55 protein-coding genes and 1 other RNA gene (2 of these 56 running past the window's edge) are annotated in these 57,671 nt (G+C 40.5%); 15 read left to right on the plus strand and 41 right to left on the minus strand.

Annotated features, from left to right (window positions below; genetic code table 11):
- Positions 1-80 carry the beginning of a urocanate hydratase gene (locus MTP09_RS07670; protein ID WP_243547635.1) on the minus strand. Its footprint begins 1,930 nt before the window's first position, so only the first 80 of its 2,010 coding nucleotides appear in the window; its start codon is at positions 78-80; its stop codon lies off the left edge, out of view.
- 331 nt (positions 81-411) lie between these two features.
- On the opposite strand from MTP09_RS07670, the gene MTP09_RS07675 reads away from it, so the two are divergent.
- From MTP09_RS07675 to MTP09_RS07685, 3 genes are all read left to right on the plus strand, one after another.
- Entirely contained in the window at positions 412-2,880 is a 2,469-nt protein-coding gene (locus MTP09_RS07675; RefSeq protein WP_243547637.1) for an FtsK/SpoIIIE family DNA translocase, read from the plus strand.
- Positions 2,881-2,945: 65 nt separating this feature from the next.
- Positions 2,946-3,593, plus strand: a complete 648-nt coding sequence (locus MTP09_RS07680; protein WP_243547639.1) for a LolA family protein — start codon at positions 2,946-2,948, stop codon at positions 3,591-3,593.
- Positions 3,594-3,660: 67 nt separating this feature from the next.
- The gene (locus MTP09_RS07685) at positions 3,661-5,115 is read left to right on the plus strand and encodes an LptF/LptG family permease (protein ID WP_243547641.1); all 1,455 of its coding nucleotides are present in this window, start codon (positions 3,661-3,663) and stop codon (positions 5,113-5,115) included.
- A gap of 57 nt (positions 5,116-5,172) precedes the next feature.
- On the opposite strand, the gene MTP09_RS07690 is transcribed toward MTP09_RS07685, so the two are convergent.
- From MTP09_RS07690 to MTP09_RS07745, 13 genes are all read right to left on the minus strand, one after another.
- Complete coding sequence (locus tag MTP09_RS07690) at positions 5,173-5,748, minus strand: glutathione peroxidase (RefSeq protein WP_243547642.1); 576 nt, start codon at positions 5,746-5,748, stop codon at positions 5,173-5,175.
- A gap of 4 nt (positions 5,749-5,752) precedes the next feature.
- A complete protein-coding gene (locus MTP09_RS07695) occupies positions 5,753-6,415 on the minus strand; it encodes an outer membrane lipoprotein-sorting protein (RefSeq protein WP_243547643.1) in 663 nt (220 codons plus the stop codon).
- Between the two features lie 75 nt (positions 6,416-6,490).
- Complete coding sequence (kdsB, locus tag MTP09_RS07700; protein WP_243547644.1) at positions 6,491-7,228, minus strand: 3-deoxy-manno-octulosonate cytidylyltransferase; 738 nt, start codon at positions 7,226-7,228, stop codon at positions 6,491-6,493.
- 13 nt (positions 7,229-7,241) lie between these two features.
- Positions 7,242-7,706: an RES family NAD+ phosphorylase gene (locus MTP09_RS07705; protein WP_243547646.1), complete on the minus strand. Its 465-nt coding sequence runs from the start codon at positions 7,704-7,706 to the stop codon at positions 7,242-7,244.
- A gap of 9 nt (positions 7,707-7,715) precedes the next feature.
- Positions 7,716-8,186, minus strand: coding sequence for an antitoxin Xre-like helix-turn-helix domain-containing protein (locus tag MTP09_RS07710; protein WP_243547648.1), 471 nt, complete (start codon positions 8,184-8,186; stop codon positions 7,716-7,718).
- A 66-nt stretch (positions 8,187-8,252) separates the two neighbouring features.
- A complete protein-coding gene (locus MTP09_RS07715; RefSeq protein ID WP_243547649.1) occupies positions 8,253-9,506 on the minus strand; it encodes a pyridoxal phosphate-dependent aminotransferase in 1,254 nt (417 codons plus the stop codon).
- A 142-nt stretch (positions 9,507-9,648) separates the two neighbouring features.
- Entirely contained in the window at positions 9,649-11,367 is a 1,719-nt protein-coding gene (locus tag MTP09_RS07720; RefSeq protein ID WP_243547651.1) for a phospho-sugar mutase, read from the minus strand.
- A 129-nt stretch (positions 11,368-11,496) separates the two neighbouring features.
- Positions 11,497-12,198 (minus strand): GIN domain-containing protein, encoded by a 702-nt coding sequence (locus MTP09_RS07725; protein ID WP_243547653.1) that lies wholly within the window; start codon positions 12,196-12,198, stop codon positions 11,497-11,499.
- 16 nt (positions 12,199-12,214) lie between these two features.
- Complete coding sequence (locus MTP09_RS07730) at positions 12,215-12,613, minus strand: type II toxin-antitoxin system VapC family toxin (RefSeq protein WP_243547655.1); 399 nt, start codon at positions 12,611-12,613, stop codon at positions 12,215-12,217.
- Positions 12,614-12,615: 2 nt separating this feature from the next.
- Entirely contained in the window at positions 12,616-12,768 is a 153-nt protein-coding gene (locus tag MTP09_RS07735) for a hypothetical protein (RefSeq protein ID WP_243547657.1), read from the minus strand.
- A 33-nt stretch (positions 12,769-12,801) separates the two neighbouring features.
- Positions 12,802-13,761 (minus strand): glycosyltransferase family 2 protein, encoded by a 960-nt coding sequence (locus MTP09_RS07740; protein WP_243547659.1) that lies wholly within the window; start codon positions 13,759-13,761, stop codon positions 12,802-12,804.
- A complete protein-coding gene (locus tag MTP09_RS14550) occupies positions 13,758-13,862 on the minus strand; it encodes a DUF6364 family protein (protein ID WP_396022252.1) in 105 nt (34 codons plus the stop codon). The genes MTP09_RS07740 and MTP09_RS14550 overlap by 4 nt, the downstream gene beginning before the upstream one ends.
- Before the next feature lie 63 nt (positions 13,863-13,925).
- Positions 13,926-14,504, minus strand: a complete 579-nt coding sequence (locus MTP09_RS07745; RefSeq protein WP_243547661.1) for a DUF4199 domain-containing protein — start codon at positions 14,502-14,504, stop codon at positions 13,926-13,928.
- Between the two features lie 73 nt (positions 14,505-14,577).
- Between MTP09_RS07745 and ffs the strand changes: the two genes are divergently transcribed.
- An RNA gene (gene ffs, locus MTP09_RS07750) (signal recognition particle sRNA small type) lies at positions 14,578-14,675 on the plus strand.
- A 62-nt stretch (positions 14,676-14,737) separates the two neighbouring features.
- Here ffs and MTP09_RS07755 read toward each other — a convergent pair.
- The 4 genes from MTP09_RS07755 to MTP09_RS07770 form a co-directional block, all read right to left on the minus strand.
- The gene (locus MTP09_RS07755; RefSeq protein ID WP_243547663.1) at positions 14,738-15,418 is read right to left on the minus strand and encodes a metal-dependent hydrolase; all 681 of its coding nucleotides are present in this window, start codon (positions 15,416-15,418) and stop codon (positions 14,738-14,740) included.
- Between the two features lie 11 nt (positions 15,419-15,429).
- Positions 15,430-16,185, minus strand: coding sequence for a Fic family protein (locus tag MTP09_RS07760; protein WP_243547665.1), 756 nt, complete (start codon positions 16,183-16,185; stop codon positions 15,430-15,432).
- Between the two features lie 214 nt (positions 16,186-16,399).
- Entirely contained in the window at positions 16,400-17,329 is a 930-nt protein-coding gene (menA, locus tag MTP09_RS07765) for a 1,4-dihydroxy-2-naphthoate octaprenyltransferase (protein WP_243547667.1), read from the minus strand.
- Between the two features lie 88 nt (positions 17,330-17,417).
- Positions 17,418-18,254, minus strand: a complete 837-nt coding sequence (locus tag MTP09_RS07770) for a 1,4-dihydroxy-2-naphthoyl-CoA synthase (RefSeq protein WP_243547668.1) — start codon at positions 18,252-18,254, stop codon at positions 17,418-17,420.
- A 140-nt stretch (positions 18,255-18,394) separates the two neighbouring features.
- Here MTP09_RS07770 and cmk point away from each other — a divergent pair, with 140 nt between their 5' ends.
- From cmk to MTP09_RS07790, 4 genes are all read left to right on the plus strand, one after another.
- Positions 18,395-19,063, plus strand: coding sequence for a (d)CMP kinase (gene cmk, locus MTP09_RS07775; RefSeq protein WP_243547670.1), 669 nt, complete (start codon positions 18,395-18,397; stop codon positions 19,061-19,063).
- A gap of 117 nt (positions 19,064-19,180) precedes the next feature.
- Positions 19,181-19,564, plus strand: coding sequence for a YtxH domain-containing protein (locus MTP09_RS07780; RefSeq protein WP_243547672.1), 384 nt, complete (start codon positions 19,181-19,183; stop codon positions 19,562-19,564).
- A gap of 82 nt (positions 19,565-19,646) precedes the next feature.
- Positions 19,647-19,955, plus strand: a complete 309-nt coding sequence (locus MTP09_RS07785) for a phage holin family protein (RefSeq protein ID WP_243547674.1) — start codon at positions 19,647-19,649, stop codon at positions 19,953-19,955.
- Positions 19,956-19,957: 2 nt separating this feature from the next.
- Positions 19,958-20,455, plus strand: coding sequence for a phosphoribosyl-ATP pyrophosphatase (locus tag MTP09_RS07790; protein ID WP_243547676.1), 498 nt, complete (start codon positions 19,958-19,960; stop codon positions 20,453-20,455).
- 1 nt (position 20,456) lies between these two features.
- Here the strand turns inward: MTP09_RS07790 and MTP09_RS07795 are convergent, their stop codons facing one another.
- Positions 20,457-21,188: an RNA methyltransferase gene (locus tag MTP09_RS07795; RefSeq protein ID WP_243547678.1), complete on the minus strand. Its 732-nt coding sequence runs from the start codon at positions 21,186-21,188 to the stop codon at positions 20,457-20,459.
- Between MTP09_RS07795 and tamL the strand changes: the two genes are divergently transcribed.
- Positions 21,174-23,741: a translocation and assembly module lipoprotein TamL gene (gene tamL, locus MTP09_RS07800; protein WP_243547680.1), complete on the plus strand. Its 2,568-nt coding sequence runs from the start codon at positions 21,174-21,176 to the stop codon at positions 23,739-23,741. The two genes, MTP09_RS07795 and tamL, sit on opposite strands and share 15 nt — an antisense overlap.
- A gap of 140 nt (positions 23,742-23,881) precedes the next feature.
- Positions 23,882-26,080, plus strand: a complete 2,199-nt coding sequence (locus tag MTP09_RS07805; RefSeq protein ID WP_243547682.1) for a M20/M25/M40 family metallo-hydrolase — start codon at positions 23,882-23,884, stop codon at positions 26,078-26,080.
- Positions 26,081-26,127: 47 nt separating this feature from the next.
- Here MTP09_RS07805 and MTP09_RS07810 read toward each other — a convergent pair whose 3' ends face one another.
- From MTP09_RS07810 to MTP09_RS07830, 5 genes are all read right to left on the minus strand, one after another.
- Positions 26,128-28,731: a DNA gyrase/topoisomerase IV subunit A gene (locus MTP09_RS07810; RefSeq protein ID WP_243547684.1), complete on the minus strand. Its 2,604-nt coding sequence runs from the start codon at positions 28,729-28,731 to the stop codon at positions 26,128-26,130.
- Positions 28,731-29,210 carry a hypothetical protein gene (locus MTP09_RS07815; RefSeq protein WP_243547686.1) on the minus strand — a complete coding sequence of 160 codons (480 nt, stop codon included), beginning with the start codon at positions 29,208-29,210 and terminating at the stop codon, positions 28,731-28,733. Before MTP09_RS07815 ends, MTP09_RS07810 begins: the two co-directional genes overlap by 1 nt.
- A 15-nt stretch (positions 29,211-29,225) precedes the next feature.
- The gene (locus tag MTP09_RS07820) at positions 29,226-31,109 is read right to left on the minus strand and encodes a DNA topoisomerase IV subunit B (protein WP_243547688.1); all 1,884 of its coding nucleotides are present in this window, start codon (positions 31,107-31,109) and stop codon (positions 29,226-29,228) included.
- A gap of 203 nt (positions 31,110-31,312) precedes the next feature.
- Positions 31,313-32,485, minus strand: coding sequence for a M20 aminoacylase family protein (locus MTP09_RS07825; protein WP_243547689.1), 1,173 nt, complete (start codon positions 32,483-32,485; stop codon positions 31,313-31,315).
- Positions 32,486-32,672: 187 nt separating this feature from the next.
- Complete coding sequence (locus MTP09_RS07830; protein ID WP_243547690.1) at positions 32,673-33,455, minus strand: TIGR00266 family protein; 783 nt, start codon at positions 33,453-33,455, stop codon at positions 32,673-32,675.
- Between the two features lie 553 nt (positions 33,456-34,008).
- Here MTP09_RS07830 and MTP09_RS07835 point away from each other — a divergent pair.
- Entirely contained in the window at positions 34,009-34,299 is a 291-nt protein-coding gene (locus tag MTP09_RS07835; protein WP_243547691.1) for a T9SS type A sorting domain-containing protein, read from the plus strand.
- 130 nt (positions 34,300-34,429) lie between these two features.
- On the opposite strand, the gene MTP09_RS07840 is transcribed toward MTP09_RS07835, so the two are convergent.
- From MTP09_RS07840 to gpmI, 10 genes are all read right to left on the minus strand, one after another.
- Positions 34,430-34,840: a DoxX family protein gene (locus tag MTP09_RS07840; protein ID WP_317618753.1), complete on the minus strand. Its 411-nt coding sequence runs from the start codon at positions 34,838-34,840 to the stop codon at positions 34,430-34,432.
- 91 nt (positions 34,841-34,931) lie between these two features.
- Positions 34,932-35,474, minus strand: coding sequence for an NADPH-dependent FMN reductase (locus tag MTP09_RS07845; RefSeq protein ID WP_243547692.1), 543 nt, complete (start codon positions 35,472-35,474; stop codon positions 34,932-34,934).
- A 20-nt stretch (positions 35,475-35,494) separates the two neighbouring features.
- Entirely contained in the window at positions 35,495-36,286 is a 792-nt protein-coding gene (locus MTP09_RS07850) for a glucose 1-dehydrogenase (RefSeq protein WP_243547693.1), read from the minus strand.
- Positions 36,287-36,395: 109 nt separating this feature from the next.
- Positions 36,396-36,797 carry an SDR family NAD(P)-dependent oxidoreductase gene (locus tag MTP09_RS07855; RefSeq protein WP_317618779.1) on the minus strand — a complete coding sequence of 134 codons (402 nt, stop codon included), beginning with the start codon at positions 36,795-36,797 and terminating at the stop codon, positions 36,396-36,398.
- 513 nt (positions 36,798-37,310) lie between these two features.
- The gene (gene ychF / locus MTP09_RS07860) at positions 37,311-38,402 is read right to left on the minus strand and encodes a redox-regulated ATPase YchF (protein ID WP_243547694.1); all 1,092 of its coding nucleotides are present in this window, start codon (positions 38,400-38,402) and stop codon (positions 37,311-37,313) included.
- A 174-nt stretch (positions 38,403-38,576) separates the two neighbouring features.
- Entirely contained in the window at positions 38,577-39,230 is a 654-nt protein-coding gene (locus tag MTP09_RS07865) for a response regulator (RefSeq protein WP_243547695.1), read from the minus strand.
- A gap of 2 nt (positions 39,231-39,232) precedes the next feature.
- Entirely contained in the window at positions 39,233-41,170 is a 1,938-nt protein-coding gene (locus MTP09_RS07870) for a tetratricopeptide repeat-containing sensor histidine kinase (protein WP_243547696.1), read from the minus strand.
- 71 nt (positions 41,171-41,241) lie between these two features.
- Positions 41,242-41,910: a response regulator transcription factor gene (locus MTP09_RS07875; RefSeq protein WP_243547697.1), complete on the minus strand. Its 669-nt coding sequence runs from the start codon at positions 41,908-41,910 to the stop codon at positions 41,242-41,244.
- 49 nt (positions 41,911-41,959) lie between these two features.
- Positions 41,960-43,318, minus strand: a complete 1,359-nt coding sequence (locus MTP09_RS07880; protein ID WP_243547698.1) for a sensor histidine kinase — start codon at positions 43,316-43,318, stop codon at positions 41,960-41,962.
- 75 nt (positions 43,319-43,393) lie between these two features.
- Positions 43,394-44,929 carry a 2,3-bisphosphoglycerate-independent phosphoglycerate mutase gene (gene gpmI / locus MTP09_RS07885; protein ID WP_243547699.1) on the minus strand — a complete coding sequence of 512 codons (1,536 nt, stop codon included), beginning with the start codon at positions 44,927-44,929 and terminating at the stop codon, positions 43,394-43,396.
- A gap of 117 nt (positions 44,930-45,046) precedes the next feature.
- Here gpmI and MTP09_RS07890 point away from each other — a divergent pair, with 117 nt between their 5' ends.
- Positions 45,047-45,736: an SIR2 family NAD-dependent protein deacylase gene (locus MTP09_RS07890; RefSeq protein WP_243547700.1), complete on the plus strand. Its 690-nt coding sequence runs from the start codon at positions 45,047-45,049 to the stop codon at positions 45,734-45,736.
- Positions 45,737-45,851: 115 nt separating this feature from the next.
- Here the strand turns inward: MTP09_RS07890 and MTP09_RS07895 are convergent, their stop codons facing one another.
- The 4 genes from MTP09_RS07895 to MTP09_RS07910 are packed head-to-tail and all read right to left on the minus strand — an operon-like array spanning position 45,852 to position 48,349.
- Positions 45,852-46,496, minus strand: a complete 645-nt coding sequence (locus MTP09_RS07895; protein WP_243547701.1) for a response regulator transcription factor — start codon at positions 46,494-46,496, stop codon at positions 45,852-45,854.
- The gene (locus MTP09_RS07900; RefSeq protein WP_243547703.1) at positions 46,493-47,266 is read right to left on the minus strand and encodes a sensor histidine kinase; all 774 of its coding nucleotides are present in this window, start codon (positions 47,264-47,266) and stop codon (positions 46,493-46,495) included. Before MTP09_RS07900 ends, MTP09_RS07895 begins: the two co-directional genes overlap by 4 nt.
- 1 nt (position 47,267) lies before the next feature.
- Positions 47,268-47,924 carry a hypothetical protein gene (locus MTP09_RS07905; RefSeq protein WP_243547704.1) on the minus strand — a complete coding sequence of 219 codons (657 nt, stop codon included), beginning with the start codon at positions 47,922-47,924 and terminating at the stop codon, positions 47,268-47,270.
- A 20-nt stretch (positions 47,925-47,944) separates the two neighbouring features.
- A complete protein-coding gene (locus MTP09_RS07910) occupies positions 47,945-48,349 on the minus strand; it encodes a hypothetical protein (RefSeq protein ID WP_243547706.1) in 405 nt (134 codons plus the stop codon).
- Between the two features lie 156 nt (positions 48,350-48,505).
- Between MTP09_RS07910 and MTP09_RS07915 the strand changes: the two genes are divergently transcribed.
- The 3 genes from MTP09_RS07915 (at position 48,506) to MTP09_RS07925 (ending at position 51,863) form a co-directional block, all read left to right on the plus strand.
- Complete coding sequence (locus MTP09_RS07915; RefSeq protein ID WP_243547707.1) at positions 48,506-49,174, plus strand: YggS family pyridoxal phosphate-dependent enzyme; 669 nt, start codon at positions 48,506-48,508, stop codon at positions 49,172-49,174.
- 73 nt (positions 49,175-49,247) lie between these two features.
- Entirely contained in the window at positions 49,248-50,432 is a 1,185-nt protein-coding gene (locus MTP09_RS07920; RefSeq protein ID WP_243547708.1) for a sigma-54-dependent transcriptional regulator, read from the plus strand.
- A 69-nt stretch (positions 50,433-50,501) separates the two neighbouring features.
- Positions 50,502-51,863: an MATE family efflux transporter gene (locus MTP09_RS07925; protein WP_243547710.1), complete on the plus strand. Its 1,362-nt coding sequence runs from the start codon at positions 50,502-50,504 to the stop codon at positions 51,861-51,863.
- Between the two features lie 295 nt (positions 51,864-52,158).
- On the opposite strand, the gene MTP09_RS07930 is transcribed toward MTP09_RS07925, so the two are convergent.
- The 3 genes in view from MTP09_RS07930 to MTP09_RS07940 are tightly spaced (at most 19 nt apart) and all read right to left on the minus strand, a layout consistent with a single transcriptional unit that may run on beyond the window.
- The gene (locus tag MTP09_RS07930; protein ID WP_243547712.1) at positions 52,159-55,314 is read right to left on the minus strand and encodes an efflux RND transporter permease subunit; all 3,156 of its coding nucleotides are present in this window, start codon (positions 55,312-55,314) and stop codon (positions 52,159-52,161) included.
- A gap of 19 nt (positions 55,315-55,333) precedes the next feature.
- Positions 55,334-56,389 carry an efflux RND transporter periplasmic adaptor subunit gene (locus MTP09_RS07935; protein ID WP_243547714.1) on the minus strand — a complete coding sequence of 352 codons (1,056 nt, stop codon included), beginning with the start codon at positions 56,387-56,389 and terminating at the stop codon, positions 55,334-55,336.
- Between the two features lies 1 nt (position 56,390).
- Positions 56,391-57,671, minus strand: partial view of a TolC family protein gene (locus MTP09_RS07940; protein ID WP_243547716.1) — the 3' portion only. It continues 54 nt past the right edge of the window; the window shows 1,281 of its 1,335 coding nt (coding positions 55-1,335); its start codon lies beyond the right edge, outside the window; it ends in the stop codon at positions 56,391-56,393.

The following is a 57,671-nucleotide window of genomic DNA, read 5'->3' on the forward strand; positions in this document are numbered from 1 at the left end:
TGATTGATTTGAGGTTCAAAAGGTTTTGGTTTTGGTAATTCGGTTGGGATTCCCTGCTTAATCTGTTCTTGAAAGGTCATTATTTATTAGAAATTTGAGGTTTGAAATTTGACGTTTTCTATTCAAATTTTGAAGTCTTAAAGATATTTAAAACCGCCAATACAAAACAATTTTTTATGTTTCAAATCTTTTTAGCTGCAACGAAGCATACTCTTATTCGTACCAAACAGCTGCCATATCAAAGTATAACATAGAATTACGCTACCAACTTCCAAGGTTTTTTCTCCCGTTTTGTTTTGGAATTGCAGCAGTGATTTCCTCAGGATTTATTTTTTAGTGAAAGTGCGCAAAACATCGGCGACATTGTGAAAATTATTAATTTTAATTGTTAAATTTGTCCACATTGATATTATGGAAAAGAACACTAAAAAAGTACAGGAAACTCCCGCTGAACAAAATAAAATCCTCTCTAAACCACGCATATTTTTCGGAATCCTTTTTATCATTATTTCTGTAGTGATGGCGTTTTCATTCATCTCCTATCTGATGAATTGGAAGGCGGACCAAAGTCAGGCAGGAACAATGCTCGATAAAACCGTGAAATCCTCGAATATCTTTGGGAAAATCGGTGACTGGCTCGGTAATTTCTTCATTTTCGAAAGCATCGGAGTTGCTGCGTTTATTCTGGCATTTCTGTTCTTCGTTTTTGGAATGCTGATCCTCAAGAAAAATTATTTCAAACCGTGGAAAACAATTGGTCACTCGTTGTTTTTCATCTGTTGGCTGCCAATTTTTATGGGAGCGGTTACGAAAGGAGAAGGTGTACTGAGCGGCGTTTACGGTTTCCAGATTATGGATTTTCTGAATTCGGTGATCGGCACGGTCGGACTTTGGTTGGCGATTGTTGCAAGTATCACGCTGTATTTCATTCTTGAATTTAACCTGAATCCGAGCAATGTAAAATCCAAACTGAACGAACTCAACGAAAATACTTTAGGTAAAGTGAAATCGATGATGCCGAATTCATCTGAAAACTTCGAGGCAGACGACGAGTTGGAAGAATCAGCTCACAAAGATGATGAAGATGAAGACGAAAACGGTAACGAAATGATCCCTGAAAAACCTGCGCCAAAAACAGATTTTGCCAATACTTTTGAAACCATCAAGACTCCGAATCAAACGTCATTCGAAGAAACTCCATCAAAAGTTACCGTCACAGAAACTGCTGGAAACTCAGTGAATCTAAATCCTGTTTCCACTACTTCTTCCCTGAAAACTGATGATATTGACTTTAAAGTAGAAGTTGCACAAACTGTCGATGTGATTGACGATGTTGACGACAAATCCAAAGAATTGGTGGAGAAGCATGGACTTTACGACCACAAACTTGAACTCGCCAAATTCCAGATGCCGCCAATCGACTTGCTGAAAGATTATGGCAACGAAGAAATCTCCATTAATAAAGATGAATTGGAGGAAAACAAAAATAAGATTGTCGGTTTGCTGAAAAATTTCAATGTTGGAATCGCAGAAATCAAGGCGACAATAGGACCGACTGTTACTTTATATGAAATCGTACCAGAAGCAGGAATCCGAGTGGCTTCTATCAAAAAATTGCAGGACGATATCGCTTTGAATCTTTCCGCATTAGGAATCAGAATTATCGCACCGATGCCTGGAAAAGGAACGATTGGGATCGAAGTTCCGAGAAAAAATCCTTCGATGGTTTCGATGAGAAGTGTGATTGCGTCACAGAAATTCCAAAATTCAGAAATGGATCTTCCTGTAGTTTTCGGGAAAACGATTTCCAACGAAATTTTCATGGCAGATTTGGCGAAAATGCCACATTTGCTGATGGCGGGTGCAACCGGACAGGGAAAATCAGTTGGGATCAATGCGATTTTGACTTCACTCCTTTATAAAAAACATCCGAGCGAACTGAAGTTTGTAATGGTCGATCCTAAGAAAGTGGAACTTTCATTGTATTCAAAAATCGAAAGACACTACCTCGCAAAACTTCCCGATGGAGACGATGCGATTATTACCGATACCCATAAAGTAATCAACACGCTGAACTCGCTTTGCGTGGAAATGGATACGCGTTACGACCTTTTGAAAAACGCTTTCTGCAAGAACCTCAAGGAATACAACAAGAAATTTTCTGAGCGCAAACTGAATCCCGAAAACGGCCACCGTTATTTACCGTACATCGTTCTGGTGGTGGACGAATTTGCTGATTTGATCATGACTGCAGGAAAAGAAGTTGAACTCCCAATTGCCAGATTAGCTCAGTTAGCGAGAGCCGTTGGAATTCACCTGATTGTGGCAACTCAGCGTCCATCAGTGAATGTAATTACGGGGATGATTAAGGCGAATTTCCCCGCAAGAGCCGCTTTCCGAGTGATTTCGGGTGTGGATTCGCGAACTATTCTGGATTCGCCAGGAGCTGATCAATTAATTGGAAAAGGCGATATGCTCTACTTTAACGGAAATGAAATCCTGCGTTTGCAGTGTGCCTTTGTCGATACTCCCGAAGTTGAGAAAATTGCCGAATTTATCGGCGAACAGAAAGGTTATGCAAGTGCGTTCATGCTTCCCGAATACACGAGTGAGGAATCCACCTCTTCTGCCGGAACTTTTGATCCGAACGAAAAAGATGCCCTCTTCGAAGATGCAGCAAGAATTATTGTTTCAACACAGCAAGGTTCGACCTCGATGTTGCAACGTCAATTAAAACTCGGATACAACCGAGCGGGAAGAATTATGGACCAACTCGAAGCGAGCGGAATCGTGGGCGGCTTCAACGGAGCGAAAGCAAGAGACGTGCTGATCAGCGATCTGAATTCTTTGGAACAGTTTTTGGAAGATTTGCGCAAGTAATAGAAACTTTAAACAATAGTTTAACTTTACTGCAAAAATTCTATCAAAAATTAAAAAAGAAAGAAATGAAAGATATGTTGAAAAAAATTACCCTTGGAATTTTCGCGTTAGCTACTGCCGCAAGTTTTTCTGCACAGAAAGTTGACGCCAAAGCAAAAACGATCCTGGATGCGGTTTCCAGCAATTATAAATCAAAGAATAACGTTTACTTTAAATTTGTTTACGGAACCGGGACAGGAAAAAATGTAACGAAAACCGAACCCGGAATTTTCTATTCGGCAAAAGACAAGTACAAGCTGAAAATCATGGGAACTGAGCAGATTTACGACGGAAACAAAGTTTACAATATTTCTTCGGAAGACCAGGAAGTGACCATCGCAAAACCAACAGGAAGCGACCAAATGTTCTCTCCATTAAACTATATTGAGGAATACAAGAAAGGTTACAATGTAAAATATGTCGGAAAAATTAATGTAAACGGTGTAAACGCCGACTACATCAAACTTACGCCGACCAAAAACAACGGGATTAAAGAAGTAAACCTTTTTGTAAACAGCACCAGAAAACAGTTGGTAAAACTGGAGCAATTCTCCACCGACAACTCGGTTTCTGTAATAGCAATCAGCGATTACAGGGAAAACCAAAGCTTAAACAGCAATATGTTTACCTTCAACAAAGGCGATTACCAAAACTATATCGTTACTGAGCTGTAAACTGAAAACATAGATTTTAAAGTCACAGAAGAAAACACTTTTGTGACTTTTTTGTTAAATTTGACCCATGTTAAAAAAACTCGACGGATACGTAATTAAAACTTTCTTCGGTCCGTTTCTTTTTATTTTCAGCGTACTGTTTTTCATCTTTGTGGTAAACATTATCTGGATCCGTTTGGCGCAGTTCACAGGAAAAGGTTTGAGTTACTGGGAAATCCTGAAACTCCTCTCCTATCTTTCTGCGATCGTCGTCCAGTTCGTGCTTCCGCTCACCATTCTGCTTTCTTCGATTATGACTTTCGGGGATTTTGGGGAACGGTACGAACTTGCTGCAATGAAGGCGGCAGGAATTTCTTTGACGAGAGTGATGACGCCACTTTTCATCGTAACGGTCGGATTTTCGATACTGCTCTTTTTCTTTTCGAATAATGTGATCCCCGATTTTCAGCGGAAGGCGAAAAATATGCTGTACAATATTGCCGCAACCAAACCCGCGTTGAATTTCACTCCCGGTCAGTTCATCCAACAAATTCCGGGATACACCGTGAAATTTGATAAAATCACTGGAGAAAACGGCGAAAATTTGGAAGGAGTCTTCATCCACAGAATGGCGAATTCTTTTGAAGACCAGCAATCCATCGTTGCACAGAAAGGCAAATTCGTTCCGGCTGCAAATCCCAATTACCTGAAATTGGTCTTGTTTAATGGCCATATTTTCGAAGACCAGCTTTCGAGTATGGATTACCCGCAAAGGTTGAAACAGCCCGATCAACAGATTAAGTTCGACACGCTGGTTTCGCATTTCAATATTTCAGAAATCATCAACAAAGCAATCGAGCAGGAAAAAATTACCGACGATTACTCTTTCCAAAACTTCCTTGAACTCAACAAAACCATCGCAACAACCAAGAAAGACAACGAGCGGATTTTTACAAATATTAACGACGAACTGATTACGCAAACCAATTCCTACGTTACCTATATCGACAAAACGAAGCCGAAAGCGGCACCAGTTCCTTTACCCAAAACCGATACCGTCAAAGTCCAGAAAAAGCACGAAATGCTCTTCTCCGCCTACAACAAAATTGAAACTTTGAAGCAGGGCAACAATTTCAAGCAGGAGCAGATCAAGGATTTGCACGCGTATTTTTCACGTGTAGTGCTTTATCAGCAAAGGATTTTTGCCTATTCGGTAACCTGCCTAATTTTCTTTTTGATCGGTTCCAGTCTCGGTTCCATCATCAGAAAGGGAGGAATCGGACTTCCCGTGGTAATCGCGATCGTGATTTTCATTATTTTTTATGTTCTGAATCTCTCGGTCGAAAACTTAGCGTGGGCTGGAAAAATGGATCCTTATCTCGCGGCTTGGCTTCCAAATTTGGTGCTGTTCCCGTTCGGAGTTTGGCTCACCTACAAAGCGCTCACCGATTCGCAGGTGTTCGATATCGAAAAATACAAAGCGCTGTTCAAGCCGATTATCGAGAAGTTCAGCAAGAATAAGGAACACTCGAGATACCGATAAAAACAAAAAAGTTTACTGTGGATTTCAGTACACTTTTTTTGATGATCGAGGCGAAAATCATTTAAGATATTTCGTAATCGATGAACTTGTAGGTTTTGTGGTACTGATGAAAGTATCGATCAGTTTACCGTTTTCATCGACCAGAAATTTAGTAAAGTTCCAGAGAATACTGGTGTTTTTCACGCCATTCAAATCCTTCTCAGTAAGGTATTTGAAAATGGGTGCGGTATCGTCTCCTTTTACAGAAACTTTTGCAGCCATCGGAAAAGTCACGCCATAATTTTTTTGGCAGAAAGCGCCGATCTCGGCATTGGTTCCAGGTTCCTGCGCTCCGAAATTATTGGCAGGGAATCCCACCACCACGAGTTTGTCTTTATAATCCTTAGAAAGCTGTTCCAGATCAGCATACTGCGGGGTGAAACCACATTCCGAAGCAGTGTTCACAATCAGGATTTTCTTTCCTTTGAAATCGGCAAAGTTTATTTCGCCGCCATCCAAAGATTCCACTTTGTAGTCATAAATCGTCTTTCCCATAAGCTGTTGAGTTTTTTCTTTAGAAATTTCAGTCTTCTGATTTCCGCAATTCTGCATAAAAGCGGCGACCGACAAGATGATAATGAAAATGCGTTTCATTTTGTTAAAATTTAAAAGTATTCGCCGGGAAAACTTTGTTGGTTTCGATTCTATTGATGATCATCACATAATCGCTCTCTTTTTTTGGACTTGAAGACTCGATTCTGAAAGGTAAAAGTAATCCGCCAACTTTCTTATAATCGGAATAGTTCAGCGTTTCCTCCTTTTTTGTTTCCCTTAAAAGCATATAGTCTTTCGTGTCAAAATAATACAGCGTTTTGTTCACGTTTTTGGTCAGCTCCACTTTGTGGCAGTAAATATCGCCGAGTTTTTCTTTGCCTAAATATTTGGCTTCGAAACCTTTACTTTCCCAGTCGATAAAGTCGTTGTCGAAATTTTCTGCAACATAATTCGGGTATTCCTGAACCTTGTTGGTGGCGTAGTTCATCGCGTAACCTTTCGTTCCGTCGTAACCTTCAATCGCGGTTTCCTTTTTCCCAATGGTAATCACAGTTTTGGTTAGGTTTGGTCTTTGCTGGTAAATCTTCACCGGATATTCGTCATTGATTCCCAAAATCACCTTACCCTGCAAAACAACCGAATTCAGGAGTTTCCAATTGGTTAGTCCGCCAGAAAGCTCGATATTTTTATCGATGATTTCCTTCGCGGTTTGTGCGTTGATGAAATGTGAAAATATAAGGGTTACAATTAAAAGTATCTTTTTCATTAAGTCATTTTAGAAGTCCAAAGGTAAAATTTTTGATGAGAAACGAAGATGATTTCGCTCACATTTTACCATACTTTAACGGTTTTGACGGTTCAAAATTTCACGGGCTTTATCCAGATCTTCAGGAACATCGATTCCCACGCCGATAAAGTCGGTCTCGATCATTTTGATTTTCATACCGTTTTCAAGATAGCGGATGCACTCTATTTTCTCTAGTTTTTCTAATGGCGTCATTTCCAGTTTTGAAAATTTTAGCAACGCTTCCTTTCTGAAAGCATAAACGCCGATATGTTTGAAATATTCTTCATCAATCGACTTTTCCCTATGATAAGGAATCACAGATCGGCTGAAATAAAGGGCGAAACCCTGCAAATCGGTAATCACTTTCACGTTATTCGGATTCTCGATATCATCCTTTTCGTGTAGCTTTATTTTTAATGAAGCTAAAGAAATTTCCTTTTTATCGTCATGATAAAAAACCTGGATCAGCTGTTGTAAAGGTTCAGTCTTCAGAAACGGTTCGTCGCCTTGCACATTGATCACGATATCGCAGTCAATTTGATGAACAGCTTCGGCAATTCGGTCGCTTCCTGTTTCGTGATGTCCCGTCATTACAGCTTTTCCACCGATTCCAACAATTTCGTTGAAAATAATCTCGGAATCCGTCGCTACAAAAACTTCATCGAAAAGTCGGGTTTCCACAACATTCTGGTAAGTGGTCGCAATCACGGTTTTATCACCCAAAAGCTGCATCAGTTTCCCAGGAAATCGTGACGCTTCGTATCTTGCAGGAATTACGGCAATTATTTTCATTGAAGTTAGATTGTTATTTATATTTTTTCAGAAGCTTTTCAATTCTTTCGTCGGGTTCGTACGGAAGGACATCGACCAACTTTACATTCTTAAATTCAGGATGTGTCGTATTAAAAATCAAATTATGATTTCCGGGAACAATCGATGAAGGAACCTTCAAGCACAAACTTTTTTGCTCGTCGTACCAGAGATCTCCCATTTCCTGAAGTTCCGAATAACTTTGAGTATCCCGCCACTTTTCAGGCAAATCTGAAGTAATGATCTGTTCCAAATTTTCGTTGGGATAATAGATGACCATTATTTTGTATTCATTGTTAAAGCCCGTTCCGACACGGTACATCATATTTTCCAACAAAGCCAGAGAAACATTTTCGGTGGTGTAAAGCACCAGTTTTCCAGCAGAATTCCATCTTCCTGCAAAACCGCTCACGGAAAGTGAGTTTGCATATTTCTCGTGTGCAATCCTGAAAACAAGCATCTTAGGAAACTAAATCGGATAACCTTGCGCCATTCTTTCGAGGCGGGCAATAATCAGATCAACACCACCCGAAGTATTTAGGAAATCTGAAGGTTTCTCGGCTGAACCCCACATCGGCTGATCAAGCCATTTGCTGAATTCATCGACATTGCCGAGATATTCCTTGCCTAATTCATACAAAGAAATCAACTTCAGAAGGTGCTCACTGTAGTTCGGCTCCAAAGTTTTATTTTGGTCGCGGTAATTGCTGATGGTTCTTGCGGAAAGATTGATCATCGCAGCGAGAACTTTCTCGGGCATATCGATGGAATCCGAAAAACTGTAGAAAACATCAGTATTGACACCGCTTTGCGCGAGTTTCACTAAGTGGTAATCATCTTTTGGAATAAAATATCTGAAATAGGTATTTCCGTATGCAACTGCAGCTTCTGAAACTACAGTAGATTCCTGGTCTATCGTTTTATATTTCTTGCTCATCATTTTCCTTTTCCCAAAGATAGAAATTTTTCCTTAGAGCAAGCGAATTTTTTCCAACTTTTTCCAATTTTATTTCAACTTTGTCAAAGCTTCCTCCAATCTTGGAAGCATTTGCTTTATTTCGTCTAATGACAAACCTCCTGCAGATGCTCTAAACCAAGGCATCGACCGAGAGTTTCCAAATGCTGAAAACGGAACAAGTGCAACTCCCGCTTCGTTAATAAGGTAGAAAACCAAATCCGATGAATCCGCTATTACATTTCCGTCAGGTTTTGTTTTACCGATATAATCGAGTTTGATGGTCAGATAAAGCGCTCCCATCGGTTGAATGCTCTCAACTTCAAAGCCTCGAGTTTTCATATTCTGAACTGCGGAATGAAGATATTTCAAACTTTCTGAAATTTTCCCTTTGAAATCGTCCACAAAATCATTGACATTCCCAGTTTCGCCCAGGAAAACGGAAACTGCTTCCTGCTCAGGTTTTGGCGCCCAAGCTCCGACGTGCGTGAGCAAAGATTTCATTTTGTCTAAAATCAGTTTCGGTCCGAAACTCCAACCAACCCTGATTCCGGTCGCAGCAAAACATTTCGAGGTCCCGTCAATGAAAATGGTGTAATCCCGAAGTTCAGGGAAAAGCGAAACAGGATTAAAATGTTCCTCACCGAAAGTAAGCATCGCATAAATTTGGTCATACATAATGTATAGCGGTTTTTCATCCTCGCCACGACTTTTATTTTCTTCTAAAACCAACTCGCAGATTGCAGTAAGTTGTTCTTTGGTAAACATTGTTCCGGTTGGATTAAGCGGCGAACAAAGCGCCAGTAAAACCGCTCCTTTCAGATGGGGTTTTAAATCTTCTGCTGTCGGCAAAAAATTATTTGACTGTGATGTTTCAACCTCAATTTTTTGAGCATTCGTCAAATATGCGTAATGGTTGTTGTTCCAGGACGGAATCGGATAAATCACCTTATCGCCTTCGTCAACGATCACTTTGTAGGTCGCATAAATTAAAGGTCTTGATCCGCCAGTAACTAAGATTTCATCGGTAGAATAATCCAGATTCCAACGGTTCTTCAAATCATTTGAAACCGCTTTCCGTAAAGACAGAAGTCCGTTTGCTGGTGGATAATTCGTGAGATTGTTTTGATATGCTTTGTTGATTTCCTCCTTCAATCGAATAGGAATCGGATAAAGGTTGGAATTGAGGTCACCAATGGTGAGGTTTGCAATTTCGGCACCTTTTGCCTTCATATCGTTTACTTCGTTGCCGATTTTTACAATTTCTGAGCCGATAAGGTTTGCGGCGAGTTTGGATACTTTCACTATTATTTACTTTTTTATATATCTAAAATGAACGAAAAAGTCCACCATTTGTCTTTCTATAAATCTCTCAAAAATACGAAAAATAAAAAACTTTGCCCAGAATAAACCCGGGCAAAGTTGAAATATTTCCCATTAAAATTCCTTAAAGATTCAAATCGGTTTTCACCCTTTCAATCTTATCGTTGAGTGTCACCAGTTTGTCTTTGAAATCCTGCTCCGAAGAAATCTGATCCTTCACAGAAACGTAGAATTTAATTTTCGGTTCGGTTCCCGATGGTCGCACGCAAACCTTGGTTCCGTCTTGAGTATAATAAATGAGCACGTTGGATTTTGGGATTCCGTCCATCACTTTCTTCTCGTTTTTAGAAACAGTGATGCAGGTCTGTTCCTTGAAATCCTTGATTTCCTCCACTAAGCTTCCAGCGATTTCTTTCGGCGGGTTCTCACGGAAATCCTTCATCATCTGATGAATCTGTTCTGCTCCTTCCCTGCCTTTTCTCACGACGTTGATCAAACCTTCATAATACATTCCCAGATCTTTGTAAATGTCGATCATATATTTAAACATCGAACTTCCGTTGGCTTTACACCAAGCTGCAATTTCGCAAGCCAGGAGAATAGAACCGCAGGAATCCTTGTCGCGCACGAAATCTCCTGTCATAAATCCGAACGATTCCTCACCGCCGCAAACAAACTTTTCTTTGCCTTCATTTTCGCGGATCATTTTACCGATCCATTTGAAACCGGTTAATCCCACTTTGCAGTCCACCCCGAATTTTTCGGCGATATCGAAAAAGATATCCGAAGTCACAATGGTCGAACCGATGAATTCCTTGCCTGTAATTTTTCCTGACTTTTTCCATTGGTCGAGAATGTAGTAAGTGAGGATCGTGTTGGTTTGGTTTCCGTTCAGGAGCTGCATTTCTCCATCCAGGTTTCTTACCGCGATTCCCAATCGGTCACCATCAGGATCGGTTCCGATAACGATGTCGCCATTGGTAATCCTCGCCAAATCGAGCGCCATTTCCAAAGCGGCAGGTTCTTCCGGATTCGGACTTTCCACCGTCGGGAAGTTTCCGCTCGGAATCATCTGTTCCCTTACCAAATCAATTTTTTTGAAACCCGCCTTTTCCAAAGCTTTCGGAACTGTTGTATAAGTCGTTCCGTGAATGGAAGTGAAAACAATATTCAAATTGTCGTAACCCACTTTATCCTTTTGATAAAGAGAATTTTCGATACAGGCATCGATATACACGTCGTCCTGTTCTTCGCCGATCCACTCGATTAATTCATCGTTTCCGTTGAATTTGATTTCGTCGAATTTTACGGAATAAACTTCCTTAATAATTTCTTCGTCATTGGGCGGAACAATCTGTGCGCCATCGTTCCAATACACTTTGTAGCCGTTGTATTCAGGCGGATTGTGTGATGCCGTCAAAACGATTCCCGCGTTACATTTTTTGTCGCGAACGGTAAAAGAAAGTTCTGGAGTCGGCCGATGGTTTTTGAATAGCAAAACGTTAATTCCGTTTGCAGTAAGCACATCCGCAACAAGTTTTCCGAACTCTTTGGAATTGTTTCTCACGTCGTAAGCAATCGCAACTTTGATTTTTTCTCCTGGAAACTGCTGATGAAGGTAGTTTGCCAAACCTTGTGTTGCCTGTCCCAAAGTATATTTGTTCAAACGGTTGGTTCCAACACCCATGATTCCGCGCATTCCACCGGTACCGAATTCGAGTTCACGGTAAAAGGAATCCTCCAAATCTGGAGATTGTGAATTGATGAGCGTTTCAACTGCGTTTCTCGTTTCTTCGTCGAAAATGTCTGTAAGCCAGAGCTTTGCTTTTTCTAAAGTTGTCATTTGTTATGTTGTTTACTTTTTTTGATGTTATTTGATTTGAGGTTGTTTGAGGTTATTTGATGTTGTTTGATGTTGTTTGACTTGGCTTGAACAATATCAAACGATCAAACAATGTCTAACGAATTCAAACTATTCTAATGGTCGGTTCTGCACATTCGCCGCTTTATCAATTTTGAAGGCACGGATCGGATCATTGTAGTAAAGAAATTTCGAAGTATTTCCAATATTACCTTTTATTGAATCTTTGACGTTGACTTCCGCATAACTTCCGTTCTTGGCATCAATTTTCAGATTGGTAATCATCCAATAAGGAGCGATTACATTTGCGGTATCTGAAATTTTCAATACCGCGTCCTTTGTTTTTCCACTGAAATTGGCGCGACTGGTATTTGTCATTTCCACTTCTGCTCTTCTCGTATTAATCGAACCTATAAATTTACTGTTATTTTTCAAGTTAAGCTTCAGATTGTCGGTCTTTATTTCGCTTGAAACATTCATTTCCACAGAATCGGAAATAGAAATTCTTTCAGGTTGATATTTGGAATAAACAGTGATGTTGTAGAAATCGACACCCCGAGTTTCGCGCTTCTCTTCGATGGTTAAAGCTTTGTCTTTTACTTTGATTTTAAGGTTCCCCGAAATATTTGGGTAGGTTTCGACATTCACAAAACTTTTGGGACCGTTCACATAAAACACTCTGAATTTGCCCTTCAAATTAATTCCAACGAAATCTTCGACCGAAATATCCTTGCTTTCAATTTTACCTTTCGGAGAAATTTTTCCGCAGGAAACGATGATGAACAGAAGAAAAAGAAGCGAGACGTTTTTCATTTCAAATTAAATAGGATCATCTTTTATTAAAAATAAAATCAAGTTTCTGCGAAGTGTATTCTCTAAATTTTCTGTCGGAACTTACGAGCGGCATTCCTTCGCAAATGGCTTGGGAAATAATGAAATGGTCGATTTGGTCTTTGTGGTTGCCGACTTTTTGAAAAGAACAATAGAATTTTAAATGAGAGTCTTTTGTATGAAGCGTTTCAATATAAAAATCTTCATTAATGCTTCGAATGAGAATTTCCGGATCATTATATTTAGTTTTTATTTTTCCATTTTGGAGTAAAAAAACAAGTTCAATAATACTTAAAGAACTCACATATAACGAATTAGAAAAATCATCAATGATTTCTTGCACATCCAATGAAATATTATCCTTATCGTCACTAAGAATATCTAAAAGATAACGCATAGTTACCTCAAAACTGCCTTCATATCAACGATTTCTAAAACTCCCTTGAACCTCCTCATTGCCAAGCCAGTTTTAGAAATCTTTTTTGGAGTTTCCTCAGCAGTTTTCACTACTTTTTTTGTAGCTTTTTTTGATTTTTTATCTTTAGTTTCCATTTTTTGAATTTTATTACAAACAAAATTACGAAATTAAATCACTTCCTCGATATGGTAGTTCTCGTGTCTGCGGTTGGTTCGGATAATCATCTCTCCCAAAAATCCAGCGATGAAAAGCAAGGTACCCAAAATCATCATCGTCAAAGCGATAAAAAACCAAGGATTATTAGTGATGAGATGTCCGTAAATTCCTTTGGAAACGTCGATCAGCTTTGAAATTCCCAACCAAAGCGCCGACAGAAAACCGATGATGAACATCAAAGTTCCCACTGCTCCGAAAAAGTGCATCGGTCTCCCTCCGAAACGGCTCACAAACCAAAGTGTGACCAAATCGAGGAATCCGCGAACAAATCTTTCGGTTCCGAATTTTGAGCTTCCGTATGGTCGCGCCTGATGTTGCACAGGTTTCTCGGTAATCCTTCTGAATCCCGCATTTGCAGCCAAAACAGGAATGTAGCGGTGCATATCGCCATACACGTCGATGGATTTCACCACCTGTTTTTTATACGCCTTCAATCCGCAGTTGAAATCGTGGAGCGAAACTCCCGAAACCTTTCTCGCCGCTGAATTGAATAGTTTCGACGGAAGATTTTTGGTCATCACATTGTCGTACCGTTTTTTCTTCCATCCTGAAACGATGTCGTAATTTTCGTTCTTCACCATCGCATACAGCTCTGGAATTTCTTCGGGAAAGTCCTGCAAATCGGCATCCATCGTGATCACAACGTCGCCGTTTGCTCTTTCGAACGCTGCGTGAAGCGCCTGAGATTTTCCATAGTTTCGCGAAAATTTGATCCCGTGAATCTGCGGATGCTGAACTTTCATATTCTCAATAATGCTCCACGAAAGATCGGTGCTGCCGTCGTCAACAAACCAAACTTCGTAGGAAAGATTGTTGGTTTTGCACACTTTGTCAATCCTCGCAAAAAGCTCTTCCAACGATTCTTCTTCGTTGAGCAGCGGGATGATTATGGATAAGTTTGGATTATTCAATGTTTAAGATTTTTTTGGGGTTCATCAATATTGCGGAGAAATTCTTCAACAATTTTTGAAACCGGTGTTTTGTTCATTTTAGCATATTGCTTTATTTGCAGAACAGTTTTTTTTCAATATTTAATGTCAATCTTGCTTTCTTTTTCAAAAATACAAATATCGATCTACATTTCGCTTCGAGACCTGAAAAAGCTTCCGAAAAAAGTCGATAAAATCACATAGAAAACCAATATCGCCGCAAAATAATACGTGAACTGTCGGAACGAAAACATGTCCTTGTCCTTCACCATTTCGGGCGAGAAACTTTGGAGGCGGTTTTTATAATTTTGATCGAGTTCGGCTTTCTCTTCGTCGGTCGTCAAATGGAGACGGGCTTTTTGGTATTCGTTCTTCAGTTCGGTTTTCTGTCTTTCGATATATTGGAAGTTGAGGAGGTCTTTCGCATCTTTATCCATGAAATTCAGGAACGCAAAAATCGAGAGAACGGAAAGTAATCCTCCTACAAACATCGGCTTGAACGCTCGTCCGAACGCATCGCGAAATCCTATTTTCACCCCCTCTTTTCTTAATGAGTTAACGGAAACGTAAGCTCCCGCCAAATACAGTACGGGGAGCAAAAAGGCGTTCATGAGCAGCGAGTTGTTGAAATAGTCCACATTCATTCCAAAAAAATACAGCCCAAAGAAAAGAACCATCGTCGCGATAAACAGCGCAAAACCAACTGCATATACATTTTTTGCCATCCTTAATATTTAATAATTTTTATTTTTTGATTTACCGAATTTTGAATTTTAATTTAAAGCCGTATCTTTGCAGCGGCAAGTCCTAAACAACCAGCTCCTGAAAATCCTCCAGGGTGGGAACGCAGCAAAGGTAATCGGTTGTAGCGGTGTGATTTAGGTAGCTTGCCATTTTTCTTTTTATAAATGGGAGGTAATTTGATTACGCTCTTTTTTTGTTACTGAATCTTTCCCGATCAAACTTCAAACTCTTCTCCCAATTTCGGCAGCGTAAAATCGATGTTTTTTTCTGCAAAAAGTCGGTGCGCTTCTTCGTGGTTGATCTTTATTGGCGGAAAGGTGTCGAAATGGCAACCGATCACGCGTTTTGTTTTCAACAGCTCGGAAGCAGCGAAACTGGCTTTTCTCGCACACATCGTGTAATGCGAACCAACGGGAAGAATTGCAGCAGTGATTTCTCCGAAGAGTTGCGGGAAATAAGCCATATCCGCCATTACACCGGTATCTCCTGAGAAATAAACATTTTTCCCCTGGAACCTGAACATATAACCTGCAGCCAAACCGCCGTAAGTTCCATCAGGAAAGCTTGAGGTGTGCGACGCGGGAACCATTGAAATCTTCATGTCGTCGAATTTTGCAGATCCGCCGAAGTTGATGTCGATAGAGTTTGGATGCCCAAAATAGCCACAAATTTCAGGTTGCCCGATAACTGCAGCATTCGGATGGTGTTCCAAAACTTCACGCACATCTGCAGTGTGGTCGCCGTGCGCATGAGTGATCAGCACATAATCAATCGATTGCGCCGCAATATCGAACCCTGTCTGCTCCTTCTGGAAATTGTAGAAAGGATCGCTTAAAATATTTTTGCCATTGTAGGTGAACAGAAAACAGTTCTGCCCGAGGAATTTTATTTTCATTTTTTATTGGATTAAGATTTAGGTAACATTTCTAAAAAAGGCAATGATTGGGAGTAATCTAAAGCATAATAATCAAAGCCGAGACTGATGTTTTGATAGTATACTGCTTGATGATTTCTGTAATATTTTTCAGATGGAATCTGCCAGAATTTTTCGCCTGACTTCATCGCAAGAAACCATTTTTCCAAAAGTCTTCCTGCTCTTCCGTTCCCATCGCGAAACGGATGAATGTGGGCAAATCTCAGATGAATTAACGAGGCAAAATAAAAAACTCCTGCTACATTGATTTCAGTTTTAAGAAGTTCCTGAATGTCAGCAAATAATTTCTGCATTTCGTTCTTTACAAACTCCGCTTCCACAGCCAAATAAACCAAACCTTCCGAACCGAAAACACCGACTTTATCACTCCTGTATTTTCCGCGTAAACTCTTTATCAACAATTCTTTTGAAAGAATTTCGTGGGATTTCAGAAAATTCTTCTCGTTTAAATCATGCTTCTTCGCAAATTCGTAAGCATCCACCAAATCATCAATCTCCTGAATTTCCTTTCTTTTCCCGAAAATTTCCTTTGAAAGTTTGGCGTTCATATACGAATTCAAATCCAAAGTGTTTCCTTCAATATTAGAAGAAAAAACCGCAGAACTCTGTATTTGATACTCTTCTCCTGCTTTGGTTTTAGCAAACTGATATTTAGACAAAATTTCAGGTAATGAATTTTGCCAAATTTCTAAATATTCTTTGAATAAAGGTTTTTCGGAGAGGCGCATTATTAATTTATTGGTTCACAGATTCTTCTATAACCTGCGGTTCAAAAAAGAAATTATAATAAATTACTAAATAACAGCAATATAAAGTTAAAAGTATCTGAAATATTTGTATTAAAGTATTAGATTGAAATTTAGTTTTGATAATTAAATACAAACCCAAAAATGTTAATATTGATAAAATTGCTAATATTTTAGGGAATTTTGACATAGTTATTTAAAAATAATTCAACCCAAAAGCCAACAAAACCGCCATCATCAGAGTCATAATTCCCACTTGCTTTAGGAATGGGTCGAGTTCGCGCGGCTCTTTTACCGCCATGATTTTTCGTCTTAAAGCAGTCATTGGAAAAAGCAAAATCATCACAATGAAAGGATAATATTTTCCTTCTTTGATGAATCCATTAACTCCTAAGAAAACCAAAATCAAAATCAATGGAAGCATCAAAAGGATGATTTCGTAAACCATCGCCATTTTAAAACCGAGTCGCAGCGCCAAAGTTTTTTTTCCGCTCGCCGCATCACTTTCAATATCACGCATATTGTTCAAATTGAGAACCGCAGCACTCATCATTCCAACCGCAGTTGCAGGGATCAGCACATCCCAGTCGAAAGTTTTGGTGAATAAAAAGTAGCTCCCACAAACCGAAACGAGCCCGAAGAAAATGAATACCATTAAATCTCCCAAACCAATGTATCCATAAGGTTTCTTTCCGACGGTGTAGCAGATCGCCGCCAAAATGCAGGCAACTCCAAGAGCGACAAATGTGTAAAATTCATTCATTAAACCATCTCGGAAAAATGCGAGATAAAGTAAAGCCACCGTTGCAATCAGTGACAAAACCGAAAACAGGATCACCGCATTCTTCATCTGACCTGCAGAAATCTTACCAGAAGCAACCGCTCTCTGTTCGGCTTCATTTACCCGAAGCTGGTCGGTTCCCTTAACTCCGTCACCATAATCGTTCGCAAAATTCGAAAGAATCTGGTACAGTAAAGTCACCAAGATTGCCATCGCAAATATTTTCCAGTCCCAAGTTCCGCCATTTTCCAAAATTCGCCATCTCGCGATAAAGGAACCGATGATGATCCCGCTTATAGAAAGCGGTAAAGTGCGTAACCGTGCTGCTTTAATCCAATCTGTCATAAACAATTTTTTAGATTGGAGACTTAAAGATTAGAGACACGAGACAAAAAAAATCTCGTATCTCAAATCTCCAAATCTCAAGTCTCTTTTAAGATATCCACTTATTTTCGCCAAAATCGGGTTTCCTTTTTTCCAGGAATGCGTTCCTACCCTCTTTTGCTTCGTCGGTCATGTAAGCAAGTCGGGTTGCTTCACCTGCGAAAACCTGTTGACCAACCATCCCGTCGTCGGTAAGGTTCATGGCAAATTTCAACATTCGGATCGACATCGGAGATTTTCCAAGAATTTCCTGCGCCCACTGATAAGCGGTATCTTCGAGTTCAGCATGTGGAATCACGGCATTGACCATTCCCATTGCTTCTGCTTCTTTTGCGGAATAATTTCTACCGAGGAAGAAAATTTCCCGAGCTTTCTTCTGTCCGACCATTTTGGCAAGATATGCGGAACCGTAACCTCCGTCAAAACTCGTTACATCGGCATCGGTTTGTTTGAAAATCGCGTGTTCTTCTGAAGCCAAAGTCAAATCGCAAACTACGTGAAGGGAATGACCCCCTCCTACTGCCCAACCATTTACAACAGCAATAACTACTTTTGGCATAAAACGGATCAGTCGCTGAACTTCGAGAATATTGAGACGATGTCTTCCGTCGTCGCCGACGTAACCTTGATGTCCACGTGATTTTTGGTCACCTCCACTACAGAAAGCGTGACCGCCATCTTTTGGACTTGGACCTTCTCCAGTCAATAAAACCACTCCCACTGAAGGATCTTCGGAAACGTGATAAAAAGCGTCGTATAATTCTGATGTTGTTTTTGGTCGGAAAGCGTTCCTCACTTCTGGCCTGTTGAAAGCGATTCTCGCTACAGAACCACATCTCTTATAAGTAATATCTTCGTATTCTTTTACGGTTTTCCAGTCTGCCATTTTTTCTAAAATTTTAGCCGTAAAGATAAGGATTTTGGAGGGAAATACCTCTAAATTTATCTTTGATGACTACTTGAAAATACTGTTTCAAAAGCGTTGTCAAATTTTTAGTTTCCAAAAAAAATCAGGAAATTTGTAGCATGAGAAAACCTGTAATTGCTGTTGACGGCTACTCTTCTACGGGAAAAAGTTCGATTTCGAAAGTGATCGCCAAGAAACTTGGACTCGTCCACATGGATACCGGTGCGCTCTATCGCGGGGTCACCTATTTTGCAAACACTTGCTGTGCCAACGAAAATGGGGAAATCAATATATCTTTCCTCATTAATAATCTTGATAAAATCAAACTCGAATTCAAGACTATTAATGACGAGTTAATCCTTTTCCTTAATGATAAAGATATTTCAAAAGAAATCAGGACTAACGAAGTTTCTCAGAATGTGAGCTTGATTGCCGCCCAGAAAGAAGTCCGCGATTTTTTGATGGAAACACAGCGGTCAATTGCCGAGAAAGGCGGAGTAATCCTCGACGGAAGAGATATCGGAACCGTAGTCTTACCCAATGCGGATTATAAATTCTTTCTCACGGCAAGTCCGGATGAACGAGCAAGACGACGTTTTCTGGAGCTGCAAGGACTTGGTATAAAAACAGATTTGGAAACCGTTTACAACAACCTGATTTCCCGCGACAAAATCGACAGCGAACGTGAAGTCGCCCCATTAAGAAAAGCAGATGATGCAATTCTCATCGACAACACCTTGCTCGGCAAAAAACAGACGATTGACTTAATGCTGACTTATATCAAGTGAGTTTTAACATAAATTTAAGACACCGGCTTCTTTAGAATGGTATATTAATTGTAACTTTAATAAAAGTTTTTTAGCAAACTAATCCACTATTTTTATTAACTATTAAAATTAAATACAATGTCTAAAAAAGGAAACAACGCAGCAGGAGTTTTGGCAGGTTTACTTGCAGGTGCTGCAGCAGGTGTAGTTCTGGGAATGCTTTACGCTCCTGAGGAAGGTAAGGAAACCAGAAAGAAAATTAAAAACAAAGCCAACGACCTAAAAGATCAGGCGGTTGACCAATACGGAAAAGTTTCCGAGAAGGCAAAATCCCAGTATCAGGACGTTTCTGAAAAAGTAAAAGATCAGTATCACAACATCACTTCCCAAGTAAAGGAAACTGCCGACAAAGTAGCTTCCACAGTGAAGGAAGGATACGACAAATACAAAGATCAGGCAATCGCTAAAACAACTGAGGTTGTGAAAGACGTAGAAGCTGAATTGGACGGACTTAAATCATAATAGAAATCCGTTTTTATTCGACTAAAAATAAAAAGGGACTTTAACCATAAGTTCCTTTTTTTGTAACTTTAAAAAAAATATTATGCTTGACTTTGTAAAGGATTACGCTTCCAAACGGCTGGATCTGTTGAAAATGGAGGCCACCGAAAAATCGTCGCTTACCGCAGGTACAGTTACTTTCCTGGCAATTGCTTCGATTGCAGGAATATTTTTCATCATTCTCCTGAACATTGGTCTCGGTTTACTGATCGGTTCTTATCTTGGCAATTATGCTTACGGATTGCTGATTATGGCGGGTTTTTATCTTTTGATTCTGGTCATCGTATTCTTGGCGAGAAATTCGATTAAGAATGGTGTTGCCAACAAAATTATTAAAATGCTTAACGATTAAAAATGGGAACTAAATACAACAGCTTGGAAGAACTGCGCAGAAAAAAGGAACTGCTGAAGAAAGATGTTTCTGAAATGGAGAACCTGCTCACCTTTGAAAATACAAAGGAAAGTTTGAGCGCTTTTACAAATGGTTTAACCGACCAGTTCCTGCAAGAAAAAACCGCGGAAGACGGAGAAAGAAAAGTTTCGCTCAACACGGGCGCAATCGTAAAGCAGATTTCTAACGCGGTGACTGAGAACATTCTCAGCAGAAATGCAATGTACGGGATCGCAAAAAGCGACGCAGGCGTAAACCTTGTGGAAAACGCATTGAAATTAGGCGCGGTAACTTTTGTCGGGAATTATGCCAAAAAGAATTTCTACAATTCGAACTGGAAGAAAAAACTCATCGGAATTGCGTTGATCTACCTCGCTCCGATCGCATTGAAATACATCAGAAAAAAATTGGAGAATTATCAGAGAAACAGAACCACTTCGAGTTTGGAGCAGCTAATCTAAATTATTTTCTTCCCGAAAAAATTTCACCCAAAATAATTCCCGCCGCCATCGACACGTTCAAGCTTTCTGTTGCCTGAGATTTTCCGAAACGGGGAATGGTGATTTTTTTGGTGAGCAGTTTTTCGGTTTCGAAGCGGATTCCGTTTCCTTCATTTCCTAAAACAAGGTTGAACTTTTCGGGGAATTCGGTGTGGTAAAAATTTTCACCGTCCATATCGGTGCCGATGATTTCGGAAGATGAATCTTGGAGAAATTCTGAAATATTTCTGTAAATAATATTCACCCGAAGAAATGAACCCATCGACGCCTGAATGACTTTCGGATTATAGAAATCGACCGTGTCTTCGCTGCAAGCAATCTCCTCGATTCCGAACCAGTCGGCAAGCCGGATGATGGTTCCAAGATTTCCGGGATCCTGGATTCCGTCCAAAACCAAGCGGATTGGAGTTTCAATGGAATTTTCCTCTTCATTTAATACGCAAACCGCGACAGAATCTTTGGGATGTTGCAGAAAACTTATTTTTTTCAGTTCATTTGGCGTAATTTGTGATGCGCTTACATTTTTGAAGCCGAGCTCATCTGGGTTTACCGAGAAAATTTCGTGGATTTTGTAACGGGAATTGGGTATTTCTCTGATGGTTTTGTTGCCTTCAACCAAAAACAAATTGTATTTTTGTCTGAACTTCTTCCTGTCAAGGGACTGTAATATCTTTATTTTATGGGCGGTAAGCATATTCTAAAATATCTTCAAAAATATCACATATTTTTTTCTTCTGCAATCACCGTATTTCTGCTTTATGCGTGCAGCACGACGAAAAAAGTTCCCGACGGCGAATTTCTGCTCGTAAAAAACACGTTTAAGTATGAAGACGGAAAAATTCTAGACAAAGAAGTTCCCAATTATGTGAGCCAAAAACCCAACAGAAAGGACCTCCTCCTTTTTCCTGTCGGACTTTGGATGTATAATGCGACCAACCCAAAATACGACTCGATTCTGAATGAGTACATGACTTATCCTTCGGAAATGAGGAACCAGAAACTCAGGGATTCGCTTTTCATTAAATATAATCATCCGGAATGGATAGGGAAAAGTTTGTTCTATGAGCGATTCATGCACAACATCGGGCAACCTCCCGTAATTCTGGATCAGGGGAAAACCGAGACCAGCGCGAACTCCATCCGTAAATTTTTTGTTTATAAAGGATATTGGGATGCAGATGTGAAGTTCAGCCATGATTTGGATTCCGCCGCCAAAAAAGCGAAGGCAAACTACCTGATTACCCACAAAGATCCAACGCACATCAGCGAATACTATTACGATATTCCCGATCCTGCCATTAAAAGTATTTATGAGGAAGACCTCAATAAAAGCTTGGTGAAAGGAAAGCAGATCCTCGATCAGACTGTGCTAGAAAAAGAAGTAAAGCGGATCAACGATTTGATGAAAGACCGCGGTTACTACAAATTCAACAGTTCCAATGAGGAAATTTACTTCACTGCCGATACTTTGCAAAGCAGAAAAAATGTTCCGCTTACAATGGAAATCCATAAAGATTCGGTGGATACTCCTTACAGGAAAACCACCATCGGAGATCTGAAAGTTTACGTGGTAGAAAAAATCTCTGATGTTCCCGATACCGAAAAGGATTCGCTGAGAGGAATCAATTTCTATAAACTTGATGACCAGTACAAAACCAACGCGCTGTGGCGACCCATAATTCTGAAAACTGGTGAGCTATACCAGCAGAAAAACCTCGATCTTACTAAAAGAAATATCGCGGCAACCAATAATTTTAGTATCATTAAATATGATGAGATCCCTCGCAAGGAAAACGACAGTATTCTGGATGTGAGTTATTACCTTGCCCCACTCCCAAAATATGACCTGAAAATCGCAGCTGACATTAATTACTCCCAAATTCTTAATCTCGGGATTTCGCCATCGGTTGACTTGACCACAAGAAATATTTTCGGAGGTATGGAAAACTTAACGACGAGTATTTCGGGAATTTTCGGTTCGGTAACCAATACCAAAAAGCCAGACCAGAGAATTCTTGCGTACGAAATCGCAGCACAGGGTTCATTGAATTTCCCACGACTTTTGATCCCGTTCAAAACATGGAAGGTGATCCCAAAAAGCTACTCTCCAACTTCATCGATTGTTTTGGGAACATCGCTGCAGGAAAATCTTGGTTTAGGAAGAATCGGTTTTAATGCGGGATTGAACTATTTTGCGAATGTGAACGATATCGTTTCGCACCGTTTGTCGCTCTTCAACACACAACTTAGTTTCACCCGAAACAAAGACGCTTACTACGACTTTTTTCCTGGGGATCGCGAAGTGAGAGATGATATTTTCAACCTTTATTCACCGACACTTTTGGATCAGGTGAATTCTGGACAAATGACTTCCGATGATGCATCGGCAACGATTATGAGTGATGAAAACTTCAGGAATTCTCTGTCTGCAGATCAGCTAAACCAGTTCAACTCCTTCCAGCAATCCTTGATCAATAAAGACCGACAGACACAGGACGTTTTGATTTCATCATTAATCTATAATTTCATTTATAACGAAATCGGTAAAAAAGACCGACCAAATCCTTTCTACTTTAATGGAAAAGTGGAACTCGCGGGAAACATTTTTTCATTGTTCAATGCCAAGCAAAGTCAGGAAGGCGTAGTTTCGGGAACTTCGAGAAAGATTTTTAATATTCCCTATTCTCAGTTTATCAAATTTGACTTTGATGTTAGAAAGTATTTTACCTTTTTTGATGACAAACATACGCTTGCTTTGCGGCAGTTTATCGGGATCGGAATTCCTTACGGGAACTCGTCCCAAATGCCATTCGTGAGATCTTACTTCAACGGTGGTTCCAACGACATCCGTGCATGGAGAGTTTTCGGCGGATTGGGTCCAGCGGATTCGCAACTTGACGAAAAAGTTCGTTCCTATATTATGGACAATATGAAACTCACCACCAATGTCGAATACAGAGTGCCGTTCACACAAATGTTTGAAGGTGCTGCCTTCGTCGATGCAGGAAATATTTGGAACCTGAAAAACAATGATTTGGACGACCAGTTCAAGTTTAGCAAATTTCTCTCGCAGATGGGAGTTGGAGCTGGGTTAGGTTTAAGAATGAATATTGCCTATATCACGCTCAGAATTGATGCCGCCTACAAAGTGTATGACCCGAATCAAAAACCCGGTGAAAAGTGGGTGATCCAAAAATGGCAACCTTTGAAACCCGTTATCAATTTCGCGTTTGGTTATCCGTTCTAAAACAATGTTCCGCAGTTTGTCTGCGGAATTTTTGTTTTTACTGAAATCCTTTTTGAGGATGGTTTAATCTTTTTTAATAACTTTACCAATCAGCGCAACTATTAAAAAAAAATACCAGAATGTTTTCGACACGATCCTTTTTGAAACTTAGCTTTTTAAGTATTTCAACCCTACTTTTTTCACAGGAAACCAATCTTAAGAATATCACGAAACTCACCTTCGGTGGCGACAATGCAGAAGCGTACTTCTCCCCAGACGGAAAAAAACTGACGATGCAGGTCACCAATCCCGAAATCGGCGCACACTGTGATCAAATTTATCTACTCGATTTATTCAATCAAAATATTGGGACCAAAGATCTGAAATTGGTTTCCACTGGAAATGGCAGAACTACCTGTTCTTTTTTTATGCCCGACGGAAAACATATTCTTTACGGCTCCACTCACGAAGCCGACAAAGCTTGCCCGCCAAAACCAGCGCCAAGAGCCGACGGAAAATATTTGTGGCCTATTTATGCGGAATTCGACATCTATGTTGCAGATCTGAACGGAAAAATTGTGAAGAAACTCACCGACTCTCCCGGTTACGATGCGGAAGCAGTGGTTTCACCCGATGGAAAATACATCGTTTTCACCTCCACAAGAAGTGGTGACCTGGAACTATGGAGAATGGACATCGACGGAAAAAACCTCAAGCAGCTCACTTTTGGGTTGGGTTACGATGGCGGTGCATTCTTTTCCCACGATTCCAAAAAACTGGTGTTCCGCTCTTCGAGACCGACTTCTGAAAAAGACATCACGGAGTACAAAGAACTTCTCGCCCAAAACCTCGTCGCACCGACTAATATGGAGATCTATACAATGAATATCGATGGGACGGATTTGAAGCAAATTACAAATTTGGGTAAAGCGAACTGGTCTCCTTATTTTCATCCATCCGATAAAAAGATTCTGTTTTCTTCCAACCACCATTCGACAAGAGGTTACGATTTCCAGATTTATTCAATTGATATTGACGGGAAAAATTTAAGGCAAATCACTTACGAAAGCGAGTTCAACGCATTCCCGATGTTTTCGCCTGACGGAAAAAAACTGGTATTTGCAAGTAACAGAAATGGCGACAAACCCCATGAAACGAACGTTTTCATCGCCGATTGGATTGATACTGACTTAAACGAAACCGTTTCTGAAACGAATCTCAAAAGAACAGTAACTTATCTCGCTTCAGACGAACTGCAGGGACGACTTACCGGAAGTGACGGTGCAAAGAAAGCGTCCAACTTTATTTCTAATGAATTTAAGAAAATGAAGTTGAAACCGCTGTATGGAAAAGACTTTAAGCAAAATTTTGAATATTCGGTGAAGTTGAATCCACACGAGGAAAGTTCATCGGTAAAAGTTAAAGGAAACAATGTTGTCGGTTTCCTCGACAACAAAGCGGAGAAAACGATCGTGATCGGTGCACATTACGACCACCTCGGTATGAACGAGCATAACAATTCCACACTGATGAATTCCAAAGGACAGATCCACAACGGAGCGGACGATAATGCTTCGGGAGTTTCTGCTGTGCTGGAATTGGCGAGAATGTTTTCGCAAAACAAAACCAAAGAGAAAGTCAACTATATTTTTGCGCTTTTTGCAGGTGAGGAAGACGGTTTAATGGGTTCGAAATTCATGGCTGAAAACCTTCCGAAAAACCAAAAGATCAAAACGATGATCAACCTCGACATGATCGGCCGCCTCAATAAGGACAAAGCTTTAACCATCGGCGGAATTGGGACTTCGCCTACTTTTGGCGAAATGGTGAAACAGTACAAACCTGCAGGTTACAATCTGGCAATCGACAGCTCTGGAGTCGGACCGAGTGACCATACTTCTTTTTATCTGAAAGATATTCCAGTTCTTTTCCTGTTTACAGGTACTCACAACGATTACCATAAACCAAGCGACGATACCGAAAAAATCAATTTCGATGCTTTGAGAACGATTACCGGTTATGTCTTTAACCTTGCAAATGCGATTTCGGAAACGGAAATTCCTTTTACCAAAACTAAAATGTCGCAAAGCAAAGCTGTTCCTAAATATAAGGTAACACTTGGTGTGATGCCGAGTTACGCCGACACGAAAGACGGACTCCACATCGACGGAGTTTCCGAAAACCGACCCGCCGCAAATGCAGGAATCAAAGCAGGCGATATTTTAACAAAAATAGGAAGCTGTGAAGTGAAGGAAGTGTATTCTTATATGGATTGTCTTTCGAAAATCAATTCTGGCGACGAACTCCCGGTAACTGTTCTTCGTGAGGGTAAACCGATTACGGTGATGGTGAAATTCTAAAATCACAATAGAAGAAAAGAAAGGCGGAAAATAGTTTCCGCCTTTTGTTATTCATCAAACAAACTTCCGATTTGTCCTTCTTCCGGGAAGTCTTCATCTCTCACATCGTGGTCGATAAAGGAAACACTCCCCTCGTTCTGCTCCACCTCGTCGAACCCAGGATTGATTTCTTCTTCAGGTTCAGGAATCGTGATGTTGATCGCTTTAATTTTTTCTTTAATGAACTGGTTTCCTATTGCCTTGATTCCTTTCACCGCAATGAATTCATCGATATTGATGGTTTCGGGCTCCTTTTCTTTTCCTTTGTCTTTAGCAAAAATAATTTCTGCGGTGGAATTATTAGCTACGATTACATTTTCGATAAAGGATTTCGGATGTTCCGATGGCATGAAAGTTTGAACATTGGTCGTATTTTCCAGCATAAACCTCTTGATGAAATAAATTCCCTTTTCACCATCAAAATAGATGCAGGTCACCGGTTGATCAGGATTCCATTTTTCGAGGATCAGATATTCATCGTCGAAACGGTTGCTCAGATCGAAGGAAACCAGTTTTGCTTCCCCGTTTGCATTGATGGTCAAAATCTTGTCGTCACCTTTGAATGTTCCAAGCAAAGTTCCGCGTGCATCGGCATTTAATCGTCGAACGGTATCATCAAACCAGATTTTTCTCGGTGCCAAAGTCGAGTGTCCTTCTTCTTTGAGGTCCACTTTTTTCACCGCATATTTGGTGACGAGGTTTCCTTTGGAATCGCGGCCTTTAATCGCCAGTTCCGAGAAATCGATGTCGATTTTGTTCTTTCTGACTCTTGCGTTGGGTTTTAATAAAACCGTCACCACTTCCGCTTCACCATTGGGATTTGCGGAGAAGTAGAGCATTTCCGAACCTTTCTTGTCTGATGCCAATTTGTAGTCGGTATTTCTGGTAACCCCGGTTACGGAGAAACGCTTCATATAATAAGGACCGTCTCTTCCTTCACGGTAAATCATATTGTAAACCGTGCGTTTATCGTTCTTTTTCCAAACTGCGACGTGCTCGATATTTTTTCCGATAAAGGTTTTGGCTTCCACTTTTACCACTTTCATTGTGCCGTCTTTCTGGAAGGTGATAATGTCGTCGATATCGGAACAGTCGAAAAGGTATTCGTCTTTCTTAAGAGAGGTTCCGATGAATCCTTCGTCGCGGTTGACGTAGAATTTTTCGTTGGCCACCGCAACTTTGGTCGCATCGATGGTGTCGAAGATTCTCAATTCTGTTCGGCGTTCTCTGCCTTTTCCGTATTTCTTAAGGATGTTGGAATAATAGTCGATCGCATAAGCAATCAGGTTTTTCAAATGATGTTTTACCTGCTCGATCTTTCCTTCGAGTGACCGAATATTTTCCTTGAATTTATCGAGGTCGAAACGCGAGATGCGTTTGATCCTGATTTCGGTCAGTTTCACGATATCCTCTTCCGTAACCGCACGCAGCAAATGTTTGGTGTGAGGTTTTAATCCTTCGTCAATGGTTTTGATGACTTCTTCCCATGATTTCACTTCCTCGATGTCGTGGTAGATTCTATTTTCGATGAAGATTCTTTCTAATGAAGAAAAATGCCACTGTTCCTGAAGTTCGTGCAGTTCGATCTCCAATTCTTTCTTAAGTAATGAAACAGTGTGGTCGGTATTTCTTCTAAGAATTTCGGAAACGGAAAGAAACTCGGGTTTGTCGCCCACGATGACACACGCATTCGGAGAAATCGGAATTTCGCAATCGGTGAAAGCATACAGCGCATCGATGGTTTTGTCGGGAGAAACATCGTTGTTGAGCTGGATGTTGATTTCAACCGCATCGGAAGTATTGTCCTCGATTTTCTTGATTTTGATCTTTCCTTTTTCATTGGCTTTAATGATGGAATCGATCAGATCGCCCGTGTTTTTACCGAAAGGAAGTTCGGTGATGCAGAGTATATGTTTATCTTTCTGGATGATTCTTGCTCTTGCGCGGATTTTTCCGCCACGTTCGCCGTCATTGTAACTGGAGACATCCAACATTCCGCCTGTGAGGAAATCCGGAAAAAGTTCGAATTTTTTGCCCTTTAAATAGAGGATTGAAGCATTGATGAGTTCCACAAAATTGTGTGGCATAATCTTCGTGGAAAGTCCCACCCCGATTCCTTCAACTCCCTGTGCAAGAAGCAGTGGAAATTTCACGGGAAGATCGATCGGCTCGTTGTTTCTGCCGTCGTAAGATTTTGCCCAATTCGTCGTCTTTGGATTGAAAACCACTTCCAGAGCAAATGGAGTTAACCTCGCCTCAATATATCTCGCAGCAGCTGCGGAATCTCCCGTGTAAATATTTCCCCAGTTTCCCTGGGTATCGATCAGCAGCTCCTTTTGACCGATCTGTACCATTGCGTCAGTAATCGAGGCATCACCGTGCGGATGGTACTTCATGGTATTTCCGACAATGTTTGCAACCTTGTTGTAACGCCCATCTTCCAATTCCCGCATCGAGTGCATGATTCGGCGCTGAACCGGTTTAAAACCGTCATAAATAGACGGAATCGCCCTGTCTAAAATTACATACGACGCATAATCCAAAAACCAGTCTTTGTAGAGACCGGAGACTTTCTTCAGTGATTCTTCGTGGTGGTTTTCCTGTTCTTCCATCAACTTACTTTCTCTCTTTCTTTATTAGCTTTAATTACCCTGCTCAACGACAGTTTCAGGTCATGAATTTCTTTTCTTGTAAGATAAGATATATCGTACTTCAAAATAGTTGAATGACTTTTCTTACTCGAAATAGTGATGAATAGCCGTTTAAAAAGCAGTGCATCTACTACTTCGTATTTCAACAGTTTGTATTTTGGGAACTCGTCGCTCGCGGTTCTTAAAAGCGACCAGATTCCTCTGTTCTTAAAATTTAGGACTTCACCGTCGCTGTCATATTCAAAAATTTGTCTTCCCCGCAAATAAAAAACATAGAGTAAAAGCAACGGAATAATGATGAAAAAACCACCTCCCCAACCGCTCACATCAAATATATATCTTTCGAGGAGAAATGCCGCCACACCAAGAAACACCATCATCAAAATCGCTGAACCAATAAACCTGTAAATTCCTGTTTTCTTTCTGTTGCTTAATCTCATTAAGACGAATTTAAATTAATCTTCAGCGTCCGTCAACACTTCTTTCTTATCAATGTCGGGATCTTCCACCACAAGGTTTTCCAGGATAAATGTTTGTCTGTCCGGAGTGTTTTTCCCCATGTAAAATTCCAGAAGTTGGTCAATGGTTTGATCCTTTCCGATTACGACCGGTTCTAACCGGATATCGTTTCCGATAAAATGTTTGAACTCATCGGGCGAAATTTCTCCCAACCCTTTAAATCGGGTGATTTCTGGATTTTTGCCGAGTTCTTCCAGTGCTTTGATTCTTTCGGGTTCGGTGTAGCAGTATCTTGTTTCCTTTTTATTTCTTACCCTGAAAAGCGGAGTCTGCAAAATGTAAAGATGTCCGTTCTTGATTAAATCCGGGAAAAACTGCAGGAAAAAAGTGATCATCAGAAGTCGGATGTGCATCCCGTCAACATCGGCGTCGGTCGCGATAATCACGTGATTGTAACGCAAATCCTCCAATGAATCCTCGATATTTAAAGCTGCCTGCAAAAGATTGAATTCCTCATTTTCATACACTACCCTTTTCGTCAAACCGTAACAGTTCAGCGGTTTCCCTTTGAGTGAAAAAACCGCCTGAGTTTCCACATCCCTGGATTTGGTAATCGATCCGGAAGCAGAATCACCTTCGGTAATGAAAATCATGGTTTCCGCCTTTCTGTCGGCTTTCTGATCATTGTAGTGCTGTCTGCAGTCGCGCAGTTTTTTATTATGGAGGGAAACTTTTTTTGCACGTTCTCTCGCAAGCTTCTGAATTCCCGAAAGTTCTTTTCTTTCCCTTTCAGAAATAATAATTTTTTTATGGATCGCTTCGGCAACTTCCGGATTTTGGTGCAGGAAATTGTCGAGTTTGTTTTTAAGAAAATTGGTAATGAAAGTTCTCACCGTTTCCTTTCCCGGCTCCATTTCGTTGGAACCAAGTTTCGTTTTGGTCTGCGATTCAAAAACCGGCTCGATCACTTTAATGGAAACTGCCGCGATAATTGACTTTCTGATATCTGCCGCTTCGAAATTTTTGTTGAAGAATTCACGTACCGTTTTTACATATGCCTCTCTGAAAGCGTTCAGGTGAGTTCCACCCTGTGTTGTATTTTGACCGTTAACGAAGGAAAAATAGGTTTCCGACTGCGATTTATCGGAATGGGTGATCGCCACTTCGATATCGTCGTCTTTCAGATGAACGATCGGATAAAGGATTTCGCCTTCGATTTCTTCCTGAAGCAAATCTTTCAAGCCGTTTTCCGAGTGGTAGGTTTCGCCATTGAAAACGATCTTTAGTCCCGGATTCAGATAACAATAGTTCTTGAGCATCTTCTCGATATACTCTTTCCTGAACTTGAAATGTGCAAAAATCGTCGAGTCGGGAACAAAGGTGATCTCGGTTCCGTTTCGGTCGGAAGTATCGGTTTCCTTATGGTTTTCGGTAATAATTCCTTTGGAAAATTCAGCCATTTTGACTTTTCCGTCGCGCACTGATTTTACCTTGAAATAATCAGAAAGTGCGTTGACTGCTTTCGTTCCCACCCCATTCAGACCAACCGATTTCTTAAAAGCTTTGGAATCGTATTTTCCACCGGTGTTCATTTTGGAAACGGCGTCAACTACTTTCCCCAAAGGAATTCCACGACCGTAATCACGAATCGTTGCCTTTCCTTCGTCGATTTTTATTTCGATTCTTTTGCCGGCTTTCATCACAAATTCGTCGATGGAATTGTCGATGATTTCCTTGAGGAGGATATAGATTCCGTCGTCCGCAGAAGAACCGTCACCGAGTTTCCCGATATACATCCCGGGTCGAATCCGGATATGCTCCTGCCAATCGAGGGTTCTGATGTTGTCTTCGGAATAGTTTACAGTAGTGTTGTCGCTCATTTTCCTCACCCAACCCTCTCCAAAGGAAAGGGCTTTTTCTTTTATAATTTTACTAAAATTCAATAACTCACAAAAATAGCGAAAGAAAAATTATAGAGAAAATTTTGTGGAAAAGTTTTGGGAGATGGAAGTCCGAAGTCCGATGACCGAAGTCGGAAGACCGAAGACAAAAAAAAGACCGGAGAAATCTACGGTCTTTACTTTCACTTTTGGACTGTCTTTTTCAGATAGTTTTCTACCAAAGCGACCCAATATCTTGCTCCAACCGGAAGTAAATCCTGGTTGAAAACATATTTCGGGTGGTGAACCATAAAAGTATCGCCATTCCCGAGCATGCAGTAATTTCCTTTTTTCTTTTCGAGCATAAAGGCGAAATCCTCGCTTCCCATGTACGGATGCGCGTCTGTAAAAACATTTTCTTCACCGAAAGTTTCTTTTGCCACTTTTGCTGCCCAATGGGTTTCCTCGTTGGTATTCACCAAGACAGTCCCCGGAATTCCTTCGCGGATTTCCACTTCACAGTTAAAGGATTCTGCCTGAGTTTTCGTGATCAGGCGAACTTTATCCAATACCATTTTTCGGTCCTCAGGATCCATATTTCGGATACTCAAACGAAGAATTGCCTTTTGTGGAACAGCATTTCCCGCGATTCCTGATTGGAAAGCACCTACGTTTACTACCGAAGTTCTCCACGGAGATACATTCCTGGAAACAATGGTTTGCAAAGCCATGACCAACGAAGAACCGCACACGATCGGGTCGATTCCCAATTCCGGCATGGAACCGTGACTGCCTTTTCCAGTGATTTCGATTTCCCAGTTATCGACAGCTGCCATGAATTTTCCGGTGTTGAAGTAGAATTTACCCAATTCCAAACCCGGCATATTGTGCATTCCGTACACCGAATCTACTGGGAATCTTTCGAAAAGTCCGTCTGCAATCATCGCCGGTGCTCCTTCCATCGTTTCTTCCCCGGGTTGGAAGAAAAAGCGAACTGTTCCGTTGAAGTTTTTGGTTTCTGACAGGTATTTTGCAGCACCCAAAAGCATCGTAGTATGCGCGTCGTGTCCGCAAAGGTGGGCGTTTCCTGCAACTGTACTCTTGTACGGAAGATCATTTTCTTCTTCGATAGGTAAAGCATCGAAATCAGCCCTTAAACCAATGGATTTTTCGCTGTCGCCATTTTTCAGAGGTGCCACTATACCGTATTTCCCAACACCTTCTGCGATTTCAAAACCACCGAAGGATTTCAAGGTGTCAACAATATATTTTGCGGTATTTTCTTCTTTCATGGAGAGCTCTGGATTTTTGTGCATCGTATCCATCCATGATTTCATTTCGGGTTTTCTGTCTTTTAAAATTTCTAAAGTGTTCATTCATAAATGACATTAATTTCTGCTGAATAAGTTTTCAATGCTTGAAAGGTAATTTTCGACTGATAAATTTACGGCTTTCTTAACCGAATCTATAGTTTGCTTCGTTAAAAAAATGTCAAAAAATTTCTCTTCGCACAAGTACAAAAAAAAAAGAGCGTTATCAATATAACGCCCTTAAATAAGTTTTTTAAAAACCGTCGCCGTCAAGAAGATTTCCCAACCCACCGAGAACACTTCCCTGCTCCCCGCGTTTTGTGGTTCCGTACTGAAGGATTCTGCTCGCCAATCGTGAAATGGGTAAAGTCTGAATCCAAACTGTTCCCGGTCCCCGAAGTTGTGCGAAGAACAAACCTTCACCCCCGAAAATCGAGTTTTTGATACCGCCCACAAACTGAATGTCGTAATCAACACCCTTGGTAAATGCAACGATACAGCCAGTGTCGATTTTGAGGATTTCCCCTGGTTGAAGTTGCTTCTCGATCACGTGTCCGCCACTGTGGACGAAGGTCATTCCGTCGCCTTCCAGTTTTTGCATGATGAAACCTTCGCCGCCGAAAAGTCCAGTTCCCAGTTTTTTCTGAAGTTCGATTCCCACCGAAACTCCTTTCGCTGCACAAAGGAAGCTGTCTTTCTGGCAAATCACTTTACCACCGAGTGCAGACAAATCAAGCGGAATAATCTTGCCGGAATACGGCGCCGCAAAAGTCACCTGTTTCTTTTGATTCGAGATGTTGGAATATACCGTCATGAAAAGGTTTTCGCCGGTGAGCATCCTTTTTCCGGCAGAGAAAATCTTGCCCATCAAACCTTTTTCCGTGCCGTCACCAAAGAGGGTTTCCATTTTGATTCCTTCGGTCATCATCATGAAACTTCCCGGTTCGGAGATGACGCTTTCTTTTGGGTCGAGCTCTATTTCCACACACTGCATTTCTTCGCCGTGGATTTTGTAGTCAATTTCGTGGTTGTTCATTTTTTAACGTTCTTTAGATTTATGTAATAAGTGAGTCAGATAAACAATTTGTTACAATTATCAAATCAGCCGGTGAATACAGCGATGTTCCGCCAGCTAAACGGAACCTGAAATTCATTTGTTGTAAAGAAATATTTCATGTCACAACCAAAATTTCGCGAATAATTGGTGCGTCGCATTGTAATTTTTATTACCTTTGATAGCAAAGTAAACATAATTTACTTAAAAACTAATAAACCATAAAAACTAATTATTAACCATTAACCTCAAAAAACATGAGAAAGTTCTTTTTTTGGGGTGTCGGCATACTTTTTTGCCGTCACAATTACGAATGCCCAAACTAATTCAGTTACAAAGGTCAGATTGCAACAGCACCGTTTATCAGCGCATCACAACAAGCCGCGATTGCTAACGGAAATTCCTTTTCTATTGACGAAACAAATCGCAAAACAATGCTGAATGCTTCCACGACTTCAGGAACAAATTACAATATTTCGCGAGTGGATTACTCTCAAAATAATGTTGCAAACAGTACTATGGATGTACCAAGAACTTGATCTGGGGCGCTTGGGAAGACTATACTATTAACGTAAGTAACAGTCTCGCTGTTGCGACTATAACGAAAGATCAGGTTCAGCTGTACCCTAATCCAACCAAAGGAAACCTTCAGGTGACCGGAATTACACCCGCCCACGTAAAAGTTTTCGGAATCGATGGAAAACTTATCCCTGCAAGATATGAAGGAAACGTGATTGATACCCATAAGCTAACAACGGGAGCTTATGTTATTCAAATCACCGACAAAGAAGGAAACACAGTTTCTAAACGATTTGTGAAGGACTAAGTCTAACCACTAATAGAAGTCGCCCCAAAAATTCGGGGCGATTTTTATATCAAGTGAGTCGGCCAATCTCATGAATCAGACAGGATCATAAGAAGGTTACAGCCGTTCAATTTTTTGTGGTTCCATAAAGTTAGTCCCAATTATTCTTCGTTGAAGCAGCGAATTTCCCACCTCCTGTGAAGAAAAGCGCCAACGCTCCAAAGAAAAACAGTGCCTGAACTTCGAGCGCCCATGCTCCAACCTCGGTCAGTTTTCCTATCTTGTCCATTGCTGCCGTAATCACCACCACAACCATTGTCCCACCCAAAAGGATCGAGGCAAGCCGAGTTCTGAAACCTACAATCAGCATTAATGGTGCAATAATTTCGCCTAAATAAACCAGATAAGCGAGAAACTTCGGAAGTCCGTTCTGCTCGAAAACGCCTTCAATAAAACCGGTTCCGTGCTTTATTTTTGCGATACCGTGGAGCAACATCAGCATTCCCAATGCCACCCTCAAAATCATAATTCCCAAGTCGTTGTTCTTTAACATAATTTTCATTTTTTAATATCACAAATTTAAGTTGAATTATTAGATTCTTCATTGATGTAGGGTAAGAAAAAAAGGCCTCATATTTTGAGACCCTTAATTGTTAGAATTTGTTCACCCATTTTTCATAGGCATCGATCCAGTTTTTCAGGAATTCCTGAGTTTTTTCAACACAGCTTCCGTCTTCGTTCCAGATTTGGGAAGAATTTCCGATATATGCTTCCGGTTGCTGCATTAACGGTACATCCACAAAAACAAATGCCTGACGTATATGATGATTCGCTGCCAAACCTCCCAATGCGCTTACAGAGGAAGTTACTACACCTCCCGGTTTTCCGGGCCAAACCGAACTTCCGTATGGTCTTGATCCGACATCCACCGCATTTTTCAGAGCTCCCGGAATGGTTCTGTTGTATTCCGGTGAAACGACAAGAATTCCATCGGCACTTTTAATTTTGGAGCGGAAATCTGTCCATTCCTGTGGTGGATTCTGATCCAAATCCTCATTGTATAACGGTAGATTTCCGATTTCTACAATTTCTAAATCTAAATTGTCGGATGATAATTTTTCAAGCTCGTTTGCGATTTTACGGTTGAAAGATTCTTTTCGTAAACTTCCGACCAGTACTGCTATTTTCTTTGCCATAATATTTTGCTTTTTAATGATTAAGAATTTCCGTAGATGTTACTTTCACCTCCGTCAATCGCGATGACCTGTCCGGAAACATATCCATTGTCTTCACTCAGAAGAAAGGTCACTAGTTTTGCCACTTCCGAAGGTTTGCCCAAACGTTTTGTCGGATTTCGGGAAGCGTACTCATCTTCTGCTGCCTGCGGATTTTCCGGGTTAACCTGTTTGAAGGCCTCTGCAACCATTGGAGTTTTTATTGCACCCGGAGCAATGGCGTTGGTCAAAATTCCATCGCGGCCATATTCGAGCGCCGCATTTTTACTCATTCCTGCAACAGCGTGTTTCGTCGCCACATATGCCGACTGATTCAGAACACCGCGGATACCGCCTACGGAAGCAACATTCACAATTCTTCCCGTTTTGTTTTTCTGCATTTCAGGAATTACGTAACGCATTCCGTAGTAAACTCCCATCAGATTGATATCAACCACCTTTTTAAACATATTGATATCGTACTCTGTCATCGGCGCCTGTCTACCTTCGATACCGGCATTGTTGTAAAAGCCGTCGATTTTGCCGAATTCGCTTACCGTTGCATTTACATAATTTTTAACCGCCTCTTCATTGGAAACATCGGCAGTTACAGTAAGGTATTTTGCATCAGGATATTTTGAAGCCAGTTCATTTTTTGCCTTAGTAAGAGCTTCCTCATTATAATCTACCAAAGTTAAATTTGCTCCTTTTGAAGCCAATTCTTCTGCAACCGCAAGACCAAGTCCCATCGCTGCTCCGGTAATGATTACCGTTTTATTTTTGAAATCAGACATAATATTTTGATTTTTTTTGATTTTGAATAAAATTACTTACGAAATATTTGCCGGAAATTTTTTTACCCCGTCCCTAAAGGGAGAAAAATTTCCTTCAAGCGATTAAGATCTAAACTGCAAGATAACCACCGTCAACAGGATAATAGGAACCCGTGATAAGGTTAATGATACTTCCGCTACCGTTTTTCACCATTTCGGGTGCTTGGTATTTTACGCCATAGAAAACTCCGGAAAGGTAGATGTCAATCACTTTTTTCCAGCCTTCTACTGACATATCACCTGCTTTGTTGATTTCACCGCCGATTCCTGCGTTGTTCACCGCAATATCAAGTTTGCCAAAATTCTTTACAGTTTCTTCTACCAGTCTCTTGTAATCTTCAGGACTTGAAGAATCCGCTTTTACGAAAATGGCTTCACCTCCATTGTTTTTGATTTCTTCAACAACCTCGTTTCCGTGGGCTTCATTGATGTCGCTAACTACAACTTTTGCTCCTTCGTTGGCGAACAGAATCGCAGTTGATTACCCATTACCGGAACCTGCACCTGTGATAATGGCTACTTTGTTTTCTAACTTTTTCATATAATTTACTTTTAATTCTTATAAAATTACGAATTGAATTTTTGAAAATCCGTTAATGCTCTGTTATATTTTCAAAACATTCTGTTAAAATTCTTTTGTAAAATTAGCGATAATAAAACCCTTGAACGTTGATGTATGTTAAGAAACAAAAAAAACGAACATTTCTGCCCGCTTTTTTAATAAATAGTATGAAATTGATTATCTCTCACCGATGACCCACCAATTTGTAGCAAAGTTACGCTATTATTCTAAATCAATATGTTAAAAACCTTTAATTATCGAAGAATCGGAAGACATAAGCTGTTTTAATTATATATTTGACATTGTATGTTTAGCATTAAATTGTACGAACAAATGGAATTTTAGTTCGCTTTGTGATCAGAATTCACCAAAAAAAATGAACGCACCAAGAGTGGCACGTTCTAAAAAATATTTTCTTAAAATTTATACGTTGAACCTGAAATGCATCACATCACCGTCCTGCACGATATATTCCTTACCTTCAACACCCATTTTTCCGGCTTCTTTTACTTTGGCTTCGGAACCGTAGTTCACGAAATTTTCATAAGAAATCACTTCGGCACGGATAAATCCTTTCTCGAAATCGGTATGGATCACTCCTGCTGCTTGAGGTGCGGTCCATCCTTTACCAATCGTCCATGCGCGAACTTCCTTAACTCCTGCTGTGAAATAGGTTTGAAGATGCAGTAAATCATAAGCTTTTCTGATGAGTCGGTTTACGCCTGGTTCTTCCAATCCCAATTCTTCCAGAAACATCTGTCTTTCTTCATAAGTTTCAAGCTCGTTGATATCGGCTTCGATTTGTGCAGCGAGAACCACTACTTCTGCCCCTTCATTTTTAGCCATTTCCTCTACTTTCGGAATCCATTCGTTTCCGTTCTTGATGGAATTTTCATCCACATTGCAAACGTATAGGATTGGCTTTTTCGTTAGAAGGTGAACTTCATCAATAATCGATTTGGTCAAATCATTCGTTTCAAATTCTCTTGCATTTCTGCCGTCTTCGAGAAATTTCTGAAGAGCAACCAAAGTTTCATAAGCCAAGATATCTTCCTTTTTTCCTGATTTGATGAATTTCTTTGCTTTATCTACGGCTTTTCCAACGGTTTCCAAATCTTTTAACTGAAGTTCAATATCGATGATTTCTTTGTCTCTGATTGGATCAACAGAACCTTCAACGTGAACGATATTTCCATTGTCGAAACATCTCAAAACATGGATAATCGCCTCACACTCACGGATATTTGCCAAAAACTGGTTTCCAAGACCTTCTCCTTTTGAAGCTCCCTTTACCAAGCCGGCAATATCCACAATTTCAACAACTGCAGGAACTACGCGCTCCGGATTTACCAGTTCCTCTAATTTATTCAGACGCGGATCTGGAACAGAAACAGTTCCAAGATTCGGCTCGATGGTACAGAACGGATAATTCGCGCTTTGCGCTTTGGCATTGCTTAAACAGTTAAAAAGAGTTGACTTCCCAACATTCGGAAGACCTACGATTCCACATTTCATAGCGGGGTTGTTTATTTATTTCTAATGGAGCTATGTAACCTCACGGTTTCATAAGATTGTTTTTCGGCAGTCGGCTACCGTTAATTATCGGAATGGCGTTCTGCGGTTAAATTCGGGTGTGCAAAGATAGTGTTTTTGCAGGATTATCTTAGAAATAAATTGGTCATCGCCAATTTAAGTGCTTTCCAAAAGGTTCAGGTCATGAACCATCTGGATGAGTTTGGGCAGCGAATGTGTATCTGTTTTTCTGTAGATGTTTTTTCGGTGGGTTTCTACCGTGCTCTCGCTGATGAAGAGTTTTGCAGCAATTTCCCGGTTACTGTTTCCTGAAATCATTAAATGAACAATTTCTTTTTCCCTTATTGAGAGGTTGATGTGGTCATTTTGGATTAATTTTTCTCTATAATTGTCAAGACACTGCGATGCTTCTTGGGAAAGATGGATGTATCCGTTGCGAATTAGCGAGATTCCCTCGACGAGTTCTTTCCGGGAAACCGACTTATTGAGATAACCTTCTACTCCAATCTTGTTGATGAGTTCATTAATAACTTTTGCATCACAGTTCATCGAGAGAATTAGTATTTTGAGGTGAGGAAATTCCTGTTTCAAAAGTCTCGAACATTGCAGACCATTTAATTTAGGCATCATCAGATCCAGCAGAACCATATCGGGATTTTCTGCGCCTGATCGCAAATCATCAATAAGCTGGTAACCGTCATTATAAGTCTTGCCAATTTCGATGTTTTTTTCAAATCCCAGCAACATAACCAGTCCGTCAATGATGATATTATGGTCGTCAACAATAGTGAGCTTATATTTCTTTTCCATAATTACAGAGGGATTTTTACAATAACTGTTGTTCCTTTTGCTTTTTCACTTTCGAGCATGAAGGTTCCTTTTAGAAATTCAATTCTGGATTTGATATTCTCCAAACCAATACCGTGGGATTTTGATTGGCTGGAATCTATATCGAATCCTTTGCCGTTGTCGCGGAAGGTTGCTAAAATTCCTTGTGGGTCCTGTTTTACTGTAATAAATATTTCGGAGGCAAAAGCATGTTTGATGGTGTTGTTGATACATTCCTGAATTACACGGAACATCACAATCTGTACATTTTCGTTGAGGTTATCCTGCAATCCGTCGATATTTAAGTTAATGTGCAGTTTTGGGGAGTTGCTTTTATCGATGAGCTCTTTCAAGGCATTGCTCAAGCTGTTCTTGATGAGCATATTCGGCATAATTTGGTGAGATAGTGTGCGTACTTCCGTCATCGCGTCGGTCAAAATATTTCGTGTTTTGTTGATGACCATTTCGAAACCTTCGGGATCGTCGTGGTATTCTTCCAATACTTGGAGGTTGAGATTGGTGGCGCTAAGCATTTGTCCAACCCCATCGTGAAGGTGTATTGCCATTCTTTTCCTTTCATTGTCTTCGGCATTCATTACCGCTTTGGTTGCCAAATCCTGCTGATGAAGAATTTCTTTCTGAAGCTTTATTTTCTGCCGGTTCTGATAATTTCGATAGTAAACAATACCTAAAACCAAAAGCCCCAAAAGAGACAAAATGTAAATATTTCTGTAGAGGAGTTTGTTTTTGCTCTCGAGGATTTCCTTGTCTTTTTTTAAGGTTTGATATTTTTTTTCAAGCTCGGTGGATTGGTTGATTACGGAAGTATTCACCAATTTGTCGTTCATATTAATATATTGCTGGAAGTATGCATTTGCACTATCGGAGATTCGGAGCTCGTTATACACAGTCGTGAGCAACTTATAGGCACTCATTAGATTTTCCTCGGATTTTTCTTTTTCAAAAACAGGTAAAATCTTAAGCAGTATCTTTTTTGCTTCCGAGAACTTTTTCAGCGAAATATAACTTTGCGCAATTTCCAACTGGTTACTTTCTTTGTCAACTTTCGAGTTGAACTCTTCCCTCGCCTTTTTTGATTCCTGAATTTTAATCAAATCCGCTGAATCTGCCTTCTTTTTTCTTAGGATTCCCAGATTAGCAAGATTTCTTTTGCTAAATGCGATTCCCTGCTTATTACCGACGGTTCCACAGATTGACTCGCTTTTTTTGTAGTAATTCTCGGCACTGCTGTAATCCTTTTTTAACTGATAAGCCTTGCCGAGATTCAGGTAATTTTCACAGAGTTTGTTGGAAACTTCCACTGTTTTTTCCTGTCTTTCAAAATATCCGATACTTTCATTAATATAAGAAATTGCCTGATCGGGATTTTTAAGATCAACAAAGAGAAGTCCTAAATTAAGTTTGGCTATATTGACGTTTTTTTCGTCCCCTGTTTTTTCAAAATAACTTAGCGCTTCGAGGTACATCTCCATCGCTTTTTTGTACTGGAATGTACTCTGGTAAACAGAAGCCAAGTTATTATTGAGCTTCGCAATTCCTGCGACATTGTTGAGAGATTTTCGAATGGCGTAAGATTTTAAGTAGAACTTTTCAGAATTTTTGAAATCATTCTGCCGGAAATAAACTGCTCCAAGATCACTGAAAATCTGTGACAGAAGATTCTGATCACCCAGTTCGGTTGCCTTTTTCTCGGCCTTTTTACCGTAAGCAAGCGCAGAATCAATGGAAACACTCGAATAATACCATGCAAGATCAGAATAAATTACTGCCTTTCTTTGCTCATCTGCTGTTTTGGGGAGTTCTTCCTTAAGCTGACCGATTAGCTTCTGCAAATCCTGACCATTAAAAAAAGTGACGGCAAATAAAAGTGAGATGAAACAGTATCGATATGGAATTGACATGGTCATTGTATTGCTATAGACTCACAAAAATTAAGCATTCAGCTAAAACTTACAATACGTAATTTTACGTATTATTCAATCCATTTATTCTTATAGGCGATATTGATGGCCTGGCTTCGGGAATTGATGTGAAGCTTTTTGTAAATATTGTTCACGTGGGTTCTCACCGTATTTGGACTAATGAAAAGCCGTTCCGCAATTTCGTGTGGTGAATTTCCGCGCACGATCTCTTTCAGAATTTCCATTTCGCGCTCACTTAGCACTGAATTTTCTTTAGTATTTTCGAGCGTTTTGGCAGAAGTTTTTCCACTTTCCTTTAAAAGATTCATTGCTCTTCTTGCGATCGCGGGACTCATCGGGATTCCGTCATATTCCAGTACGTTTGTTATTGCTTCAACGATATTTACAGCTTTATCCTCCTTTAAAAGATAGCCGCTCGCTCCTGCCCGGATTGCTTCAAATATTTTGTCGTTGTCTTCGAAAATGGTCAACACAATAAATTTGATCTGAGGATATTTTACTGACGATATCGAAATGGTGGAAATTCCATCTAACAGCGGCATTTCAAGGTCGATGAGCACGACCTGTGGAAAATCCTTCTTCTCCATTTGTTCCATTTTTTCAAAAAAACTCTCTCCGTTATCAGCTACAACCACGATTTGAATGTCTTCATACGGAAGAAGTTTCTCCTTGATGATTTTTCGGTTTAGAAGGTTGTCTTCAACAATTCCTACTTTCATGGCATTTTTTTCAAAATTAAGGGTATACGGTAAGAAATTCTATACGTATTTAAGCGTAATTATCGGTAACAAAGACCTTGGTTCCCTGTCCTTCAGAAGATTCAACAGAGGTCTTCATCTTTATTTGCTGTGCTCTTTCGTCCATATTTTGCAAACCGAAGCCATTGACTGCATTCTCATAGTCAAGTCCCTTCCCATCATCAGCAATACACAGTTCAAAATGCTCACCACTGCTCAACGAAATTATGATATTTTTTGCATCAGAATGTTTCATGATATTCTGGAGCGCCTCCTGTGCAATTCTGAAAATATTGCTTGCCTGAGCAGAAGTGAGAATGCGGTTGTTGGAGATATTTTCTTCAAAATTTACTTTCATCTGCGTATTGTCAAAACACTTCATCGCATACTGCTTCAAATGGTCAAAGAAAGATTCCGCCGAGACTTCATCATTTTTAAGCACCCATATAGTTTGCCTCAGTAAGCTGAGAATTTGTTCGGCATTCTCCTTTAAATCCTTAATTTGTTCTGGTTTTTTTTCATCGATATCTCTTGAAAGATGGTCTATCTTTAGCAGCAAACTGTTTGCATACGCTCCGATATTGTCGTGGAGGTCGCGGGAAATACTGCTGCGTTGCTCCTGAAGTCGTGCTTCGTTTTCTGCCTTCGATAAGGCATACTGAATCTCCAAATCCTTCGAAATCATGTTGCTCCGAACGGCAATGATCGAATACAGAAAAGGAAAATAAATCGGCATACCGATCAGATCTAGGTAGGTTGACGGAACCTCAAAGATGAAAGTTGCGATGATGGTAATAACAAGAAATGAAAATACGCTGAACATAATATAATTCACAAATTCGTTGGACCATTTCTTTTTGATAATTTGTTGCTTGTACAACGAATCATTTTCGTTCAGCTTTAGATTTCTGATCCATAGTTTGGAAACCACAAAGTAATACATAGGAACCGACATGACCGCTGTGTTGATAAGATTGTAAGGCAAATGGTTTCCTTTGGCAATATCCGAAATAATTTGGGCTTTTTCACCATCTGGCTTAAAGAAGTAAGTAAGTCCGTACAAAAAAGCAATCCCGGGAATAATGAGGTGTGGCCATACTTTTTTGTTGATTTCTCCATTAAATCCCATTACATAAAAATAGATTGCGGGTCCGAATAGGAATGGTACAAACATGAAGATAAAATGAAAACCGAGCAGCTCGTATTTTTCAAAATAAAAAATGATCAGATTGCTGATGCAGTTTACAATGACGACGAGGAAAATAATGGAATACGAAATCCTGACCATCAATCTCTCGCGATGGTTGAAAAGCGTCGGAATGATAAGAAACGAAAGGATGACGATAACGGTAATGTTGAGTATCAGAACCGCGGGATCTCTGTAATGCATGGTCTAAGTTTAAAAAAAATCAGCGCAAATTTGCACTGATTAAAATTACTGTTTTTTTTGAATTCTTGAGTTTTTTTAACTCACCAGAACTTCTCCCGTCATCACTTCAGGAATCTCAACTCCCATTACTTTAAGAATCGAAGGAGCGACATCTCCCAGTTTTCCCGGTTTCAGATTCCAGGTACGGTCTTTATCCATCACGATCAAAGGAACCAGATTGGTTGAATGCTGTGTGTTCGGACTTCCGTCGGGATTAATCATCACATCAGAATTTCCGTGGTCGGCCAAAATGAAAACTGCGTAACCGTGTTCGTAACCTGCAGTTGCAACTTTTTCGATGCACTGGTCAACGGTTTCCGCAGCTTTAACCGCTGCAGAAAAAACGCCGGTGTGTCCTACCATATCGGTATTTGCAAAATTCAAGCAAATGAAATCTGCACTTTCACTTTTGATTTCCGGAAGAATTTTTTCGGTGATGTCGTATGCAGACATTTCCGGTTTGAAATCATAGGTCGGAACATCTTTCGGACTCGGACAAAGAATTCTCCTTTCACCAACGAACTGCTCTTCTCTACCTCCTGAAAAGAAAAAGGTAACGTGCGGATACTTCTCGGTTTCAGCGACGCGGATCTGGGTTTTTCCATTTCTTTCGAGGATTTCGCCCATGGTTTCCTGCAGAACTTCTTCATCAAAAACCACCTTCACATTCTTGAAATCCTTATCATAATTGGTCATCGTCACATAATAAAGATTCAAGTGATGCATTCCGTAATCTGGGAAATCCTGCTGTGAAAGCACTTCCGTAATTTCCCGACCTCGGTCTGTTCTGAAATTGAAACAGAAAACAACATCTCCTTCTGCAATCTGTGCAACTGGAAGCTTATTCGAATTAGTTGATGTGCATACGATTGGCTTCAGGAATTCGTCGGTAATTCCCTCGTCATACGATTTTTGGATTGCGTGAACCGGCTCCATTGTTTCCTTGCCTACTCCATTTACCATCGCGTCATAAGCAAGTTTCACCCGTTCCCATCTTTTGTCGCGATCCATTGCGTAATACCTTCCAATTACGGTTGCCAACTTTCCGGTGGTCATTTTCATGTGGTTAAGGATTTCTTCAATGAAACTTTTCCCTGAATGCGGATCACAGTCGCGCCCATCTGTAAAAGCGTGTACGAAAACATTTTTCTGAAGCCCAAATTCATGAGCGGCAGTCAATAGTCCCTTCAAATGGTTAATGTGCGAGTGAACACCACCATCGGAAACAAGACCAATGAAGTGAACTTTCTTATTGTTTTGTATAGCATACTGAAAAGCATCGGTGATGGCATTCTCTTTTCCTAAAGTTGCATTTTCCACCGCCATATTGAGTTTCACCAAATTCTGGTACACTACTCTACCTGCTCCCAGATTCATGTGTCCCACTTCAGAATTTCCCATTTGACCGAAAGGTAAACCAACTGCGATTCCACTGGCTTCAAGTGTGGTGTGTGGAAATTTCTCGTAGCATGAATCGATAAAGGGAGTGTTTGCCTGTGCAATTGCGGACACTTTTGGGTCGGTTCCTAAACCCCATCCGTCGAGGATTGCTAAGATGGCTTTCTTTGACATTTTGTTTGATTTAATGAATATGCAAATTTAGTGATTTTAACGTGTGTCGATGCAATTTGATGAGGAGTATTTTACAGGGTAGTCACGCGATTTTTTGTAACTTTAAAGAAAAATAATATGAAGAAGAAACTCGTGGTCCTTTCCGGTGCGGGAATTTCTGCCGAGAGTGGAGTTAAAACTTTTCGGGATTCTGACGGTTTATGGGAAAATCACAGAATTGAAGATGTGGCAAGTCCCGAAGGTTTTGCCCGAAATCCGCAGATGGTTTTAGATTTTTATAATGCGCGAAGGAAGCAGCTGAACGAAGTTTTACCCAACGATGCCCACAAAATTCTCGCAGAACTCGAGAAGGATTTCGATGTAGAAATCATTACCCAAAATGTTGATGATCTGCATGAAAGAGCGGGTTCGAGCAAAGTAGTCCATCTTCATGGCGAGCTTAAGAAAGCACGACCGGTAAACTCGGACTCAAAAGTAATTCCGTGGGAAGGAGACCTAAATCTCGGTGATCTCAATTTTGAGGGAATCCAGCTCCGTCCGCACATCGTGTGGTTTGGCGAAATGGTTCCTGAAATGAACAAGGCGATCGCAATTACCGAGAAAGCTGATATTTTTCTGGTAATCGGAACCTCGATGCAGGTTTATCCTGCGGCGGGCTTAATTCACTACATTCCGGAAGATTGCGAAGTTTTCGTAATCGATCCAAATCTTGAGAATTCCTACACGAAAGATTCACACTGCTTTAAAATGACAGCTTCTGAGGGAATGAAGAAACTTTCTGAAATACTGCAAAAAGAAAGAGGATAGCGACCGCTACCCTCCGACATAACAAAAAATTGCGAAAAAATGTTATGATTACTTAAATAGTGTAACAAAGGTATGTTGTATTGCAATGCAAGAAAAGGGTGAAATCACCCTTTTTTCAGTCAAGATTGTTTTTTATTGCAAAAAGCACGATTCCAACTCTTGTCTTGACCCCAAGTTTCAGAAATACCGAATCCCGGTAACCATCAATGGTTCTTGGACTTACGAACATCTTATCAGCTATTTCTCGATAAGTGAGTTCCGAACATGAAAGTTTGATGAATTCTAGTTCTTTGTCCTTTAATTCCTCTTTTATTTTTTCGGTGAACTTTTCCTCAATTCTAATTTTCGACAAAGTTTCAGAAAGAAGGTCGGTATAAAAATTTCCCTTTTCATACACGATATTAATTGCGTCAAAAAGAATATCTGGCGACATGTCTTTTAGCAGATAACCGTTCGCTCCCGCTTTCACCATCTTGATGATGGTATTTTCGTTGTCTTCCATGGTGAGTGCGATTACTTTCATTTGAGGATATCGCTTTTTCAGTTCTGCGGTAGTCTCAATTCCGTCCTTCATCGGCATGTTAATATCCATCAGAACAACATCGGGCATTTGTTCAACTGTAGATAGTGCATCCAAAAAATCTGCACCGTTAAAACAGGTCATCGTTACTTCGAAATTCGGGTTGAAAGAGATCATGTTTTCAAGTGCTTTCGACACGAGTTTATGGTCATCAACGATTGCAATCGCTATCTTTTTCATTGTTTGTAGTAATTGATTGTTATTTTGGTTCCTCGGTTTTCACTTGATTCGATGTGGAATTCAGAATTAATAAGCTTTGCCCGGTTCTGCATATTCTCTAATCCGCTTCCGTTGTACATTGTGTTCTGATCAAAACCGACTCCATTGTCAGAGATTTCGATGGTAATCATATCTTCGGTATCAAGAACAATCAGTGAAAACTTTCTGGCTTTTGAATGTTTGATGACATTGTTGATAGATTCCTGGATGATTCGAAAAAGAATCAATGCGTGGTTATTGTCTAAATAAAGATACTTGTTGCTGTTGCTATATTCCACTTCCATCAGTTCAAGTCTTTTGATTCGGTTAATTTCTCTTTCCAGAGATTCTACAAAACCAAAATGCTCCACTTGTCTTGTGATAAATACTTTTGAAAGATTTCGGATATCCTGCAAGCATTCGCCAATCAGGAGATTGATTTCCTCCACGATCTGCTGTCTGGACTGCTCATCGGAATATGCCATCTTATTGGTCATTAAGCGCGCAACCGAAAGTTTTTGTCCCACGTCGTCATGAAGTTCCTGACCAATATAGTTTAGTGTTTGCTCTTTGATCTCAACCTGTGATATGGCAAGTTCCTGTTTAAAAAGGGCTTCTTTTTTCTGTTGACTTAATAGAAGTTGCGATTTTTTCTTGATGAATACATTATAAACCAACACCATCATCAAAAGCAGGATCAGGACGATGAAGGTGGTAAGTGCAAGTAAAGAATCGGTTTCCGTAAGTTTCATTTCATGAGGTCTGCTTTTTTGCTGAGAGTATTCCGAAAATCAAGATTGAGTAGCCAATAAAGTTTACAATGAACAAAATAATGAAAAAAATATTCATGTTGATCATGTGCGATGCGGTTCGGCTAATAAAAAGCAGCGGGATGATCCCCAGATAAATGGTCATCAAACCAATGCAGATCCAAAAAGGAAAATAATTCCTAAGCACCAAAATCTTGTCGGAATTAAATATTTGCGACATCAATAAGAAAATACTCGCCGATAAAATCGTTACTTGCCCAAAATGGCAATAAATGGGAAAAACCGTGAAGAAATCCTTGGTTACAATCGCTGCAATAAATGTCCAAACCACAAAAATGGCGACAATGATCAAATTCTTCGTCCTGTAACTTCCTTTATCAAGAACCTGATGAAAATACATGAAGAACAACAGGAAAACAATCATGTTGACTCCGATTACATAGACTGGGACTGAATTAAAAGCAGGATTAATCCTAAAATTAATTGCATTGAATATCTCGATGGAAGTTCCTACCGCTATTGCATAAATGAAATAATTAATGCCTTGACCAAGATTTTCTCTTTTGATGATTAAAAAAATCAGTGTGACCACCATGACCAAAGTGGTGTAGTTTGAAACCAAATTCCTGTCCCAATCCATAAACTTCAAAGTCAAAAAGATTAATACGGCGGGCGAATGTGTCCATAGTTCATCCCGGGAAGATCCTTTACTCCACCGGCTTTGCTCTCCTCGTTGTCCTGAAAATCTCTTTCAAGTTCCGTAGGCGCAAAAAATATTGTTTGATAACCCAAATATTCCTTATCCAAGTCCGGATCCCTGTCTGTTGTTGGATACTTGCCAAGTCGTACTTTTATACCTTTATCGCGGATTCCCATTTTTTCCATTTCATCCTCAATATAGTTAAGGTAGTCCTTCAGTACAGAAAGCTCAAAAATATATTCCCTTGAATCTGGTTTGTTTGCGGGCCTTTTGCTGTTAATCGCAACATAATTACTTGTATCGTACTCGTTTGCCAAAATGTGGCATCTTTCTGAACTGATCAGATGTTTGTCTAAATTGCTCATGACTTATTTTTTTCTTCAAATTTACTCCATTACTTCAAATTAGGTTAGGGTGAAAACACCCAAAATTCACTATATTTGTAGAAACTTACTCTCAGACAGCGAAATTATTATCTTTTCGTCCTGTCTATAGGGTTTTGAACCAAGAAAATTCCCGCAATGCAGAATCATTCTGAAACGATAGAAAATTACAGAAATATTCTCTCGAAACTTCCCCCAAATGTCGAACTGGTCGCAGTCTCTAAAACTCACCCCGCTGAAATTATTCGACAGGTTTACGATGAGGGACAAAGAGTCTTTGGCGAAAACAAAGTTCAGGAACTGGTCGAAAAACAGGCAGTATTGCCAAAAGATATTCGATGGCATCTTATCGGTCATCTTCAGACCAACAAGGTAAAGTACATCGCTGACTTTGTCGACACCATTCAAAGCGTCGATTCCGAAAAACTTTTATTAGAAATCAATAAACAGGCAGAGAAACACCAAAGAAAAATAAAAGTTCTGCTCCAGATTAAAATCGCAGAGGAAGAAACAAAATTTGGTCTTGAAATCAGTGAGGCAAAAGAGCTTTTTCTTGATTATCTGAATGGTAAGTTTCCCAATGTCGAAATTATAGGATTGATGGGAATGGCGACTTTTACCGATAACGAACAGCAACTGAGGAAGGAGTTTTCGGTTTTGAAGCAGGTTTTCGATAAACTGTCGCTGCAACGAGACCTTAAGACGCTGTCAATGGGAATGAGCAACGATTATCCGATCGCGATCTCATGCGGCGCCAACTCCGTGAGAATTGGTTCGGCAATTTTTAGGCATAGAAATTATGCTTAACTTTTGGGTACGATAATTGCTGGTTACTTTTGCGAAATCTATTCTAAATACATCATTTTTATATCATTTTATCATGCAGAAAATATTAATTGTCGAGGATGAAAAAAACATCTCTGGAGTATTGCACAGTATCTTATCCGACGAACTGGAAGATTACGAAATTGTAGTTGCCGATGACGGTTTGGAAGGATACAAGCAAATCGAGAAAGAAGATTTTGCGTTGATACTCTCCGACATTAAGATGCCGAAACTTTCAGGTACTGAACTGCTGAAACAGGCATTGCAGATAAAGCCCGACTCCACTTTTGTGATGATTTCGGGACACGCCGATATCGATACAGCGGTAGATTGCTTAAAAGAAGGAGCGTACGATTTTATCTCTAAACCCATTGATATCAATCGACTGATTACGAGTGTGAAAAATGCGCTCGACAAAAAAATTCTCCAAAAGTCCAACCATTCCTTAAAGGTTGAAAATACGACGCTCAAAAAGAAAGTCAACAAAAAATACCAGATGATCGGCGAATCTCCTGCTTTGAAAAAAATCCAGGATATGATTGAAAAAGTTGCCGCTTCTGATGCGCGGGTTTTGATTACAGGACCAAACGGTGCAGGTAAAGAACTCGTTGCGCACGCAATCCACGCGCAAAGCGACCGCAGTAAAGGACCGATGATCGAAGTCAATTGTGCGGCGATTCCATCGGAACTGATCGAGTCGGAACTTTTCGGACACGTGAAAGGAAGTTTTACAGGCGCCATTAAAGACAAACAGGGAAAATTTGAACTGGCCAACAATGGAACAATTTTTCTGGACGAGATCGGCGATATGTCGCTCATCGCGCAAGCAAAAGTTTTGAGAGCACTCCAGGAAAACAAGGTTTCACCCGTTGGAAGTGACAAGGAAATCAAAGTTGATGTACGTGTAGTTGCGGCAACCAACAAAAATATGCAGAACGAAATCGCAGCAGGAAAATTTAGGGAAGACCTTTACCACCGACTTTCAGTAATTGAAATCTACGTACCGCCTTTGGATGAAAGAAAAGAAGATATCAAACTTCTGGTAGAACATTTCTCGAAAATTATTTCTGAGGAACACGGTACTGCCGCAAAAACTTTTGACGACAAGGCAATCAAAGCTCTTGAAAATTTTTCATGGACGGGAAATATCCGTGAGCTCAGAAACGTTGTGGAACGACTGATCATTCTTGGTTCAAATCCTGTAACTGCTGATGACGTGGCAAGTTTTGTGAGAAAATAATTAACATAAAAAATATTAAACTGGAAAAAGTTTGCGGTATTTTTGCTGCAAATTTTTTTGTGATTATAGATGGCTTTTCTAAATACTGAATATACTAAAGCTTGCCTGAAACTCGCGCTTCCTGTAATGCTTACTCAAGTTGGGCAGGTTTCTGTAAACCTTTTCGACAATATCATCGTGGGCAAACTTTTGGGAGCACAAGCATTGGCGGCAGTTTCGCTCGGCAACGCGGTTTTCTTCTCCATTTTTGTTTTTGCGCTTGGTTTCTCATTTGCAATTCCGCCATTGGTTTCGGAGGCACATTCGCAGCACAGACACGAAACGATCAACTCCGTTTTCCGACACGGATTTGTGATCAATTTGGGAATCGGTTTATTATTAATGGTTCTGCTTTTTGCAGCAATGCCGCTGCTTTGGCATATGGATCAGCCGAAAGAAATCATTCCCGACACCATTTCTTTTCTCAGTATTATGACGCTTAGCATTCTTCCTTTTATGGTTTTCCAGACCTTTCGGGAGGTTTCGGAGGGACTTTCTTATACGATCGGAGTTACGAAGGCGACCATCATTGCAAATGTCATCAATGTCGCTTTAAACTATGTTTTCATTAAAGGGATGTTTGGTTTTCCGCCGATGGGTGTGAAAGGATCGGCACTGGCAAGTTTGATCGCGAGAATTTTTATGATGGTTTTCCTTTATTTTGTTTTACTCAGAGAGGAAAAAACAAGAGAATATGTAAAAGCTTTTTCGTTGAAGATTTCTCAATTTTCAAAATCAATGTTTGACAAGATGCTCAAACTCGGTTTCCCCACTGCATTACAGATGTTTTTTGAAGTCACGGCTTTTGCTGGTGCCGCTTTCATTTGTGGTTTGGTTTCCGCGCACGACATTGCATCGCACCAAATTGCACTTTCTATGGCTTCATTTACCTTTAATCTCTGTGTCGGATTCAGTGTGGCATCGACCGTGATGATTGGCAGAAAACTTGGTGAACAGCAATTTGTGGAGTTGAAGAAAGTCGGAATCAACAACCTGAAAATCGTGTTTATGTTTATGGTTTTCTGTGGTTTGATCTTTATTTTCGGAAGGCATGTTTTACCGACATTCTTTACCCAAAAAGAAGATGTAGATGTTATTCTTCTCGCATCGAAACTGCTGATTATTGCAGCATTATTTCAACTTTCAGATGGAATTCAAGTGGTTGCACTCGGTGCGTTGCGCGGGATTCAGGATGTGAAAATCCCCTCTATAATCACTTTCATCGCTTACTGGCTCATTACACTTCCGCTCGGATATTTTCTCACAGTTCCGATGAAAATGGGTGCTTTTGGAATGTGGATTGCGCTTGGTTTGGGATTGACGATTTCTGCAGTATTGCTGGTGATAAGATTTGTAAAACTATCGGAGAGAAAAATTGATTTTGCTAAATAAGATTTTCGAAGTAATTATTAAACCACTTAAAATCAATTATCTGTAAATTCTATTTAAAAGTTAAAATTAACATTAAACATTGTTTTTAGTAATATTTCGAGGTAACTGTGCAAGATGAATTTATTTCAATTTTTCAAGCATTGTGCTTGCTTCTTCAGTAAAATACCATGATACCTTTCCGGATGGTTTCTCTTCTAATAATCTTATTTTTCGGAATAATGAATTATCAAATTTCAACGAAAAAACGCTCCGAATAACTCGAAGCGTTTTTTCTAAAGTTTATAATTGAATTGATTTAAAATTCCAACTCGTTTTCAGGATGCAGATGTTCGTAATCTGCGGTCATTTCTTTGTCGTAGTCGGTTTTGTCGTGTTTCCAGAAGCGGTCTTCAATTCTTACCACAATCAGATAAACCACCGGAACGATGATGAGCGTAAGGAATAATGAGGACAATAATCCACCGATAATTACAATCGCCAAACCGTTGTTCATTTCTGCAGCACCTCCCGTTGCCAAAGCGATCGGAAGCATCCCGAATACCATCGCAATCGTAGTCATGAGAATCGGACGAAGCCTCGCTTTATTCGCCTGAATCAAGGCATTTTCAATTGTTTCACCGTGGTTGTGACGAACGTTGGCAAAATCTACAAGTAGAATCGCGTTTTTCGCAACAAGACCAATCAACATAATGATTCCGAGAATAGTGAAAATATTCAAACTGTTATTGGTAAGTCCGAGTGCCCAAAGCGCACCGATGAACGATAACGGAATGGAAAACAGAACGATAAACGGCTTCACAAAATCGTCATACAGCACCACCATAATCATATAAACGAGCATAATTGCGGCAAGAAGTGCAACTCCCAAAGTTCCGAAACCTTCACTTTGGTTTTCCATATTTCCGCCCCAAACCCAGGAAACTCCGGCAGGTTTTTTCACCTCTTCCAGTTTGCTTTCCCATTCCTGTGCAACGCCACCGGTTGTTCTACCTACTACCTGCGCCTGAACCGTTACCGACGGCGATCTGTCGTATCTTTCGAGCAACGCCGGACCTGAGGAATAGTCGATGTCTGCAAACTGTGACAACTGAACTTTCTGTCCGTCAGGATTAGTAAACTCGATGTTTCTTACGTTGTCGATGCTGGTTCTATACGCTTCATCAAGAATGATATTGATGTCGTATTCGTTGTTTCCGGTTCTGAATTTATTGTCGGTATTTCCACTGAAAGCGGTTCTCAGCGTTTGCCCAACTGTTGCCACATTCAGTCCTAATGATGCCATTTTATCACGGTCCACAGAAACTGCGATTTCCGGGTTTCCTTCTTCCACACTGAGTTTAATTTCGGAAGCACCGTCAATTTTTCTTAAAGTTTCCATCGCATCGTTGGCGTATTTCATCACATCTTCCTGTGTTGGACCAATTACCGTCAGTTGCAGCGGATCCATTTCAGCACCCATAAATCCAACCGGAACTGTGGTGATTTTTGCACCGACCAATTCTCTTTCCAACTCTCTTTTCAGTCTCGCAGCATATACTTTTGTCGGTTCGCCGATTTCGCGTTTATCAATCAGTTTTACGTTGATTTCCGATTTGTAGTTCGTGCTTTGCATATCGCCCATTCCTCCCGAAACCTGTCCAACAGAAGTGATCATTCTTGTAATTTCAGGTCTTTTAGCCAGGAATTTTTCGGCTTTCTGCGTCATGAAGTTGGTTTCTTCAATCGACACATCTTTCGGTAATTCTATTTGAACCAAAAATTCACTTTTATCATTTCCGGGGAAGAAATCGGAACCGATGTAACCGCCCGCTACCATTGCAATTGCACTCACAAAAAGTAAAAATGTGATGATGAACGTTTTGATTTTATTTACCAAACTCCATCTCAGAATCCGCTCCACTAAATGTGTAAACCAGGTAAGACCTTCTTCAAATTTGTGAATGATTTTTCCAAAAAACGAGGTTTTGCTTATCACATCCAGTCTTCCGTAGCGCGAAAACAGCCATGGAACGACCGAAAACGATACCAATAATGAAAGTAAAGTCGCGATTACCACCACCATTGCAAACTGTTTGATGATGTTGGAAACCATCCCCGTGCTCAGCGCAATCGGAAGGAAAACCACCACAATTACCATCGTAATCGCCACTACCGTAAACCCAATTTCCTTGGCTCCGTCGTAGGCCGCACGCACTTTATTTTTGCCCATTTCCATGTGTCGGTGAATGTTCTCGATTACCACAATTGCGTCGTCCACAAGGATACCAACCACGAGCGACATCCCGAGAAGCGACATCAGGTTCAAACTGTAACCGAGCAAGTGAATTCCGATAAACGTTGCAATTAATGAAGTTGGAATTGCCACCATTACAATCACCGCATTTCGGAATGAATGAAGGAAAAACAGCATGACAAAAGCAACCAGTCCAATCGCAATCATCAAGTCTTTGATAACGGCATTTGCGGCTTCAAGAGTAAAAATAGATGTGTCGTTTGCAATTTGCAGTTGAACATTTCTGTCTTTATATTGTTCCTGAACGGAAGCAATTTTCTCCTGAACCAGTTCGGAAACCTCCACAGCATTGGCTTCAGTCTGTTTGATGACCTGAAGCATAATGGTATTTTCCTGGTCGATTCTTGCGATTTTATCAACTTTTTTCTGAGTATCCTGAACTTCGGCAATATCTGAAAGGCGGATATTCTGTCCGTTTTTCGAAGAAATCGTCATGTTTCTCAACTGATCTACGGAAGTAATTTTTCCGGAAAGACGAATCAAAGTTGAATTTTCTCTCGTTTTAAGGTTTCCGGTTGGGAAATCGAGGTTAGACATGGCAATAATCTGCTGCACTTGCGGAATTGAAAGTCCGTAACCCTGCAATTTATTTTGGTCAAGATTAATACGGATTTCACGCTCCTGTCCACCGATTATATTCACCTGTGCCACACCCGGAATTCTCGAAAGTTCGGGCTGAATTCTTTGGTCGATAAGGTCGTAAAGTTCGCCTTCAGTAAGGTTTGCCGTTACACCCATCGTCACAATCGGCATATCGTCGAGTGAAAACTGCGACAGTGATGGCTCATCGATATCCTCCGGAAGTTCGGAACGGATGGCGTTGATTTTCCGCTGAGCGTCGTTCAAAGCGTAATCGACGTCGGCATCATTATTAAATTCCACAATCACTACGGATAAACTTTCGTAGGATTTACTCATAATTTTCTTCACGCCTTCGAGTTTCGAAACGGCGTCTTCCACCTTTCGGGAAACGGTGCTTTCTACCTCTGCAGGCGATGCTCCGGGATAAACTGTCGCCACGGTTACTACTTTAATCTCCATTTTCGGGATCAGTTCGTAACTCAACTGGCTGTAACTGAAGAGTCCACCGATAATCATGAGTGCGAGCACTACGATTACCAAACTCGGTCGTTTTATCGATACTTCTGCTAATTTCATTTGGTATTTTTATCGGTGATTATTTCAGAACTCTAACTTTGGTTTTATCCAAAAGATTGATCTGTCCGCTGGTTACAACCTGGTCGCCGGCTTTCAGTCCGCTGATGATTTCTACTTTGTCGCCATAGTTGGTTCCACTCTGAACTTTTGTTAAAAATGCAGTGTTATTTCTCACTACAAAAACCTGATTGTCGCTCACACTTCCTACAAACGCATCACGCGGAACGGTAAGCACATTGGCGGTTCCGGCTCTGTTGAAGGTCGCGGTTCCATACATTCCTGCTTTCAGTTTGTTGAATGAATTCTGCACGGTAATTTCCACTGGGAATTTCAATGCTCCGGATGCTGTTGGTGCGATAAAAGTGATTCTTCCGTCGAGATCGCCCTCAATTACATCAGGCTTCACTTTTACAGTATTTCCAAGGGAAAGTTGAGTGACCAATGACTGATCTACATCCACTTTCAGTTTTACTGCAGAAATATCTACCACTTCCACAATCGGAGATCCTGGACCAACGACGCTACCAACTTCCACAAATTTCTGATTCACAATTCCGCTCACTTTAGAAATGATATTGGTGTCTCCTGAAACCAAATTTGCAGATTGAAGTTGTGCTCTCGCATTTTTCACCTGAAGTCTTGCCTGATCAAGTTGTAACGCCGTAACTCCACCGGTTTTATATGCCATTTCGTAACGGTTAAGCGCTGCCACGGCATTATCCAAATTCGCTCTGGCGCTGGTTACATTTACGTTTACTTTGTCGCCTGCGAGTTTCCCGATGCTTTGTCCGGCACGCACATAACTTCCCTCTTTTACGTAAAGTGCGATTAACTGACCACCCATTTCCGGGGAAATCATGGCTTGTCTGTTCGGCAGAAAAGTTCCGTTTACCGCAAACTCACCGCTGATTTCTTCGGCTGCAACTGTGGCCGTTCTTACCTGCACATCTTTGTTGGTTTCGGCAACTACGGCAACGTGCGCTTCGTTTTTCTTTTTGTTGTTTTGAAGGATGAGGAAAAAGATTGCCCCGATTGCCAAAACAGCCAATATACTGATGATTGTATTCTTTTTCATTTTAGTTTAATTCGTTTAATGTTCTGAGTTTTCCCTGAGATTTTAATAGTTCTATTTCGGCAAGTTTATAATCTAACTTGGCTTTTGTAAGGTTGTTTTTGGCTTCGGTAAGGTCGCGCTCGGCATCCAGAATATCGTTCAGAGTTGCCAAACCGTATTGGTAATTGCTTCTTGTATTTTTAAGCACTTCTTCCGCCAGATTCACGTTTTCTTCCTGAGTGCGAATCATCGTCATATTGTTTTCCAAAAGGGTTACGGCGTTTTTGTGCGCTAAATCCAATCCGAGTTTGGTTTCGCGTAAATCGGCTTCTGCTTTTAAGATTTCAATTTTGTTGAGTTCAACTCTCGATTTTGTTGCAAATCCATTGAAAATCGGCACATGAATATTTAATCCAATACTCGACATATCGGACCAATAGACTCCGTTTTTTTCACCATTCCACCAAGGAAATTTTGCACCCTGACCAAGAAACCCGTAATTCGCAGCCAATGAAACCACCGGATAATACTGGGCTTCACTTGCTTTTTTCTGCCATTCCAAAAGTTCGAGTTGCTTGTTCATCAACTTAATTTCGGTGCGGTCGTCGAGATTGGCATCATATCCTAAAACTGATGGATCAAAGGTTTGCTCAGGAAGTTCGATTTCATTATTCATATCCATTCCTATCATGAATTTCAATGCATTTTCTGAAAGTTGAACCGCGTTATCCGTTTGCTGAACTGCTGAATTCACGTTATTTCGTGCCACAACTACTCTATCATAATCGATTTTTCGGGCAAGTCCGGCATCATACAAACCTTTGATGATTTTGATGGTTTGGTCGGTAATTTTCAGATTCGATTTCGCATTTTCGTTCATCTGCTCTGCCTGATACACCTGAAAATAAGCATTTGCCACTTTTTCGATAATCTGCTCTTCGGTTAGTTGGGCATTAATCAGATAAAATTCTTTGGTAGATCTCGCTGCTTTCAAACCTGTAAAAACCGACTGGTTGAAGAGTTGCTGCTGCAATTGAATCATATTGCTGGAAGTCCATCTTTGTCCGAACGACACCTTCACCTGCTGTCCCGGAGCACCGAACATTTCGCCCGGCAAAACCGTTTCCTGCAAGAGCGGATTGTAAGCCGTATTGCTGTTGAACGAGATGTTTGGGTAAGCGTTCGCCTTCACTTCGGCAATCTGCGCATCACCTCTTCGGATGTTGAGTCTTGCTTTTTCTGCTTCTGCTTTGTGTTCCAGGGCGTGAGCAATGGCTTCAGGCAACGTGAGCACCTGCACTTC

Origin of the sequence: Chryseobacterium suipulveris, assembly GCF_022811685.1 — a bacterium.
GTDB classification, from domain to species: Bacteria; Bacteroidota; Bacteroidia; order Flavobacteriales; family Weeksellaceae; genus Kaistella; species Kaistella suipulveris.

What these genes read in the sequence shown, in the direction of transcription:
- MTP09_RS07675 (WP_243547637.1), top strand. Translation starts at nt 412, where the DNA reads ATGGAAAAGAACACTAAAAAAGTACAGGAAACTCCCGCTGAACAAAAT.
- MTP09_RS07680 (WP_243547639.1), top strand. Translation starts at nt 2,946, where the DNA reads ATGAAAGATATGTTGAAAAAAATTACCCTTGGAATTTTCGCGTTAGCT.
- MTP09_RS07685 (WP_243547641.1), top strand. Translation starts at nt 3,661, where the DNA reads ATGTTAAAAAAACTCGACGGATACGTAATTAAAACTTTCTTCGGTCCG.
- MTP09_RS07690 (WP_243547642.1), bottom strand. Translation starts at nt 5,748, where the DNA reads ATGAAACGCATTTTCATTATCATCTTGTCGGTCGCCGCTTTTATGCAG.
- MTP09_RS07695 (WP_243547643.1), bottom strand. Translation starts at nt 6,415, where the DNA reads ATGAAAAAGATACTTTTAATTGTAACCCTTATATTTTCACATTTCATC.
- kdsB (WP_243547644.1), bottom strand. Translation starts at nt 7,228, where the DNA reads ATGAAAATAATTGCCGTAATTCCTGCAAGATACGAAGCGTCACGATTT.
- MTP09_RS07705 (WP_243547646.1), bottom strand. Translation starts at nt 7,706, where the DNA reads ATGCTTGTTTTCAGGATTGCACACGAGAAATATGCAAACTCACTTTCC.
- MTP09_RS07710 (WP_243547648.1), bottom strand. Translation starts at nt 8,186, where the DNA reads ATGATGAGCAAGAAATATAAAACGATAGACCAGGAATCTACTGTAGTT.
- MTP09_RS07720 (WP_243547651.1), bottom strand. Translation starts at nt 11,367, where the DNA reads ATGACAACTTTAGAAAAAGCAAAGCTCTGGCTTACAGACATTTTCGAC.
- MTP09_RS07725 (WP_243547653.1), bottom strand. Translation starts at nt 12,198, where the DNA reads ATGAAAAACGTCTCGCTTCTTTTTCTTCTGTTCATCATCGTTTCCTGC.
- MTP09_RS07730 (WP_243547655.1), bottom strand. Translation starts at nt 12,613, where the DNA reads ATGCGTTATCTTTTAGATATTCTTAGTGACGATAAGGATAATATTTCA.
- MTP09_RS07735 (WP_243547657.1), bottom strand. Translation starts at nt 12,768, where the DNA reads ATGGAAACTAAAGATAAAAAATCAAAAAAAGCTACAAAAAAAGTAGTG.
- MTP09_RS07745 (WP_243547661.1), bottom strand. Translation starts at nt 14,504, where the DNA reads ATGGCAAAAAATGTATATGCAGTTGGTTTTGCGCTGTTTATCGCGACG.
- MTP09_RS07755 (WP_243547663.1), bottom strand. Translation starts at nt 15,418, where the DNA reads ATGAAAATAAAATTCCTCGGGCAGAACTGTTTTCTGTTCACCTACAAT.
- MTP09_RS07760 (WP_243547665.1), bottom strand. Translation starts at nt 16,185, where the DNA reads ATGCGCCTCTCCGAAAAACCTTTATTCAAAGAATATTTAGAAATTTGG.
- menA (WP_243547667.1), bottom strand. Translation starts at nt 17,329, where the DNA reads ATGACAGATTGGATTAAAGCAGCACGGTTACGCACTTTACCGCTTTCT.
- MTP09_RS07770 (WP_243547668.1), bottom strand. Translation starts at nt 18,254, where the DNA reads ATGGCAGACTGGAAAACCGTAAAAGAATACGAAGATATTACTTATAAG.
- cmk (WP_243547670.1), top strand. Translation starts at nt 18,395, where the DNA reads ATGAGAAAACCTGTAATTGCTGTTGACGGCTACTCTTCTACGGGAAAA.
- MTP09_RS07780 (WP_243547672.1), top strand. Translation starts at nt 19,181, where the DNA reads ATGTCTAAAAAAGGAAACAACGCAGCAGGAGTTTTGGCAGGTTTACTT.
- MTP09_RS07785 (WP_243547674.1), top strand. Translation starts at nt 19,647, where the DNA reads ATGCTTGACTTTGTAAAGGATTACGCTTCCAAACGGCTGGATCTGTTG.
- MTP09_RS07790 (WP_243547676.1), top strand. Translation starts at nt 19,958, where the DNA reads ATGGGAACTAAATACAACAGCTTGGAAGAACTGCGCAGAAAAAAGGAA.
- tamL (WP_243547680.1), top strand. Translation starts at nt 21,174, where the DNA reads ATGGGCGGTAAGCATATTCTAAAATATCTTCAAAAATATCACATATTT.
- MTP09_RS07795 (WP_243547678.1), bottom strand. Translation starts at nt 21,188, where the DNA reads ATGCTTACCGCCCATAAAATAAAGATATTACAGTCCCTTGACAGGAAG.
- MTP09_RS07810 (WP_243547684.1), bottom strand. Translation starts at nt 28,731, where the DNA reads ATGGAAGAACAGGAAAACCACCACGAAGAATCACTGAAGAAAGTCTCC.
- MTP09_RS07815 (WP_243547686.1), bottom strand. Translation starts at nt 29,210, where the DNA reads ATGAGATTAAGCAACAGAAAGAAAACAGGAATTTACAGGTTTATTGGT.
- MTP09_RS07820 (WP_243547688.1), bottom strand. Translation starts at nt 31,109, where the DNA reads ATGAGCGACAACACTACTGTAAACTATTCCGAAGACAACATCAGAACC.
- MTP09_RS07825 (WP_243547689.1), bottom strand. Translation starts at nt 32,485, where the DNA reads ATGAACACTTTAGAAATTTTAAAAGACAGAAAACCCGAAATGAAATCA.
- MTP09_RS07830 (WP_243547690.1), bottom strand. Translation starts at nt 33,455, where the DNA reads ATGAACAACCACGAAATTGACTACAAAATCCACGGCGAAGAAATGCAG.
- MTP09_RS07840 (WP_317618753.1), bottom strand. Translation starts at nt 34,840, where the DNA reads ATGAAAATTATGTTAAAGAACAACGACTTGGGAATTATGATTTTGAGG.
- MTP09_RS07845 (WP_243547692.1), bottom strand. Translation starts at nt 35,474, where the DNA reads ATGGCAAAGAAAATAGCAGTACTGGTCGGAAGTTTACGAAAAGAATCT.
- MTP09_RS07850 (WP_243547693.1), bottom strand. Translation starts at nt 36,286, where the DNA reads ATGTCTGATTTCAAAAATAAAACGGTAATCATTACCGGAGCAGCGATG.
- ychF (WP_243547694.1), bottom strand. Translation starts at nt 38,402, where the DNA reads ATGAAATGTGGAATCGTAGGTCTTCCGAATGTTGGGAAGTCAACTCTT.
- MTP09_RS07865 (WP_243547695.1), bottom strand. Translation starts at nt 39,230, where the DNA reads ATGGAAAAGAAATATAAGCTCACTATTGTTGACGACCATAATATCATC.
- MTP09_RS07870 (WP_243547696.1), bottom strand. Translation starts at nt 41,170, where the DNA reads ATGTCAATTCCATATCGATACTGTTTCATCTCACTTTTATTTGCCGTC.
- MTP09_RS07875 (WP_243547697.1), bottom strand. Translation starts at nt 41,910, where the DNA reads ATGAAAGTAGGAATTGTTGAAGACAACCTTCTAAACCGAAAAATCATC.
- MTP09_RS07880 (WP_243547698.1), bottom strand. Translation starts at nt 43,318, where the DNA reads ATGCATTACAGAGATCCCGCGGTTCTGATACTCAACATTACCGTTATC.
- gpmI (WP_243547699.1), bottom strand. Translation starts at nt 44,929, where the DNA reads ATGTCAAAGAAAGCCATCTTAGCAATCCTCGACGGATGGGGTTTAGGA.
- MTP09_RS07890 (WP_243547700.1), top strand. Translation starts at nt 45,047, where the DNA reads ATGAAGAAGAAACTCGTGGTCCTTTCCGGTGCGGGAATTTCTGCCGAG.
- MTP09_RS07895 (WP_243547701.1), bottom strand. Translation starts at nt 46,496, where the DNA reads ATGAAAAAGATAGCGATTGCAATCGTTGATGACCATAAACTCGTGTCG.
- MTP09_RS07900 (WP_243547703.1), bottom strand. Translation starts at nt 47,266, where the DNA reads ATGAAACTTACGGAAACCGATTCTTTACTTGCACTTACCACCTTCATC.
- MTP09_RS07905 (WP_243547704.1), bottom strand. Translation starts at nt 47,924, where the DNA reads ATGGATTGGGACAGGAATTTGGTTTCAAACTACACCACTTTGGTCATG.
- MTP09_RS07910 (WP_243547706.1), bottom strand. Translation starts at nt 48,349, where the DNA reads ATGAGCAATTTAGACAAACATCTGATCAGTTCAGAAAGATGCCACATT.
- MTP09_RS07915 (WP_243547707.1), top strand. Translation starts at nt 48,506, where the DNA reads ATGCAGAATCATTCTGAAACGATAGAAAATTACAGAAATATTCTCTCG.
- MTP09_RS07920 (WP_243547708.1), top strand. Translation starts at nt 49,248, where the DNA reads ATGCAGAAAATATTAATTGTCGAGGATGAAAAAAACATCTCTGGAGTA.
- MTP09_RS07925 (WP_243547710.1), top strand. Translation starts at nt 50,502, where the DNA reads ATGGCTTTTCTAAATACTGAATATACTAAAGCTTGCCTGAAACTCGCG.
- MTP09_RS07930 (WP_243547712.1), bottom strand. Translation starts at nt 55,314, where the DNA reads ATGAAATTAGCAGAAGTATCGATAAAACGACCGAGTTTGGTAATCGTA.
- MTP09_RS07935 (WP_243547714.1), bottom strand. Translation starts at nt 56,389, where the DNA reads ATGAAAAAGAATACAATCATCAGTATATTGGCTGTTTTGGCAATCGGG.